This is a genomic window from Bradyrhizobium huanghuaihaiense (assembly GCF_007830635.1).
Lineage (GTDB): Bacteria > Pseudomonadota > Alphaproteobacteria > Rhizobiales > Xanthobacteraceae > Bradyrhizobium > Bradyrhizobium huanghuaihaiense.
Genome location: NZ_VLLA01000004.1, coordinates 392,647 through 448,739, shown reverse-complemented (window position 1 = coordinate 448,739; position 56,093 = coordinate 392,647). Strand labels below are relative to the sequence as shown.

The 56,093-nt window shown below is 65.0% G+C and carries 58 protein-coding genes (2 of these 58 only partly in view); 20 read left to right on the top strand and 38 right to left on the bottom strand.

All coding sequences use genetic code 11. The features are described 5' to 3' along the window. The 9 genes from fdh3B to IQ16_RS12620 form a co-directional block, all read right to left on the bottom strand. On the bottom strand, positions 1–353 hold the 5' portion of the coding sequence (fdh3B, locus tag IQ16_RS12665) for a formate dehydrogenase FDH3 subunit beta (protein WP_011088224.1). Its footprint begins 244 nt before the window's first position; only the first 353 of its 597 coding nucleotides appear in the window; the start codon lies at positions 351–353; the stop codon falls past the left edge of the window. Positions 354–365: 12 nt separating this feature from the next. Continuing rightward, complete coding sequence (locus IQ16_RS45120; protein ID WP_026311742.1) at positions 366–3,308, bottom strand: formate dehydrogenase subunit alpha; 2,943 nt, start codon at positions 3,306–3,308, stop codon at positions 366–368. A 2-nt stretch (positions 3,309–3,310) separates the two neighbouring features. Beyond that, positions 3,311–3,529, bottom strand: a complete 219-nt coding sequence (locus IQ16_RS12650; RefSeq protein ID WP_018641333.1) for a twin-arginine translocation signal domain-containing protein — start codon at positions 3,527–3,529, stop codon at positions 3,311–3,313. 29 nt (positions 3,530–3,558) lie between these two features. Then, the gene (locus IQ16_RS12645; RefSeq protein WP_026311743.1) at positions 3,559–4,338 is read right to left on the bottom strand and encodes a molecular chaperone TorD family protein; all 780 of its coding nucleotides are present in this window, start codon (positions 4,336–4,338) and stop codon (positions 3,559–3,561) included. 131 nt (positions 4,339–4,469) lie between these two features. Beyond that, positions 4,470–5,096, bottom strand: a complete 627-nt coding sequence (locus IQ16_RS12640) for a DUF3306 domain-containing protein (protein WP_018641335.1) — start codon at positions 5,094–5,096, stop codon at positions 4,470–4,472. Next, positions 5,093–5,608 carry a DUF3305 domain-containing protein gene (locus IQ16_RS12635; RefSeq protein WP_018641336.1) on the bottom strand — a complete coding sequence of 172 codons (516 nt, stop codon included), beginning with the start codon at positions 5,606–5,608 and terminating at the stop codon, positions 5,093–5,095. The genes IQ16_RS12640 and IQ16_RS12635 overlap by 4 nt, the downstream gene beginning before the upstream one ends. Continuing rightward, entirely contained in the window at positions 5,605–6,612 is a 1,008-nt protein-coding gene (locus IQ16_RS12630; protein WP_018641337.1) for a DUF6352 family protein, read from the bottom strand. Before IQ16_RS12630 ends, IQ16_RS12635 begins: the two co-directional genes overlap by 4 nt. Next, a complete protein-coding gene (locus tag IQ16_RS12625) occupies positions 6,609–7,148 on the bottom strand; it encodes a DUF6505 family protein (RefSeq protein ID WP_018641338.1) in 540 nt (179 codons plus the stop codon). The genes IQ16_RS12630 and IQ16_RS12625 overlap by 4 nt, the downstream gene beginning before the upstream one ends. Next, complete coding sequence (locus IQ16_RS12620) at positions 7,145–7,900, bottom strand: biotin/lipoate--protein ligase family protein (protein WP_244635648.1); 756 nt, start codon at positions 7,898–7,900, stop codon at positions 7,145–7,147. Before IQ16_RS12620 ends, IQ16_RS12625 begins: the two co-directional genes overlap by 4 nt. Before the next feature lie 151 nt (positions 7,901–8,051). Between IQ16_RS12620 and IQ16_RS12615 the strand changes: the two genes are divergently transcribed. Beyond that, the gene (locus IQ16_RS12615; RefSeq protein WP_018641340.1) at positions 8,052–10,022 is read left to right on the top strand and encodes a 4Fe-4S binding protein; all 1,971 of its coding nucleotides are present in this window, start codon (positions 8,052–8,054) and stop codon (positions 10,020–10,022) included. Positions 10,023–10,026: 4 nt separating this feature from the next. Beyond that, on the top strand, positions 10,027–10,320 hold the full coding sequence (locus IQ16_RS12610) for a hypothetical protein (protein ID WP_244635646.1): 294 nt from the start codon (positions 10,027–10,029) through the stop codon (positions 10,318–10,320). 14 nt (positions 10,321–10,334) lie between these two features. Here IQ16_RS12610 and IQ16_RS12605 read toward each other — a convergent pair whose 3' ends face one another. Further along, positions 10,335–11,627 carry a c-type cytochrome gene (locus IQ16_RS12605; RefSeq protein WP_018641342.1) on the bottom strand — a complete coding sequence of 431 codons (1,293 nt, stop codon included), beginning with the start codon at positions 11,625–11,627 and terminating at the stop codon, positions 10,335–10,337. 145 nt (positions 11,628–11,772) lie between these two features. Here IQ16_RS12605 and IQ16_RS12600 point away from each other — a divergent pair, with 145 nt between their 5' ends. Beyond that, a complete protein-coding gene (locus tag IQ16_RS12600; RefSeq protein ID WP_145831483.1) occupies positions 11,773–12,006 on the top strand; it encodes a hypothetical protein in 234 nt (77 codons plus the stop codon). A 1,484-nt stretch (positions 12,007–13,490) separates the two neighbouring features. Here the strand turns inward: IQ16_RS12600 and IQ16_RS12585 are convergent. From IQ16_RS12585 to IQ16_RS12570, 4 genes are all read right to left on the bottom strand, one after another. Further along, positions 13,491–13,949 carry a nuclear transport factor 2 family protein gene (locus IQ16_RS12585; RefSeq protein ID WP_026311745.1) on the bottom strand — a complete coding sequence of 153 codons (459 nt, stop codon included), beginning with the start codon at positions 13,947–13,949 and terminating at the stop codon, positions 13,491–13,493. A 66-nt stretch (positions 13,950–14,015) separates the two neighbouring features. Then, positions 14,016–14,876 (bottom strand): SDR family NAD(P)-dependent oxidoreductase, encoded by an 861-nt coding sequence (locus IQ16_RS12580; RefSeq protein ID WP_018641361.1) that lies wholly within the window; start codon positions 14,874–14,876, stop codon positions 14,016–14,018. Positions 14,877–14,913: 37 nt separating this feature from the next. After that, entirely contained in the window at positions 14,914–15,318 is a 405-nt protein-coding gene (locus IQ16_RS12575) for a DoxX family protein (protein WP_018641362.1), read from the bottom strand. A gap of 76 nt (positions 15,319–15,394) precedes the next feature. After that, positions 15,395–16,255 carry a pirin family protein gene (locus tag IQ16_RS12570; protein WP_018641363.1) on the bottom strand — a complete coding sequence of 287 codons (861 nt, stop codon included), beginning with the start codon at positions 16,253–16,255 and terminating at the stop codon, positions 15,395–15,397. Positions 16,256–16,349: 94 nt separating this feature from the next. Here IQ16_RS12570 and IQ16_RS12565 point away from each other — a divergent pair, with 94 nt between their 5' ends. Then, positions 16,350–17,240: a LysR family transcriptional regulator gene (locus tag IQ16_RS12565; RefSeq protein ID WP_018641364.1), complete on the top strand. Its 891-nt coding sequence runs from the start codon at positions 16,350–16,352 to the stop codon at positions 17,238–17,240. Positions 17,241–17,708: 468 nt separating this feature from the next. Here IQ16_RS12565 and IQ16_RS12560 read toward each other — a convergent pair whose 3' ends face one another. The 5 genes from IQ16_RS12560 to IQ16_RS12540 all read right to left on the bottom strand — a co-directional run bounded on the left by IQ16_RS12560 (position 17,709) and on the right by IQ16_RS12540 (position 19,672). Then, positions 17,709–17,984 carry a DUF2934 domain-containing protein gene (locus tag IQ16_RS12560; protein ID WP_145831482.1) on the bottom strand — a complete coding sequence of 92 codons (276 nt, stop codon included), beginning with the start codon at positions 17,982–17,984 and terminating at the stop codon, positions 17,709–17,711. A gap of 163 nt (positions 17,985–18,147) precedes the next feature. Then, complete coding sequence (locus IQ16_RS12555; RefSeq protein WP_018641366.1) at positions 18,148–18,333, bottom strand: hypothetical protein; 186 nt, start codon at positions 18,331–18,333, stop codon at positions 18,148–18,150. Beyond that, positions 18,330–18,491 (bottom strand): DUF2934 domain-containing protein, encoded by a 162-nt coding sequence (locus tag IQ16_RS12550; protein WP_080648017.1) that lies wholly within the window; start codon positions 18,489–18,491, stop codon positions 18,330–18,332. Before IQ16_RS12550 ends, IQ16_RS12555 begins: the two co-directional genes overlap by 4 nt. Positions 18,492–18,617: 126 nt before the next feature. Further along, positions 18,618–18,947 (bottom strand): hypothetical protein, encoded by a 330-nt coding sequence (locus tag IQ16_RS46530; RefSeq protein WP_018641368.1) that lies wholly within the window; start codon positions 18,945–18,947, stop codon positions 18,618–18,620. Beyond that, positions 18,944–19,672 (bottom strand): AraC family transcriptional regulator, encoded by a 729-nt coding sequence (locus IQ16_RS12540; RefSeq protein WP_321175490.1) that lies wholly within the window; start codon positions 19,670–19,672, stop codon positions 18,944–18,946. Before IQ16_RS12540 ends, IQ16_RS46530 begins: the two co-directional genes overlap by 4 nt. 429 nt (positions 19,673–20,101) lie before the next feature. On the opposite strand from IQ16_RS12540, the gene IQ16_RS45115 reads away from it, so the two are divergent. From IQ16_RS45115 to IQ16_RS12505, 8 genes are all read left to right on the top strand, one after another. Beyond that, the gene (locus tag IQ16_RS45115) at positions 20,102–20,242 is read left to right on the top strand and encodes a hypothetical protein (protein WP_158646926.1); all 141 of its coding nucleotides are present in this window, start codon (positions 20,102–20,104) and stop codon (positions 20,240–20,242) included. A gap of 29 nt (positions 20,243–20,271) precedes the next feature. Next, positions 20,272–21,786, top strand: coding sequence for a two-component system sensor histidine kinase NtrB (locus IQ16_RS12535; protein WP_244635643.1), 1,515 nt, complete (start codon positions 20,272–20,274; stop codon positions 21,784–21,786). Further along, a complete protein-coding gene (locus IQ16_RS12530) occupies positions 21,783–22,454 on the top strand; it encodes a response regulator transcription factor (protein WP_018641371.1) in 672 nt (223 codons plus the stop codon). Before IQ16_RS12535 ends, IQ16_RS12530 begins: the two co-directional genes overlap by 4 nt. A gap of 106 nt (positions 22,455–22,560) precedes the next feature. Beyond that, entirely contained in the window at positions 22,561–22,944 is a 384-nt protein-coding gene (locus tag IQ16_RS12525) for a response regulator transcription factor (protein ID WP_018641372.1), read from the top strand. Between the two features lie 165 nt (positions 22,945–23,109). Beyond that, entirely contained in the window at positions 23,110–24,963 is a 1,854-nt protein-coding gene (locus tag IQ16_RS12520; RefSeq protein ID WP_018641373.1) for an FUSC family protein, read from the top strand. Then, entirely contained in the window at positions 24,960–25,163 is a 204-nt protein-coding gene (locus tag IQ16_RS12515; RefSeq protein ID WP_018641374.1) for a DUF1656 domain-containing protein, read from the top strand. The genes IQ16_RS12520 and IQ16_RS12515 overlap by 4 nt, the downstream gene beginning before the upstream one ends. Before the next feature lie 12 nt (positions 25,164–25,175). Then, the gene (locus IQ16_RS12510) at positions 25,176–26,288 is read left to right on the top strand and encodes an HlyD family secretion protein (RefSeq protein WP_018641375.1); all 1,113 of its coding nucleotides are present in this window, start codon (positions 25,176–25,178) and stop codon (positions 26,286–26,288) included. A gap of 533 nt (positions 26,289–26,821) precedes the next feature. Continuing rightward, positions 26,822–27,580 carry an AraC family transcriptional regulator gene (locus IQ16_RS12505; protein WP_321175491.1) on the top strand — a complete coding sequence of 253 codons (759 nt, stop codon included), beginning with the start codon at positions 26,822–26,824 and terminating at the stop codon, positions 27,578–27,580. A 220-nt stretch (positions 27,581–27,800) separates the two neighbouring features. Here the strand turns inward: IQ16_RS12505 and IQ16_RS12500 are convergent, their stop codons facing one another. From IQ16_RS12500 to IQ16_RS12460, 9 genes are all read right to left on the bottom strand, one after another. Further along, positions 27,801–28,739 (bottom strand): acyltransferase domain-containing protein, encoded by a 939-nt coding sequence (locus tag IQ16_RS12500; protein ID WP_018641376.1) that lies wholly within the window; start codon positions 28,737–28,739, stop codon positions 27,801–27,803. A gap of 9 nt (positions 28,740–28,748) precedes the next feature. Continuing rightward, entirely contained in the window at positions 28,749–29,699 is a 951-nt protein-coding gene (locus IQ16_RS12495; protein WP_018641377.1) for an AEC family transporter, read from the bottom strand. Continuing rightward, complete coding sequence (gene mdcB, locus IQ16_RS12490; RefSeq protein WP_018641378.1) at positions 29,696–30,577, bottom strand: triphosphoribosyl-dephospho-CoA synthase MdcB; 882 nt, start codon at positions 30,575–30,577, stop codon at positions 29,696–29,698. The genes IQ16_RS12495 and mdcB overlap by 4 nt, the downstream gene beginning before the upstream one ends. Beyond that, the gene (gene mdcG, locus IQ16_RS12485) at positions 30,574–31,254 is read right to left on the bottom strand and encodes a malonate decarboxylase holo-[acyl-carrier-protein] synthase (RefSeq protein ID WP_026311747.1); all 681 of its coding nucleotides are present in this window, start codon (positions 31,252–31,254) and stop codon (positions 30,574–30,576) included. Before mdcG ends, mdcB begins: the two co-directional genes overlap by 4 nt. Continuing rightward, positions 31,229–31,951 (bottom strand): biotin-independent malonate decarboxylase subunit gamma, encoded by a 723-nt coding sequence (gene mdcE, locus IQ16_RS12480; RefSeq protein WP_018641380.1) that lies wholly within the window; start codon positions 31,949–31,951, stop codon positions 31,229–31,231. The genes mdcG and mdcE overlap by 26 nt, the downstream gene beginning before the upstream one ends. Beyond that, a complete protein-coding gene (locus IQ16_RS12475; protein WP_018641381.1) occupies positions 31,938–32,876 on the bottom strand; it encodes a biotin-independent malonate decarboxylase subunit beta in 939 nt (312 codons plus the stop codon). The genes mdcE and IQ16_RS12475 overlap by 14 nt, the downstream gene beginning before the upstream one ends. After that, complete coding sequence (mdcC, locus tag IQ16_RS12470; RefSeq protein WP_018641382.1) at positions 32,873–33,190, bottom strand: malonate decarboxylase acyl carrier protein; 318 nt, start codon at positions 33,188–33,190, stop codon at positions 32,873–32,875. The genes IQ16_RS12475 and mdcC overlap by 4 nt, the downstream gene beginning before the upstream one ends. A 9-nt stretch (positions 33,191–33,199) precedes the next feature. After that, the gene (gene mdcA, locus IQ16_RS12465; protein WP_018641383.1) at positions 33,200–34,849 is read right to left on the bottom strand and encodes a malonate decarboxylase subunit alpha; all 1,650 of its coding nucleotides are present in this window, start codon (positions 34,847–34,849) and stop codon (positions 33,200–33,202) included. A 99-nt stretch (positions 34,850–34,948) separates the two neighbouring features. Beyond that, positions 34,949–35,731, bottom strand: a complete 783-nt coding sequence (locus tag IQ16_RS12460; protein ID WP_145831481.1) for an alpha/beta hydrolase — start codon at positions 35,729–35,731, stop codon at positions 34,949–34,951. A gap of 287 nt (positions 35,732–36,018) precedes the next feature. On the opposite strand from IQ16_RS12460, the gene IQ16_RS12455 reads away from it, so the two are divergent. The 6 genes from IQ16_RS12455 (at position 36,019) to IQ16_RS12430 (ending at position 43,303) form a co-directional block, all read left to right on the top strand. Continuing rightward, entirely contained in the window at positions 36,019–36,342 is a 324-nt protein-coding gene (locus tag IQ16_RS12455) for a hypothetical protein (RefSeq protein ID WP_020607796.1), read from the top strand. Positions 36,343–36,504: 162 nt separating this feature from the next. Further along, positions 36,505–36,981, top strand: coding sequence for a hypothetical protein (locus IQ16_RS45110; RefSeq protein WP_063710339.1), 477 nt, complete (start codon positions 36,505–36,507; stop codon positions 36,979–36,981). 20 nt (positions 36,982–37,001) lie between these two features. Continuing rightward, complete coding sequence (locus IQ16_RS12445; RefSeq protein WP_018641387.1) at positions 37,002–38,174, top strand: efflux RND transporter periplasmic adaptor subunit; 1,173 nt, start codon at positions 37,002–37,004, stop codon at positions 38,172–38,174. After that, positions 38,171–41,311 carry an efflux RND transporter permease subunit gene (locus IQ16_RS12440; RefSeq protein WP_018641388.1) on the top strand — a complete coding sequence of 1,047 codons (3,141 nt, stop codon included), beginning with the start codon at positions 38,171–38,173 and terminating at the stop codon, positions 41,309–41,311. The genes IQ16_RS12445 and IQ16_RS12440 overlap by 4 nt, the downstream gene beginning before the upstream one ends. After that, positions 41,298–41,714 carry a thioesterase family protein gene (locus tag IQ16_RS12435; RefSeq protein ID WP_018641389.1) on the top strand — a complete coding sequence of 139 codons (417 nt, stop codon included), beginning with the start codon at positions 41,298–41,300 and terminating at the stop codon, positions 41,712–41,714. Before IQ16_RS12440 ends, IQ16_RS12435 begins: the two co-directional genes overlap by 14 nt. Positions 41,715–41,929: 215 nt before the next feature. Next, positions 41,930–43,303, top strand: a complete 1,374-nt coding sequence (locus IQ16_RS12430) for a sensor histidine kinase (protein ID WP_018641390.1) — start codon at positions 41,930–41,932, stop codon at positions 43,301–43,303. A 17-nt stretch (positions 43,304–43,320) separates the two neighbouring features. Here IQ16_RS12430 and IQ16_RS12425 read toward each other — a convergent pair whose 3' ends face one another. After that, the gene (locus tag IQ16_RS12425; protein WP_018641391.1) at positions 43,321–45,618 is read right to left on the bottom strand and encodes an FdhF/YdeP family oxidoreductase; all 2,298 of its coding nucleotides are present in this window, start codon (positions 45,616–45,618) and stop codon (positions 43,321–43,323) included. A gap of 251 nt (positions 45,619–45,869) precedes the next feature. Here IQ16_RS12425 and IQ16_RS12420 point away from each other — a divergent pair, with 251 nt between their 5' ends. Further along, positions 45,870–47,117: an oxalate decarboxylase family bicupin gene (locus IQ16_RS12420; RefSeq protein WP_018641392.1), complete on the top strand. Its 1,248-nt coding sequence runs from the start codon at positions 45,870–45,872 to the stop codon at positions 47,115–47,117. A 77-nt stretch (positions 47,118–47,194) separates the two neighbouring features. Here the strand turns inward: IQ16_RS12420 and cydB are convergent, their stop codons facing one another. The 7 genes from cydB to fdhD form a co-directional block, all read right to left on the bottom strand. Continuing rightward, positions 47,195–48,181: a cytochrome d ubiquinol oxidase subunit II gene (cydB, locus tag IQ16_RS12415; RefSeq protein WP_018641393.1), complete on the bottom strand. Its 987-nt coding sequence runs from the start codon at positions 48,179–48,181 to the stop codon at positions 47,195–47,197. Positions 48,182–48,183: 2 nt separating this feature from the next. Beyond that, the gene (locus tag IQ16_RS12410; RefSeq protein WP_018641394.1) at positions 48,184–49,584 is read right to left on the bottom strand and encodes a cytochrome ubiquinol oxidase subunit I; all 1,401 of its coding nucleotides are present in this window, start codon (positions 49,582–49,584) and stop codon (positions 48,184–48,186) included. Positions 49,585–49,602: 18 nt separating this feature from the next. Beyond that, positions 49,603–51,255, bottom strand: coding sequence for a malate dehydrogenase (quinone) (mqo, locus tag IQ16_RS12405; RefSeq protein WP_283812180.1), 1,653 nt, complete (start codon positions 51,253–51,255; stop codon positions 49,603–49,605). Then, on the bottom strand, positions 51,188–51,592 hold the full coding sequence (locus tag IQ16_RS12400) for a cupin domain-containing protein (RefSeq protein ID WP_018641396.1): 405 nt from the start codon (positions 51,590–51,592) through the stop codon (positions 51,188–51,190). Before IQ16_RS12400 ends, mqo begins: the two co-directional genes overlap by 68 nt. A 12-nt stretch (positions 51,593–51,604) precedes the next feature. Continuing rightward, positions 51,605–53,041, bottom strand: a complete 1,437-nt coding sequence (gene fumC / locus IQ16_RS12395; protein ID WP_018641397.1) for a class II fumarate hydratase — start codon at positions 53,039–53,041, stop codon at positions 51,605–51,607. A 148-nt stretch (positions 53,042–53,189) separates the two neighbouring features. Continuing rightward, a complete protein-coding gene (locus IQ16_RS12390) occupies positions 53,190–53,870 on the bottom strand; it encodes a YoaK family protein (RefSeq protein WP_018641398.1) in 681 nt (226 codons plus the stop codon). 18 nt (positions 53,871–53,888) lie between these two features. Beyond that, on the bottom strand, positions 53,889–54,725 hold the full coding sequence (fdhD, locus tag IQ16_RS12385; RefSeq protein ID WP_018641399.1) for a formate dehydrogenase accessory sulfurtransferase FdhD: 837 nt from the start codon (positions 54,723–54,725) through the stop codon (positions 53,889–53,891). On the opposite strand from fdhD, the gene IQ16_RS45600 reads away from it, so the two are divergent. After that, complete coding sequence (locus IQ16_RS45600; RefSeq protein WP_018641400.1) at positions 54,724–55,035, top strand: hypothetical protein; 312 nt, start codon at positions 54,724–54,726, stop codon at positions 55,033–55,035. The genes fdhD and IQ16_RS45600 overlap by 2 nt on opposite strands. Positions 55,036–55,051: 16 nt before the next feature. Here the strand turns inward: IQ16_RS45600 and IQ16_RS12375 are convergent, their stop codons facing one another. After that, positions 55,052–55,615, bottom strand: a complete 564-nt coding sequence (locus IQ16_RS12375; protein ID WP_018641401.1) for a cytochrome b — start codon at positions 55,613–55,615, stop codon at positions 55,052–55,054. Then, positions 55,612–56,093 carry the end of a catalase family peroxidase gene (locus IQ16_RS12370; RefSeq protein ID WP_018641402.1) on the bottom strand. The gene runs 571 nt beyond the window's last position, so the window shows 482 of its 1,053 coding nt (coding positions 572–1,053); the start codon falls outside the window, past its right edge — the gene reads right to left on this strand; it ends in the stop codon at positions 55,612–55,614. The genes IQ16_RS12375 and IQ16_RS12370 overlap by 4 nt, the downstream gene beginning before the upstream one ends.

Here is a 56,093-nt window from a genome sequence, read left to right as displayed (position 1 = left end):
TTGTCCATTTTTCCGCGCGAGCCGAAATTGCCGACTTTCGGATATTGCGGCGCGCCAAATGGACAAGCGTAGAAGCAATAGCCGCAGCCGATGCAGAGATCCTTGGAGTGCAGGACCACGCCATCGGCGGTGGTATAGAAGCAGTTCACCGGACACACTGCCGCGCACGGCGCATCCGTGCAGTGCATGCAAGCCATCGAGACCGATCGTTCGCCCGGCTTGCCATCGGCGATGGTGACGACCCTGCGGCGGTTGATGCCCCAGGGGACCTCGTGCTCGTTCTTGCAAGCCGTGACGCAGGCGTTGCACTCGATGCAACGGTCGGCGTCGCAGAGAAACTTCATACGTGCCATCGTCGTTGCTCCTTATGCCGCCGCGATCTGGCAGAGAGTGACCTTGGTTTCCTGCATGTTCGTCGCGGGATCGTATCCGTAGGTGGTGATCGTGTTGGCGCTTTCGCCGAGCACGATCGGGTCGGTGCCCTTCGGGTAGTTACCGCGGAGGTCTTTGCCCGCAAGCCAGCCACCGAAGTGGAAGGGCATCCAGGCAACTCCCTTGCCGACGCGCTCGGTGACGAGCGCCTTCATCCTTGCCCGGGAATTGTTCTCGGCTCCCGTGACCCAGACCCAGCCGCCATCCTTGACGCCGCGCTCGGCGGCGTCGGCAGGGTTGATCTCGATGAACATGTCCTGCTGCAATTCGGCGAGCCACGGGTTGGTCCGGGTCTCCTCGCCGCCGCCCTCATATTCGACCAGGCGGCCGGACGACAGGATGAGCGGGAACTGTTTTGCAATTCCCTTCTCGACCGCAGCCTTCTGCACGGAGAAGCCGATATTGGGCATCCGGAATTGCTTGGCGTCGGGCAGCGTCGGGTATTTGGCGACGAGATCGACGCGCGGCGTGTAGATCGGCTCGCGGTGAACCGGGATGGGATCGGGCAGGCCGAAGGCATGCATGCGCGCCTTGCCGTTGCCATAGGGAACGCAGCCATGCGCCAGCGCGACGCGTTGGATGCCGCCCGACAGGTCGAGCGCCCACGACACCGCGTCCGGAGTGGCCGGGTTGACCTTGTTGATCACCGCCATTTCCGCTTCGGTGAGCTCGGTATCCCAGCCGAGCTTCTTCAAGCTCGCGAGCGTAAATTCCGGATAGCCGTCCTGGATGCCCGACCCCAACGAGTACGAGCCATCCGCCAGCAGGCTCACCTTGCGTGTCGTGCCGTCCGGCAGCTTCTCTTCACGCTCGACGCCGAACCGCGGCCGGAACGTGCCGCCGCCATCCATCACGTGCAGATTGGTATTGTAGAGCAGCGGCGTGCCGGGGTGCTTGACCTCCGGCGATCCCCAACACGGCCAGGGCAGGCCGTAATAATCGCCGCCGACCTCGGGATCGTCCTTCGGCGCGCGCATCGTCAGCATGTCGAACTTGGCCTGGTTCTTCATGTGCGCCTTGAGGCGCTCGGGCGATTGCCCGCAATAGCCGGTCGACCAGCTGCCGCGGTTCATCTCGCGCAGCACATCCTCTGCTTCAGGAAGATTGTTCTCGACCTTGATCTTCTTGAACATCTGGTCGGCGAATCCGAGCTTCTTCGCCATCAGATAGATGATCTCGAGATCATCCTTCGACTCGAAGATCGGCTTCACGATCTGCTCGCCCCATTGCAGCGAGCGGTTGGAGGCGACGCGCGAGCCCTTGCACTCGAATTGCGTGGCGACCGGCAGAATGTAGACGCCATCCTTGCGCCCCGCTTCGACTGCCAGCGAGGCCCAGGTCGTCGGATGCGGGTCGGCGATGACGAGCAGATCGAGAGCCTTCAGACCGTTGAGGGATTCGGGAATACGGGTGATGCTGTTGGAGGCGTGTCCCTGCACGAACACCGCCCTGACATTGTCCTTCTGCGCGACCTGATCCTTCGGCAGCGTCGCCGCTTCGAACCAGCGGGTCAGCGGGATGCCCGGCGTTTCCATGATCTGCTTGGAGTCGAAGCGCGACTTCAGGAAGTCATAGTCGACCTCCCAGACCCGCGACCAATGCTTCCAGGCGCCCTCGGCGAGGCCGTAGTAGAATGGCAGCGTGACGATATCGAGCCCGACGTCGGTCGCGCCCTGCACGTTGTCGTGGCCGCGGAAGATGTTGGCTCCCTTGCCCTCTCCGCCGACATTGCCGGTCATCAGCAGCAGGATGCAGCTGGCACGCACGTTGGCGGTGCCGACGGTCTTCTGGGTCTGGCCCATGGCCCAGATCAGCGTTGCCGGCTTCTCGGTGGCAAACATCTTGGCGACGCGCTTGAGCTGCTCGCCGGGAATGCCGGTGACGCGCTCGACTTCTTCCGGAGTCCACTTCTCGACCTCCTTCTTGAGGTCGTCGAATCCGTAGACCCGCTGCCGGATGAACTCCTTGTCCTCCCAGCCGTTCTGGAGGATGTGCCACATCATGCCGTAGAGTATGGGGATGTCGGTGCCCGGCCGCATCCGCACATATTCAGTCGCATGCGCGGCGGTGCGCGTCAGGCGCGGATCGATGACGATGAAGTTGGCCTTTTGCAGCTCCTTTCCCTCGAGCAGGTGCTGCAGCGACACCGGATGCGCCTCTGCCGGATTGCCGCCCAGGATCATCTGCGTCTTCGCATTGCGGATGTCATTGTAACTGTTGGTCATCGCGCCGTAGCCCCAGGTGTTGGCGACGCCGGTGACGGTGGTCGAATGGCAGATGCGGGCCTGGTGATCGGTGTTGTTGGTTCCCCAGAAGGCGCCGAGCTTGCGGAACAGGTACGCGCCTTCATTGGTCATCTTGGCCGAGCCGAGCCAATAAACGGAGTCGGGGCCCGACTTCTCGCGCACAGCCTGGATCTTGTCTCCAATCTCGTTGATCGCGGTATCCCAGGAGACGCGGGTCCACTGACCACCCACCAGCTTCATCGGATAGCGCAGCCGCCGCTCGCTATGCACGAGCTCACGCACGGAGGCGCCCTTGGCACAGTGAGAACCGCGATTGATCGGCGAATCCCAACTCGGCTCCTGGCCGATCCATACCTCGTTCAGGACCTCGGCCGTGACAGTGCACCCAACCGAGCAATGCGTGCAGATGCTCTTGCGCACGGTCGCGCCTGCTGTGAGCGGACCGGCCGTCGCCGCTTCCGCCTTGCGCACGCCGCCGACCGGCAGCGCGCCGAGCGCGGCGAGCGCACCACCGGCAAGACCGGATTTACGCAAGAAGCTGCGGCGGTCGAGACCGCTGGCCTGCCCCGCAAGAGACTCGGCAACGGAACCATGGCGCAGGGAATGCTGGTTTGTTCGCTTGATCAGCACGGTCAACCTCCCTTGGCCGGATAACGATTGACGCGATAGAACGCCTTGACGTGATCGGTTTCCTTGTAGCGCGCCTTGCGCTTCTCATCGTTGGTTTCGCTATCAGCCTCCGCGGACCCGACCAGCGGTGTCGCAAGCGTCGCGCCGGCGCCCACCGTGCCGACGCCGACCTTGCGCAGGAAGGCGCGGCGCCCGACTGTGGTTTTCTTGTCTTCACTCATCGCATCTCTCCTGGACCTGCCGGTGCAGGTCAGTTGGCGAACGTGAATGCTTCCGTCTCGATCTCGACAAAGGCGCGACCGAGCGCGCCGACCGCACGATAGAAGATGGCGCTCTCCGCACTCTCGATGTCGGCAAACAGCCGTCCCATCCAGGGCGCGATGTGCTTCTCGAAGAAAGCGCGCTGCGCATCGGACGTCGCTGCGAAGCGGCCTCCCGCGAACCCTGCCATGACCTCGCACAGGATGGCCGCGTGATCCTCCGGCTCCGAATTGTTCGCGACGCGCTCGATCCCAAGCGCAGCGAGGTCGGCGCGCAGGCGCGACAGCGGCCGCTCGTTGAGAAATCCCGTCAGGTAGTAGGAGGCATAGGGCAAGAGCTCGCCGCGGCCGAGACCTGTGAACAGATCGAAATATTCGCGTTCGACCTTCGCGGCGACTGCATTGGCGGCGGCTGCGGCCAGCGCGGCATGCGCGCGCCCGAGCGGCGTCGCATCACCGCTCAATGCGGACAGTTGATCGAGCAGCTTTTCTGATGGTGCTGCAGACAAGAGCGTCGCGAGCAGCAGATACTCCTGCGCACGCGCCGCATCGACGGGATCGATCGGCTCTTCGGACAGAAGCAGCTCGCTGTACAGATCAGGCCGCAGATCATTGCGCGATACGCCGGTGGCCGCTTCGACCGCAATCACCCGTTGTGCAGGCACCTTGGTCCAGTTCGAAACGGAGGGTTGGCTAATGCCGATTTTGCGCGCAAGCCCGGCAACGCCGCCGGCGGCGCAAATCGCTCGTTCGAGGCCATCATCACGCACGTGGACCTCCATCCAAGTCCCGGGTGCTGATTTTGCTTTTGCTACAAAGCGCTAGGCGAAGCGTAGTCCCGGCGGAACCGAGGGTCAATCGCCTCCCATAGTCTGCGGCTATGGCCTTTCGTCGGGGAGCCCTAGCGGGGCAACGCGCCGCCATGCGTGCGGCGAGGAATCGACAGCCGTTCGCTTCCGGTGCTTTCGGCGACCGCTCGTTGCGTTGCAGCAGGAGCAGGTGCTAACTCGGGTCGCACTTCTTCTTCGGCGACGATCTCGTCACCTGGTCCCTCGACCTGACGCAATTCCCGCGAAGAATCCGCGACTTCAACCGGGATCTCGGACAGCGCCTCGGCTGACTTGCTGATGCCGCCGATGATCCTGTCCACGAATGCAGCCAATTCTGCTTCCGAGCAATCCAGCGGCCCAAATCCCGGCATTGCAGAGGGATCGTTGAAGTCCCATGCGTTTTCGGCAAGTCCCACGAAGTCGCGTATGGCGGGATCAGCGCTCCAGGCGCGACGAAGCGCCGCACGTGTCAGCTCCTGCGGAATCCCTTTGCGCAAGAACGCCTTGATATCGGTCGCTGATGTGATCGAGTCGATCGAAGGCAGGCTCGCAAGGTCGAACTCTACGTCGTCGTCTTTCGCAGCTGGCGGCGGGGCCGACTGGATGTCGTCGTGCATTGCCGGATCCGGCTGTGTCGCGTTCGCCTTTGCCTCGTGCTTGAGCCGGGACCAGCGCGCCAGGAACTTATCCTCGCTCATTCATGTCCGCCTTCATGCTGCCGGCGCGCCAACGCCTCCGGATCGGCCTGCCGCCGCTTGCGTTTGAAGAACTCCCGTTCGACGTGGTGCTCGGCAACGAAGCTTTCAATCTGCTCGCGCAGAACTTCCGGCATGGGAACGGCCTCGACCAGATTGGCACCGGCCTCCGTGAACGCTTCGCCTTCCGCAGGATCGGCGGTGGCGGCAGCCACCGAATAGGGCCAGGCGCCTTCGGCAGGCGACAACACGGTCCAAATGCTCGGACTCCCCGACGCGAGATTGTCGCGATAGCGCGCCGTCTCGGAACTGTAGAGATCGACCATAGCGCTGCCGGCATAAAAGAGTGTCCCACCTCCATCTTGACGGAGCACCGTCCAGGACTTTGTGTCCGGCTCGTCCGGCAGCACGGCGACAGCGCGCCAGACGAAGTCGGCCCATGGCGAGCCCGCCTTGTGCCGCTCGACCACGATGCCGACGGGAATGCGCACGAGCGGCAGCGCAGCCGGGCTCATGTCACCATCTCCAGATGCTTGATCGGCAACCCCGTCAGCAAATTCTGCGGCTTCATCCGGAGCTTCTGATCGGAATTCATCGTCAGAATGAGATAGATCGGCTCACCCTGCATCTCGTCCGCGGCCGCACTCTTGTCCGCAAATGTCAGGCGGAACAATGAAAGCACCCGGCCGGCGCTGCGGTCATCGAGTTGCTCCCCGTGCCAGAGACGGTCGCCCAGCCTGGTCGCATCGGCGTCGAGCCCGACATACCAAGTGAGCCGCGCATCACGCAATTCGCGCAGCGGCTCAATGCCGACCTCGATCCCGAGCAGATGGGAGATCCAGCGCGTCATCGCCTGCGCCAGCGCCCCCGGTCCGCGGCCGCTTGCGGTGAGGTCGAACGCCATGTCGAAATCGTCGCTGCGGTGCCAATAGTCGTCGGCATTGTCCTCGCTCAGGACGTCGAGCTGGGCATCGGTCGCGGCCCCCAGCATCGACATCAGCGACAGCACCGGGGTCGGGCTCTGCCCACCGACGACCTCTTCATCCCCGAGCAGCAAGGCCTGCTCATGCGGCAGGATGCGCTGCGGGCGGAAGAACAGCTCGGCCGCGCGCAGCACGAAGGGATCATCGCAGCCATCGAGCGCATTGCGCAGGATCACATGGACGAGCTGATTGACGAACAGCGGCGGCAAAACGTTGGCCCGCGACCGGACCGCGGCAAGATAGGCGGCCTCGAGCGTCGGATGCCGCACCAGAAGATCGCGAAAGGCTAGCACGAACCGCCAGTTCTCCCGGGCATCCGCATCGACAATCGCTGCGACCTCGTCAGCGCCGACCGGCCGGCGGGGAGCGGCAAGCAGCGCGCGGTGCAGCCGCCGCTCGACCGGACATGCTTCGTCCGGCGGAATCAGCTCGGGACGGGCAAAATAGGCCTTCAGGAACTCGTCGGTAACGCAAAGCCCGCCGCTCTCGTTGCGATCGAGCAGATGGTGGCCGCACGCGATCCAGAAATCGTTCATCGGTGCTGCCGCTCCCGGCTCATATCGGCAAGCCTGACATTGCTGTCGGGTTCGACGTCATCCTCGGCTTCCATGAACGAGAACGCCTTGCCGTGCCCCTGCCCTTGCCGCAGCTGCAGCCTGCGAAACGACTCGCGGACCTCGCCGCCGCTCACCGAGCGGTGAACGGCAATGAGCGAGCTGATCGGATGCGCGCACAGCGACTGCACAAAGGCAACCTCCTCTTCGGCGGCCGTCCGCGCGGTTGCCGGATCCGGCGCGCCGAAACGATCGATGAGTTGGCCGGCAAGGAGCTCGATCAGCGCTCGGCAGTCGCTCTCCGTTGCCGGCACAATCTGCGCCAGCGTCGACCAGCCCCAGGATTGCACCCCGAGGAAGCCGCTGCGAAACGCCGCGCGCGCCTTGCCGCTCAGCGTCGCAGGATCGTGGTCGCAGAAGCGGAACGCGCCGGAGACGGCCCATTCGCCGGGCTCCGCCGCCGCATCGAACACGAAGGTGTCGGAGGGATCGAGCGCGATGGTACGCAGCAGTTTCATAGCCGCGGTCCCCCGAGTGTCGGATCGAGCCAGGACGGGGTCGCGAGCGCCTTGACGAGTTCGCGCCGCTCAACCCTGTCGGTGCCGACGCGGCGCGTGAAGAGATCTCCGTTCTCGTCGATGTTCAGGACAGTCCGCCGCTCACGGGGAACCCGACTGAGATAATCGCGTGCGACACTGTCAAAGCCATCGACCTGCCAACAATCGATCACCCGCATCAGGTGCCGTGCAAAACTCTCGGTCACCTCTGCGGCTCCCGCTTCGCCAAACCCCTCCTCATCCAGCGCGGACGCGAGCGGATGAATGCCGGGCCCCTGGTCGGCCATTGCGACAGTCCGGATCATGGCGCCGAACACCAGCCAGGCGGGCGGCTCGTCCTCGCGCGCGGCCGACGGCCATCCCATGCGCGCGCCGCCGACCAGCCCGCCATCGATCTCGACGGCGTCGGGCCAGCCGATTGCGACGGTCTTGTTCGGCGGCGCGTAGGCGCGAAGAGCATCGGTGAGCGCGACCATGCCGGCGTAGAAGGCGCGCCGCGCGGTGCGCAAGGGTTCGCCCGGCTCGAGCACCACGGCGAATTCAGCAAGATCGAACCGCCCGACATACACCAGCGTGCCGGCGCCGTTCTTGGGTGCAATGCGGCAAGCGTCGGCAAAGGCGTCTCTGCTCTCACGCAACCGGACGAGCGTGAAAGGCGGCGGCAGCTGGACCGGCTCCGCCAGGGAGACGTGGCTGGTTGGGGTCGACCGCAAGGCCGTCCTCCACTTTCCTTTTCTTCCCGATAGTGAATATCTATACGAGGTGCAGGAATGGCGCGAGTCCGCAAATCGGCGCCGCACTGGCGGAGGGATTGACCTGAAGCAGCCAGCGAAAACCGTCCTGATCTGCTCGTGTGAAGACACGATGCGCCTCGACGTGGCCACGATCCGGCGCGGATGCCCCAACTGCGAGATCAGGAGCTTTCGCCATCTCTGCGGCGCGGAGCTCGATCATTTCCGCAGCGCGGCAAAGGCGGATGGCCCGCTGACGGTCGCCTGCACGCAGCAGGCTGCGCAGTTCACTGGTGAAATCGACGAACGCCCCGGCGGGATCAGCTTCGTCAACGTCCGCGAGACGGCGGGCTGGTCGCGCGACGGCGCGAATGCGGGCGCGAAGATGGCGGCGCTGCTTGCTGCGGCCGAGATTCCCGCACCGGACTATCCGCTGGTCACATTGTCGAGTGACGGCATCATCCTGATCTATGGACAGGACGAGGCTGCGATCGAAGCCGGGCGGCTGCTTGCCGATCATCTCAACGTAACGGTCATGCTCAAGCAGCCGGCAGGCGTGACACCGCCTGCCGCGGCGGTGTTCCCGATCGTGAAGGGCACGATCCGCAACGCGCGGGGCCATTTTGGCGCATTCGAGCTCACGATCGACGATTATGCGCAGCCGCGCCCGTCTTCGCGCGACCGCTTCGTGTTCGGGGCCCCGCGCAATGGGGCGAGCTCACACTGCGATCTCGTGCTCGACCTCTCCGGCGGTGCGCCGCTGTTCCCTGCGCACGACCTGCGGGACGGCTATCTCCGTGCGGATCCGCGCGATCCCGCGGCAGTGCTGCGCGCCGTGCTGACCGCTCGCGATCTCGTCGGGAGTTTCGACAAGCCGAAATATGTCGACTTCACACCCAGCCTCTGCGCGCATTCGCGCTCGAAGCTGACCGGATGCCATCGCTGCCTCGATTTGTGCCCGACCGGCGCGATCACGCCGGACGGCGACCATGTCGCCGTCAACGCAGACATCTGCGCAGGTTGCGGGCAATGCGCGGCCGCCTGCCCGACGGGAGCCGCGTCCTACGCGCTGCCGCCCGCCGACACCCAGTTGCAGATGCTTCGCGCCATGCTGCTCGCCTATCGCGACGCCGGCGGTGCGGATCCGGTCCTGCTGCTGCATGACAGCGGGCACGGCACGCCGCTGATCGATGCGCTCGCCCGTCATGGCGACGGATTGCCGGCCAACGTGCTTCCTCTCGCCGTCAACGAGTTGACGCAGGTCGGCCTGGAGGCCGTCATCGGCGCATTCGCGTATGGCGCAGCGGCCGTGCGGTTCCTGCTGCGCGCCAAGCCGCGACACGGCGTGACCGGGTTGTTGCAGACGATCGCCATGGCCGAGACCATTCTTGCCGGGCTCGGATTTGACGGCCGCCGCGTGGCCGCGATCGAGACCGACGATCCCGACGTTCTGGCTGACCAGCTGACAGGGATTGGTCCCCTCGCCGGCCTCGAAACTCCCGCAACTTTCCGGACGGTCGGCAAGCGCGGCGATCTGCTTCGCTTTGGCCTCGGTGAATTGCATCGCCTTGCGCCCAAGCCTGTCGACGTGATCGCCTTGCCCGCGGGCGCACCGATTGGTGCGGTCACCGTTGACGCCGGCGGTTGCACGCTGTGCCTGTCCTGCGTGTCGGCCTGCCCGACCGGCGCGCTTCGCGCCGATCCCGAGCGTCCCGTCCTGAAATTCGTGGAGGACGCCTGCGTGCAGTGCGGCCTGTGCCAGAGCACCTGTCCTGAGAAAGTCATCACGCTCACCCCGCAGATCGACTTCCGGGCAAGGCGCGCGCCGGCACGGGTGATCAAGGAGGAAGAACCGGCCCTGTGCGTTCGCTGCGGCACGCCCTTCGGCGTCAAGAGCACGATCGATCGGATCGCGACCAAGCTCGAGGGGCGCCATTGGATGTATCCCACCGGAGACCGCCGGACCGAGGCCTTGCGGATGTGCGCCGATTGTCGCGTCATCGTCATGAGCGAACAGCAGTTCGATCCGATCCAGGACGTTCCGGAACGCGCGCCGCCACGGACGACGGACGACTATCTGCGCCAACGCGAGAACAAGGACTAACCGCATGCCTCGTTTCATGATGGGTTTTTCGACGTGCCTTGCCATCACGGTTCTCGCCGGCACGGCCGCCGAGGCCGCCGCCCTCACCAGGGCTGAAAAGGTCGCGCTCAAACAGGCGATCGTCGCCTGCAAGGCCGAGGCGAAGGGCAAGAAGATCAAGTGGCTGTCGCGCCGGAAATACGTCAACCAGTGTGTCGTGACGGCGCTCAAGGAGCATCCCAGCATCGACGTCGCTCGCATGCTCCAGGAGAAGCCGGAGCTGACGAACATTCCCGTGGAGCAATGGCCGGCCTATTAGAGCGTTGTTGCCAGCTATTTCGACGTCGCACGCGCCAGAAAATCCGTGAGCGCGCGGCGATCCGCGGCCGAGCCGATGTGCTGCTCCGGCATCTTGGTGCCGGGCGTGTAGGCGTTCGGCCCGATCTCGAACAGTTTTGAGACGGTCTCCGGCGTCCAGACGATATCCATGGCCTTGAGCGCGTCGGAGAAGCGATAACCCGGCAGCGAGGCGATCTTCCGGCCGAACAGTCCCGCAAGCGTCGGCCCGGCACGCTGGACCTCGGTTTCCGACAAGGTATGGCAGGCCACGCAGGCCCTGAAGATTTCGGCGCCGTGATCGCCGGCATAGGCCGCGAGCGGATCCGCCGGCGTGCCCAGCACGTTCGACCCGACCGCCGCGCCGGTCAGCGCATTCCAGCGTCTGATCTTGCCGTCACTCCCGCCGGTCAGCAGCGTCGCGCCATCGGGTAAGAACGCGACCGACCAGATCGGCGCGCCAGGCCCGGCGAGCGTGCGCATCACGCTCCTCGCCTTGCGATCGACGATCGCGACTGTGCCGTCGATTGCCCCTGCGGCGATCAAAACACCGTCTTGCGAGATCGCCAGGGCGACGATCGGCTTGGCGGCGACCACGACCTCGCCGGTCTGCCTGCCACCGGCGGTCATCATGCGCAGCTTGCCGTCTGCCGCGCCGGTGATGATTTCGCCATCAGGCGAGATGGCAACGACGTTCAGCGGTGCCGGCATCATGATGGTCTCGGGGCTGCCGTCCGGCAGCGGCCAGATCCGCACCGTCAGGTCGTAGCCAACGCTCACCAGCGATTGTCCATCGGGAGCAAAGGCCACGCCGTTCACACCTTGTGAGTGGCCATGCAGCACGCGCGTCCCGCCGTCAGAGAGCGATGAGATCCGCACCGTGTTGTCCCATGAGGCCGATGCGAGCTTTGACCTATCGGAAGAGACGGCGAGCGCGACAATGGGTCCCGTATGACCTTCGACAACCTGGTCCGGTTGCGGCTGGCCCGGCCTCCAGATCGCAATCTGGCCGTCCGCACCGGCCGTCGCCATGCGTCCGTCTCCGAGGAAGGCTGCCGCGTTCACCGCACCCGAATGGAAGCGCAGGACCTGCTCGGCGGTCTCGGTAGCGAGGGACCACCGGATGGCTGCCGTGTCGAAGCTGCCCGACAAGAGGGTCTTGCCATCGACCGAAACGGCGATCGCGCGGACAGGCCCGCCGTGCCCCGCCAATTGCGCCTGCGTGGGCCGCAGCGGAAGAAGCAGCGATGCCGTCAGAAGGACGGTGGCAAGACGCAGGCGCCTCGACATTGGCCTTTTGGGCAAAAACGTCCCCCTTTGATCCAGCTCAACGAGCGCAGCTCGTATCCGGTTCCAGGTGCGACAAGCGGCGCCTTGAATGGCGATCAACCTGGTCGCAGTCTCGCCAACGGCGCCTCAGAGACCGAGGCCGAACATGCAACTGCACCCGAGAGCCTATCTGCAATTCATCTCGCGGTTGTGGCACTCTCTCGCGCTGCCGCCGCGAAATCGCGATCCCGACACGCAGGGCGCATCGCCACTGCTGATCTACATCGTCGTCGTGTTGGCGCTGTTCCTGATTATCCTTCAAGCCGACGTCTACCAGCTTACATCCCTGGGGCTGCCCGGCAATCCCAACGGGATCAACCCGATTTTCCTGAGCCCTTGAGACCGAGCGTGCATCAATTGCGGGGCACGCGCGCCCCGACCAGTCGCATGGCGAACTGTTCGAGGACATGCGAGCCGCCCAGGACGTCCAGCTCGATGATTGGATGAGGCGCGACAGCAGGATTGTCTCTACGGCTGCGTTCCCCCTGGAAACACAAGAGATCGATCTGCGAACTCTTGAACCGGAAGCCCGCCCTGTTGCGCCTGCCTTTGCATCTCTTGCACCGAAGGCATCCCTGCCCCCGTTGTGCTATTCACCGGTAACGGATGCAATCGCGGCATATTCGACGCGGCCACGACTGCTGTCAGCGCGGCCAGGGCAGAGATCATCAAGAGCTTCATGCGAACCTCCGTTGGTTCGAAAAGAGTCAAAGCCCTGACTAGTGCAGGACTCGAGTTCCCCGTGTGAGATCCCTCACATCTCTCGTTCTCTTGATCGTCGCTGGTGCGACCTGCGCCGCGCTCGCGAGACGCAGCTCTGCATTCTCGCGGCTGATGTCACCCGAGTCTTGCTTGATCGCTCCACCCTCGAAGCCAAGAGGGCGCAGGGAAGACCGGGTGCTGACCTCGCACCCGCGGTCCGCTGCGCGAAAGGTAGCGCAAAGGAGACCGCACAGCAGCATACAGGTGGTGCCAATCACTCGGCCTTCCCTGCGCGATGGTCGGACGGCTTATGCCGTGCTCTCCCGGGAGCCGAATTCCTTCTGGCCTCCCTCGCCCTGCGAATTGACGATGCCGTCTGCCCGGTTGGGTTCGCGCGCATCTTCGCAAGAGGCTTGACCGTAGCAACGACGGCCAGGACCACACGGTTTTGCCGTACGCACGGCCCGCCATTTCGACGCAGTATTTCCAGCCCTGTCGACGGAGCCGAAAACTTACAGACGAGACGAAGCCTAGCAGCGCCACTCGTCCGCACGCGGTAACGAGCTCACAGGGACTACCCGCCCTGCCCGCACCCTCTCGTGCCGACGCTGCCGCGTCCACCGCAAGCCCGACTCGCGAAAATGACGACCACATGATCGCCCCTCAAGGGTGAGCCGGGATGAGCGAGACATACGACAAATCCGAATTTCGGTAAAGTGGAATATTTTTGCGGGCAGGGGTTGACGGGGTAACAGGTGTTTTGCCCGACGGGAGGATCCAGTCCCATTGTGTGAAGCAGGTCACTGCAAGATCGAGCATTTCCCCCTACAAAGACCGAGCATGGCCGCAAACAAGGTAACGGCGGTACGCACGAGACTGTAGAGCGATCGACAGCTATGGACTACTCGAAGCCGCTAGCGTGAAGAGCCCGGCGGCTTTCTTCTCGCCTGCAAGGTCACATGCGATTGGTAGCGGGGGAGCGCTACCGCTTTTCCCCACATCCGCCGAACCTGCGACACCTTCTGCATCTTCCATATGACGCAGGTCGCAGCAGCCTGAGCCGGCTGAGACTTTAGGCCGCGAAGACGTACGAGTTCGTCTGCGCATGACGGGTTAGTCGCTTCAGAACATCCCGTTCGGGTTTGCAGCAGGTACATTCGGGGCATACCAATTGGCTGCGCTTTCTGGAGTGCCCACGACCTGCAACGCATCCCAATGCTCGATAGCCTTTCCGTCGGAGTCCATCTTGAAGATATCGACCCCGGCGATGCCGGTGTCTTGCGGATCGTCATTGAACAAATTGCGGAAATTGACGTGCGACCAGACGTAATCGCCAACAGCGATGATCTTGTGGACATCGACCCGCGCTCGGGTGCGCCCATTGATAACTTGACCGAAGAAGATTCCGAGTGAGTCTGCGCCATCCGGAATGAGCGGATTGTGCTGGACGTAGGCTGGTGCCATGAACCTTGCTGCCGCTTCCTCCGGTTTTCCCTGATTGATCATCAGATCATACATTCCGAGAATGTTGTCCTTGTTCCTGATGGCGCGGGCATCTTTGGGATCGATAAGAACGAGCACGGCCAAGCTCCTCTCTTTCATGTTTCGGGATGGCTGCGATATCGCTCTAGCGAGCGGATCAATTTGCTAAAGGCCGACGATTTGAAGACGACGGGCGTCCTGTTCAGCGTCCGAGTGTTCGCGGACGAAGCGCAGTATGTCTTCGGCATCCGGCCCCACGCCGGCCTTGCTCGGCGCAGGAACTTGTTCGGCGATCTCAATGACGCGCCTGGCCGCCGCAACTGACTCCAGCCCGCTCTCCTGCATGCTATTCAGTTTGTCCGCAAACATACCGAAGGTCGGCCCGTACAATCGTTTATGTTCGGGAGTCATGCCGTCAGCGATGCGCTTGAGCGCGGCGGTGGTCTTGGCCGGCCCGCCCGTTTTCATGTTGCCGGCTGCGGCGACCACCACATCGATACCAAACGGCTTGAGTTCTGCGCGGTACACGGCCGCAAACGCCTCCATGGCCGCTTTCGATGCGCCGGACGGTCCGTTGAAAGGCAGCGGCAAGCTCGCCGTCCACGTGCTGACCTGAACGATGCGGCCGCGCGCCTTCCGTAAGGCCGGCAGAAGCGCATTGATGACCGACAGGGCTCCGTAGACGTTGACCTCAAATTCGCGATGGATAGCGCCTAGCGACAGCACCTCCAGAGGCCCTGGCGTCAGGATCCCGGCATTGTTGATCAGAAGGTCGAGCCCTTCTGTCCGGCTCTCGACTTCGCGAGCCCAGCCGTTGACGGCGGCTTCGTCCGTCATGTCGCAGACTGTTAGGCTGACGGTACCGTTCGAAGGCTGCTTGAGATCGGCGACCTCGTCCGCGGAAAGGGCCGTTCCAAACACGCGGTAGTTCTTCGCCGCAAGACCCAGTGCGATGTCGCGACCCAGGCCACTGCCGGCTCCGGTCACCGCAGCCGAACCTCTGCTTTGGATAGCTGAACGAGACATGAGACATTCTCCTCACAGAGACGACGGACGAATGGGCTCACGCCGGGACGGGGACGGACTTGCGGCGATTGTCCAGGCTGAACGCACCAGCGCCGGAGGCGACCACTTGTAGAAGCCCGCCCGTGATCGCGATGTTCTTCAGGAAATGGATCATCTGGTTTTGATCGGCCATGTTGTTGTGGAACAGCACAGCGGCCGCCAGTGTGAAGATTGCCAACATGGTGGCCGCAAGGCGGGTTTGAAAACCAAGCAGCAGCGCAAGCCCACCTCCCAGCTCCACGAGCACCGCGATCGCGAAAGCGGCTGGAGCAAATGGCGCACCGGCCGACTGGATGTACGCCATCGTGTTGGCTGGTGCGGCAATCTTTGACAGGCCAGACATGACGAAGATCAACGCGATCAACAGGCGACCCAGCGCAGGAAGGTAGGCAGGCGTGGACATCGAAGAATTCTCTCTGTTTTGAGACACGGGGATTGATGAGGATTTCCGACGATGAAGGTGGGCGCGATGGGGCACGTCAGATCTCTCCCATCCGGCCCGCGTGATAGTCACGGACCGCCCGTTCAAGCTCGGCAATGGTGTTCATGACGAAAGGACCGTGGCGTACGACGGGAGCGTCGAGCGGATCGCCGCCGACCACCAGCAACTCGCTATTGTCCTCCACTACGACCTGAAGCGTGTCGCCCGATGTAAGGCGGGCAAGCTGCCCGGCCTCCATGGCCTGCCCATCGATTGCAACCCCGCCGGTCATGACATAGAGGGCAAGCTCACGAGGATGCGACACATCCATGTGCAGCGTACCGCCGGCGTTCAAGCTGGCGTGGACGAGGAAGGGATCGCCGGAGGTCCGGACGGGACCGGCGACATCGCCGATCTGCCCTGCAACCAGGCGAACTGCCCCCGTGTGCGGGAGTAGCGGAATTTCTTGCGCCCTCACGTGCCTATAGGCAGGCTCGGCATGCTTGGCGCCTTTCGGCATGTTGATCCACAACTGCACCCCGTGCAGATGGCCACCTTCGCGACGCAGGATCTCGGCCGGCGATTCATCGTGGATGACGCCGCGTCCGGCGCGCATCCATTGCACCTCGCCCGGCCCCATTGTGCTGGTGTTGCCGAGGCTGTCCTTGTGAACCGTCCGGCCTTCGAGCAGCAGGCTCAGCGTCTCGATACCGGCGTGAGGGTGGGCCGACGCGCCTTTGGCTTCGCCCGGTCGCACCTCGATCGGACCAAAATGATCAAGGAAGATGAACGGCCCGATGGCTTCAAAGGCAGACGACGGGATCGCGCGGCGAACCTCGAGGCCATCCCCCTCGATGGCATGGAAGGCGGCATGGAGTGTCGCGATTTTGCGCTCGCGGGCGCGTGTGAGGGTATTCATGGGCAGTCTCGTTTGAACAGCAACCGAGCGATACCCGCCTTCCACATTTCAGAAAATACGGATAATATAGAATAGGCTATTCAGGATAATAGAAATGAGAGTTGGCACCCCCACGGTCGATCAGCTGCAGATCCTGGCCACAGTGGTCGAGTGCGGCAGCTTCGCAGCGGCGGGCAGGCGGCTGAGCCGCGCCACCTCCGCGATCGCTTACGGGGTCGACAATCTCGAGGAGCAGCTCGGTGTCACTGTCTTCGACCGCTCTGGAACGAAGAAGCCTGAATTGACCGAGGCAGGGCGCGCGCTGCTCGCCCACGCACGCTCAGTCCTTCAAGGCGTCGAGAAGATGCGCGCGAAGGCTGCGAGCCTGCGCGAGGGCGAGGAAGCCGAAGTCTCGCTGGTTACCGACGTGATGCTCCCGACGGCCCGCCTCGTCGACGCTTTGCAAGGAATCCAAGTTGCATATCCGGCGGTTCAGTTGCGATTGCACGCAGAGGCGCTTGGCGCGGTGACCCAGCTCGTAGCCGACGGTACCGCGCGATTGGGGATCAACTGCGCGATGCATCCGCTTCCGGATGACATGGAGAGACAGCTGATCGGCCATGTCAGGCTGATCCCGGTGGGGTCGCCTTCGCATCCGCTGGCACGCGCGCGGCGGCATTCGCCAGGTGATCTGCGAGACCATATCCAGCTCGTTCTGAGCGATCGCTCGCCACTCACGCGAGGCCAGGATTTCGGTGTCTTCAGCAAGAAGACGTGGCGGCTGGCGGATCTCGGCGTGAAGCATGCGTTGTTGCTGGCCACCGTCGGCTGGGGCCTGATGCCTGAATTCATGGTCCGCGGCGATCTGGAGGCAGGGCGGCTGATCGAACTGGACATACCGGGCTCGAAGGATGCGCTGTATCCGTTACAGGCAATTTGGCGCGTGCAAACGCCGCCGGGTCCCGCAACTCAATGGCTGATCGATCGATTGGCAGGTCAGGTTTGAGTTTTGGGATCCCCGTTTTGAAGCGTGACTGATCTCAGATTGAGATATCAGCCGGGCCTCAGCTCGTAGGATGGGTAGAGCAAAGCGAAACCCATCCTCCTTGCCGAACACCGTTCGTACGGCGTGTTCGAAGGATACGCGCCAAGGACTGCGCCGCCACAGGGATCGCGGCGGCTAACAAGGTCGATCTCGCGAACGCGCGGCACCTTCCACCCCACCATCATTCCCCTCGTGTGATTCAAGTCACAGCAGAATCGGCTACCCCCGCCTACACTGACCGAGCATGGCCGCAAACAAGGTAACGGCGGTACGCACGAGGCTGCGGAGGCGATCAACAGCTTAAGGACTTTTCGAAGCCGCCAGGGCGCGAAGAACCCGGCGGCTTTTTTCTCGCCAGGGAAACGGCGAACGAAGCCTGCGATGCGGCCTGCGGCCGATATCGCCTGGAGCCGGCAGCTGTCGAAGGGGTCAGGCGCCCGAGCCCTTCCTCTCCTCGCGTTCCGCCTCGATCTCCCGCTCCGCTTCGAGCCAGAAGTCCAGGTCACGATCGGTCGGTCGGCCGGCCTGCTCCCAGAGCTCGTACGCACGCGCGCGCACCTCGCCGCGCCGCATCATGCGAAATAGCTTTCGCTTCAGCTCCTCCGCGAAGCTTCTGAAGCGCTGTCCCGCTGTCTCGTCCTTGACGAGCGCGGCCGCTCGCGTTGCGAATTCGATCTGGCGCTCGATCTTCTGCTGCTCGTCCACTGCGAACACTGCCGTAGGAACAGGTTGTTTCAGAACCCGTGCTGTTCAAACACCAAATCTTTTCCGCCGAGTTCTGTTCCTTGAGATGCAGTTCGCAGGACGGATGGGGCGAAGCGAAACTCAAGCCTCGGCAACGGAGCAGCATGGAAGCGGCGGGCGCCGCCTAGTGCCACGTCGTGTCGGCTTCGACGATCACCACCCTCGTTTCGGGATCTTCGGTCGTGTTGCAGGTGCAAGGCATGCCCTCGCCGCAGCGGCAGCCGCCGAGCTTTTCGCTCCAGACCCGGAGCGGATGGTTTTCGCAGACCCATCCCAGACCCTGGCAGAATGGGCAGGTCTTGCCGGTCACAGCGTATCCGGCGTCCGCTGCGTGTTGGACTTGTCCTCGTTGCGCAGCTCCTGCTGGGCCGCGCGCCAAAACTCCTCCTCGCGGCCTTCGGGCTTACCGGCCTGCTCCCACAGGCGGTGCGCGCGTTCTCTGATCTCTTGCTCGGTCGGCTCGGACAATTGCATCTCCTCCTGTGAGCACGGCCCGCCCTTGGGTATGGGGGGGCTTGGAGGCAGGCCGTGCAGGCCAGCGCTCGGCAGCGAATCTGGCCCGCGGAGTCAAGCACTGACGGTTCGCAAGAGTTCCTAGTCGATCGTACCGACGCGGCGCGCCCTGGGCCCGACGCACTGCCCCGCGCAACGCATTCCCCTGGCGAGTGCGACGACGTCGAGCCCGGGCAGCTCGATCAACGACCCCATCGATGCATAACGCGCGATGCCGCCGGCGACGAACCTGCAGAAGCTGAGAGTGACGCGACCGTAGAAGACGCCTGCTCCGGGCTCCGAGGATGCGAAACGATAGGAGGCGCCGAGTCCGCGGGCGATCGCCAATAGTCCCATGATCTCGTGGTGCGTCAGGGCCGAGTGAATGCCGAGCAATGAAAGCAACAGGGCTTGAATGCCGAGGCTGCTCATGACGGCCTCGCCTCGATGCGCGGCATCGGCAGGAATTGCGCGAGATGGGCGCTCCTCCACTGATATGGCGTATCGCCGGCGAAGCGCTTGAACACCGTCGTGAAATGAGCCTGCGTCTGGAACCCGACGGTCAAGGCGATGTCGACGAGCGAGGCGTCGGCCCGCTGCAGCAATTCCTGGGCTCGCTCGATCCGCCGCTTCAGCAAATAATCATGCGGCCGCATGCCGACGGCCGCCCGGAACTGCGCGGCGAAATGCATCCGGCTCAGGCCGGCCACGGCGGCCAGATGCTGCAAGGTGACCTTCGCGTCCAGGTTGTCGTCGATGTACTGCATGACGCGCTTGAGGCGCCATTTCTGCAGCGACCGCACCGTGCGGCAGGCCTGCCCTTCGCGGTCGCCCTCGGCCGGCTCGGACTGGCCTCGACTGACCACCGGCCGCCGGCTGGCCTTGCAGGTCAGCATGGCCAGACGCAACGCGTCGACCAGGATGGCGGAATGGGGATGGTGCATGGCTCTGGTGGCCGCGAGTGCATCCGAGAGGCGCCGCATCACCGGATCCGCGACCTCCCCGGCATCCGTCTTCCGATCGGACTCGGCGGACACGCGCGCAAGACGTTTCGCGGAGACCCTGAAGCTCGGCCCGCCGTCGGCCGATCCTCGCACCTCCGGCGCAGGCGCCTCGATGGCCAGCGCGACATCCAGATGTACGAGGGAGAGCGTCATTGCCTCCTCGCCGGAGCGCGGCGAACGCTTCGTTGGCCGCGGAAGCGGGCCGTCGATCGACGAGACGTCGATTGCGGCGGCGACATGATCCTTGGCAGTTTGCGGGTATGACATCATCAGCGACATCGTCGAGCCTCCTTGTCCCAGTTCGCAGCGGCAATGCCTGGCCGGCTTGTCCGAATGCGATGGGAGCAGAGTAGTTCGGCGATCCGCGCACTCCATTCTACGCGCGGGTGCATGGATAAGGTCTCGGGTTAACCGCGTCATACCTAGGTATGATCGCAGCGCGGCCAGGGGACGAGGGCGCGAGCGGAACTCCTCGTCTGCATCCACGGACGTGCGAGCCCGATGGTGCGGCGCGCCTGCGATAGTTTGACGCGCCTGCGTTCGGCGAGATCGCCGATCAGCCTTGTTCTGCCGGAGAATCCCTTGTCGGAACTCACGCCGGATTCAACTTCACACGAGGTCTTCCAAGAGAGCACGAAAATCACCGGGCTGGATATTGTGGACGCGATCAAATCGCGGCATCAACGCGGCTGCGATGAGAAGAAACACCGCCTGCGACGATGACGAAGCTTGATCGGCCTACGGGTTCATCCATGAGCCGCGCCGGCTTGCGGTTCTGGTCCGCCGTCCTCGCCTTCGCGGTCTTCATGGTCGACGTGCTGACGCCGCTCGAGGGCGCGGTCGCGGTGCTCTATGTCGTCGCGATCCTGCTTGCGGCGAGGACGAACCGACGCAACGACATCATCATTGCCGCAGCCGGCTGCATCGTCCTGACCATAAGCGCCTATCTGACGTCGCACGGTCTGCAGACGATCGCCTCGCCTGCCCTTCGCGCGCTGGTGAGCCTCGCGGCCATCGGGATCACGACCCTGCTGGTGCTGCAGAATCACGCGGCGCACAGCGCGCTGGTTCAGAGCGAGCAGCGATACCGCCGGATGTTCGACGCAACCCGGATCGGCGTCGTCGAGGAAGACTGGAGCGGACTCCGGGCCGCGCTGGATTCGCTACCGAGCCGCGGGGCGGACCTGCGCGATTATCTGGCACGACATCCCGATTTCATCCGGCATGCCCGCGGGCTCGCCAGGATCGTCGACGTCAATCCGGCCCTGCAGAAGATGGCGGGCGCCAGCAGCTCGGCGGCCTTCATCGAGAACGTGGACAAGCTGCTGGGCGAGAACGATCGCAGTTTCCTCGACGCGCTGGTCGCATTTGCGCAAGGAGAGCGGTTCCACGAAGGCGAGACCGAGCTCGTGCGGTTCGACGGACGCAAGGTGCCCGTGCTGTTCACGATCACCTTTTCGCCCCGATCCGGCGAAGATCATGACGTGCTGGTCTTCGTCGTCGACATCACCGAGCGCAAGCAGGCGCAAGACGCGCTGCTCGCGGCGCAGGCCGAGCTCGCCCATGCGGCGCGCGTTGCCACCCTCGGCGAGCTCAGCGCCTCCATTGCGCACGAGGTGAACCAGCCGCTGGCGGCGATCGTCACCAGCGGCGAAGCCGGCTTGCGCTGGCTGCGGCGCGACGTCCCCGATCTCAAGGAGGTTGCGACCACGATCGGCCATGTCGTTGCTCAAGGCCGCCGTGCCAGCGAGGTCGTGACCCGCATCCGGACCTTCCTGAAGAAGGCTTCGCCCCAAAAGGACATGCTCCACATCGGCGAGATCATCGACGAGGCAACGGCGCTGGTCGCGCGCGAGCTCGCCAAGGACGACGTCGCCCTCATCGTCGAGACGGAGCCTGACCTGCCGTCGGTTCGCGGCGACCGGATCCAGCTGCAACAGGTCCTGGTCAATCTCCTGATCAATGCCGGCCAGGCCATGTCGGGCCGCCCTGGTTCCCGCACCATCACGCTGCGCGTCAGCACCGCGAACAGCGAGACCCTCGCGATCACGGTGCAGGACAGCGGCCCGGGTATCCACCCTGACGACCTGCCGCGCCTGTTCGATCCGTTCTTCACGACGAAGGACGGCGGGATGGGCATGGGGCTTGCGATCTGCCGAACGACGGTGGAAGCTCACGGCGGCCGGTTGTCGGTGGCGAGCACCCCGGGTTCGGGCGCGACATTCCACCTCACACTGCCATTTAGCCAAGAACACGCCCTGCCATGACACGACCAAACCAGGCCCAACCGCCGGCGCCTCCCTCCAGCGCGATCGTCATCATCGTCGATGACGATGCGGGCATCCGCACCTCACTCGACAGCCTGTTCCGATCCGTCGGCCTCGAGACGCGGCTGTTCGGCTCGCCGGCCGAACTGCTCGGCAGCTCGCTGCCCGACCGCCCCGGCTGCATCGTGCTGGACGTCCGCCTTCCGGGCGTGAGCGGGCTCGATCTGCAGGGCCAGCTCGTCCGGCAGGGCATCAGCTATCCGATCATCTTCATGACCGGCCATGGCGACATTCCGATGTCGGTGCGCGCCATGAAGGCCGGCGCAGTGGACTTCCTCTCCAAGCCGTTCCGCGACCAGGACATGCTCGACGCCGTGACGGCGGCGCTCGAGCGCGATGCGCTGCACCGCGCCGAAGCCGCGACCAAGGACGACATCAGGGCCCAATACGAGACCCTGACGGCGCGCGAGCGCGAGGTGATGGGCCATGTCACCGCCGGCCTGATGAACAAGCAGGTCGCCGCCCTGATCGGCCTCAGCGAGATCACGGTCAAGATCCACCGCGGGAACGTCATGCGCAAGATGGGGGTTAGGTCACTGGCCGACCTCGTTCGCAAGGCCGAGGCGCTCGGGGTTTCCCAAACCCGCAGGTCTACGGACCAAACCTGAGTATAATTCCGGCGGGCCCACCCCAGGGTGCATAAGGCGTCATCGGCCGCGCAACGGGAGATATCCTCCTTGCCTTGCGGAACACCGCGGTCAGGATTGTGCGCGAATGGCCAAAACCCCCGTGATTGCGATTGTGGACGACGATGAGGGCGTTCGCACTTCGCTTGCGAGCCTGGTTCGCTCGCTTGGCTACGAGGCCGATGCCTACGAGTCCGGCATCGACTTCCTGCAGCATGCGCCGGGAGACGATCCGGCATGCATGATCGCCGACATCCAGATGCCCGTGATCACCGGCGATGAGTTACAGGCCCAGTTGATAGCCTCCGGCCGCCGCTTCCCGATCATCTTCATGACGGCATTTCCAAGCGAAGCCGTGCGTCAGCGCGTGATGGCCGCCGGCGCGCATTGCTTTCTCGGCAAGCCGTCCAGCGGCGACGAGATCATCCGCTGTCTCGAGAACGCGCTGGCAGGCCACGGCGCAGCGCCGTAATCCATCCGTCCCTCGCTCGCGCGGCACCCTCGTCCCCCAAGCGTGCATTCTGGCAACCGGGTTGGTGGACCGGAAATACCGGCAGGCCCGGCCAACCTCATAGTCACCGTCGATATTGTCGATATCGGCAGGGCGGGCACGCTCTGCCGAAGCGGATGGGGAAACATGCCAGTGAACGCCACCAGTGCTGCCGCGCCGCGCCCGCTGGTCTTCGCCGGATTCCCCGCGAGCTCCTGGGCTCTCGCGTTGCGCGTCTGGCTGGCGATGCTGCTCGCACTCTATGTCAGCTTCTGGCTCGAGCTCGACTCGCCGTCGTCGTCCGCCCTCACCGTGGCCGTCCTGGCCCTGCCGACACGCGGTCAGGGCATGGAGAAGGCCGGCTACCGGCTGCTCGCAACCGCCATCGGCGTTGCCGCTTCGATCGCAATCGCGGGCCTGTTTTCCCAGACCGACGGTCTCCTGCTCGCGGTGCTCGGCATCTGGGTCGGGCTCTGCGTCTATGTCGCCGGGATGCTGGACGGCAACCGCGCCTATGCAGCCGCGCTCTGCTGCATCACCGTCGCCCTGGTCGATATCCAGCAGATCGACACGCCGCTCCAGGTGTTCCCGGCCGGCGTCGCACGCGGCGCCGCCATCGGCATCGGCGTCCTTGCGGTCGCGCTTGTGAACGAGGTTCTGGCCGCGCCGAATTACCATCCGGTGCTGGCCAGCCGCATCGAGGCGCTGTACCACCGGGCCGCGGACCTCGCGCAAGGTGCCGAGCGTGCCTCCGCGCCGGCTGCCGCGAGCCTGTTGCATGACATCGCGGCACTGCGCCCGGAGATCGCCAGCCTTGCGACGGAATCCAGCATCGGCACGGCAAGGACCGAAGCTGCGCGCGCCGCGCTGGTCGATCTCGTCAGTGCGCTCTCGCTCGGCCGCATGCTCGCAGCGCTCCCCGCCGCCACCCCGGATACAGCCGGGTTAATAGCGACATCCCGATCCTGGCTCCAGACCGAGATCGGCCGAAAGAACGCGCAGGTCCGCAGCAGCCTCGACGCGCTGCGTGAAGGGACGCGGCCGTCCCATGCATGGCGCGCGCCGCTGTATCGCTCGCGCCGCATCGCGGCGGAAACCGGCGCACGGGCCGCGGTCTCGTTCACGCTGATCGCGGTTTTCTTCGTGCTGACGGGCTGGCCGAGCACCGAGCTCTGCCTCTCGCTCGTCGCGGTGATCATCGGCCTCAGCTCGACGTCACCAGCGCCACGCAGCTTCACGCTGGTGACGTTGACGGCGATGCCGATCGCCTGCGCGCTGGCCGGCATGCTGAAATACCTCGTCTTCAACGGCGTGTCCGAATTTCAGCTGCTGGCGATCGGTCTTGCGCCCGTCGTCATCGGCCTCGCACTGCTGATCTCGCTGCCGAACCCGACACTGTCGTCCCTCGGCCGCCTCGTCCTGGTGTTCACGATCGCCGTCCTCGTACCGACCAATCCGCAGAGCTACGACCCCGAGATGTTCCTGGTGGCGAGTCTCTTTGCCTGCCTGTCGGCGGTGCTCGTGTTCGCGGCGCAGATGCTGCTGCCTCCGCTGTCGGGCGACCGGCGGGTTCGGCTGCTGCTGGGAGAAGCCAGGCGCGAGCTGGACCATCTCGACCGCGAACGAACCCGATACCTCGCAGCGGAGGAAGCCGCGTTTCGCGACGCGGCCCGGATCGAACAGATCCTGACCGCAAAGGGCGCCTTGCCTCTCGATGGCCAGATCACGGCCAAGGCGATGCGCTGTTTCGACCAGGCCGAAGCCCTGCGGCGTTGCCGCGCCGAACTGGACCGGCTGCGACTGGGGCCGCTCGCCGAAGCGGCTCAGGACGCGCGAGAGGCCCTCGCGCAGCGGAACGGCGGCGCCATCCTCGCTTCTGCCGACGTGCTCCGCGAGGCGGCGGTGCGAAGCAACCTGCCCGCCAATTCGGCCATCGCCATGCTGATTGCGGCGAGCGGCGCTTTCGCGCCGTCACGTGAAAACCGGGGCGAACGGCCATGACGAACACCTATCGGGAGCTGGTCGTCGGCGGCGTGCTCATCGCCCCCATCGTCACCTATGCGGCAATCGCGCTGCTTGCGTTCCTGCTGCTCCGTCCGCTGCTGCGCTTGGTCGGATTCGCAAGATTGTTCAGCAACCCCTCGCTGGCCGAGCTCAGTCTCTACATTGCGATGTTCGGCCTGTTCGCACTGTTCTTCTAGGGAGAAAGAGCCATGGCCGCCGCGGTGGTCCGTTTCGTCCGCGATGCCGGCAAGCATCTTGCGACCCTCGGCATCGCAGCGATCGCGGTCCTGATCGCGGTTGCGACCTGGCAGCACTACGTCACCGCGCCCTGGACGCGGAACGGCAGCGTCCGCGTCCAGGTCGCCAACGTCGCGCCGCAGGTTGCGGGCAAGATCGTGGAGCTGAGGGTGGCCGACAACCAGTTCGTCCACAGGGGCGACGTCCTCTACGTGATCGATCCCTTCGACTTCGAGGTCGCCGTCCGCGTCGACAAGGCGCTGATGGACCAGCGGGCCGCGGACCTCGTGGTGAAGCAGGCCGAGTACGAGCGGCGCCAGCATCTGTCCGACCTTGCGACGACACCCGAAGAGCAGCAGATCTATGCCGGCAATGCGGCGCAGGCGAAGGCTGCCTACGAGTCGGCGGCGCACCAGCTCGCGCAGGCAGAGCTGAACCTGAAGCGCACCAGCGTGATCAGTCCGGTCGACGGCTACGTCACCAATCTGCTGCTGCGTGCGGGCGACTACGCCGTCACCGGCGTCAGCAACATTTCCGTCATCGACTCCAACAGCTTCTGGATCGACGGCTATTTCGAGGAGACCAAGATGGCGCGGGTCTGCGTCGGCGATCGTGCCGAAGCGCATCTGGTCGGCTATCCCAGGCCGATCCTCGGACATGTGAAGACCGTGACGCGCGGCATCAGCGTGTCGAACGCGGCCGTAGGCACGCAAGGCCTGCCCAACGTCGATCCGATCTACACCTGGGTGCGGCTGGCACAGCGTGTACCGGTTCGCCTCGCCATCGATACGGTGCCGCCGGATGTGCCGCTCGTCTCCGGCATGACAGCGACGGTGACGATCCGGCAGCCGTCCGAGGGCGCCGGACAAACCTCGTTCGACCGGTTCCGCGCGAGCTTCGTCGATCCCGTCTTCGATCTGTTCGGCGCGGGACGTCCGCCCCGCCCCGATTGCCTGCAAACGACATCGCAGCAGCGCCCCGAGATTGAAACGCTTCCCTACACACGCGAACCCGCGGTTCCGCCCGCAGAGAAGATCGCACCCGGCCTTACGCCCGGCATCGACGCCTCGCCGCGCCTGCCCTGAAGCTGACGAGCCACCTGACATTGGGCGAGACGCACCTCGCGTCTCTTCGGTCCGCGTCGCCCGCTAACACCGGGCGCTCGTCCCAAGTGCTTGATCGCTTTGATCCAATTGAAGCATTTGCGACACCCGGTCGCAGTCTGTGCACTTGCAACATCTAACACCCTTTAAGCATCCGTAACGAGCCTTGCGACGGCTTCAGACTTATCGTTCGAGCATGAGCCAATTGCATTCTGCGAGCCGACAGCGGCAGCAGAATCCAGGACACGGGACGAACGATGTTCACTGATCTGCAAGCGGCCGGCGCCTGGTCGCCCTCTCAACCCAACCGTCACGAACCCGATTCCCCGCTGGGGGCACGCGCAGTTCCCTGCGAGCGAAGATGGCGTCAGCCCGGCCAACATGCCGGCGCGCCGCCAGAGGACATCACGATCTCGCGCTGGGTCTGCACGCAAGCAGACATAAGGCAGGAAGAAGCGACGACACCTTGCGACCGATACTTCCTCGCCATCGCCTTGAAGACGACCCCCCTCAAATTGAGCAGAGGCCGTCGCACCATCTTCGACGGCATCATGCCGGCAGGCACGCTCTATGTCGGCGCGCCGTCGCAGCAGCTCTGCGCGTTGTTCTCCGCGCCGTACGATTTCCTGCATTTCCACCCCGCCGCCAGCGTCTATTTTCCATGCCCGCGCCCCGGCGCGGTTCCCGTCTCGCCCGAGATCTTCAACGACCTCCTCCTGCTCCGCGATCCCTTCGCCGAGCAGCTCGCGAAGGCGCTCACCGAACATGGTCATCTGGCCGACCGCGAATTTGCCCGCTGCATCGGCCGGACGCTGGCCATGCACGTTGCCCGGCACGAGCGTCCGCACACGAAAGTCAACGCGCTGGCGAAATGGCGCTTGCGGCGCGTCGAGGAGTATGTCGGGGCACATTTCGAGCGCTGCATCAGCCTGTCCCAATTGGCCAAGGTCGCGGGACTGTCGCGGATGCACTTCGCGGCCCAGTTTCGCGTCGCGACCGGCTACCGACCGCGGGAGTACCTGCTGCACGAGCGCGTCGAACGCGCCAAATCGATGCTATCGAGCTCGGACACGCCTTTGGCCGAGGTGGCGCTGGCCGTCGGCTTCTGCACGCAGGCGCATTTCTCGACCGTGTTCAAGCGCATGACGGGTGACACGCCTGCGCGCTGGCGGAGCGCCGTGCGGAACGCGTCAGCTTCGTCGAGCCACTCGGAGAGCGATCCCGCGTCGGCGCACAAGGCCATGTCGCGCGTGCTGGGCGTGGACCTCTCGTGAATCATGCGAAATGAGAAACAGCAGGGGTTCGTGAAATACGCCGGCTACGGGATCGGCGATGATGTGCGTGTTACGTGACTTAAGACCCCCAAGTCACGGCTCGAGCCTTCCTCCTCCCTGGGCAACGAGCATTTTAGGGGCCGTCCTCCCCCAAAGGACGGCCCCCTTTCTTCGACAGCACGACGCGATCGAGCGCATCGTCGCTTCGGGACTAGTCGGTCTAGGAGCCGAGGCGGCGCATGAGCCAGCTGCGGATGCCCTGAAGACTTCGGAAATCGTCCAGCGAGCGCGCTGGAAGCGTGGGGGCGATTTCCGCGGCCATGCCGCTCAGTGCATGTCCCGGCCCGAGCTCCAAGAAACCCGTCGCACCCGCCTCGACACAGGCTTGCAGGCAATCGGCCCATTGCACGGTTTGCGAGATCTGTGCGGCAAGCTTGTCGAGACCGGTTTCGCGCGAGACGACCGGAGCGGCATCGATTCCGCTCAGAATGCGCGCACCGTTCCGCGACGGGAACGACACCGGCGCCATATTTAAGGTCTCGCGAAATGCGACGGATGCGCCGGCTAGACGCTGGGTGTGGGAGGCAACCTCGACCGGCAAGGCGACGATCCTTGCGCCGTGCATTGCCCCCGCGTCTGCGGCGATCTGGTTCAATGCCTCCCGGCTACCACCGATGACAAAGGCATCGCCCGGATTGACGATGGCGATCGCTGCACCGTGGCGCTCGCAAAGGCGACCGGCCTGCTCTCGCGTAAGGCCGCGGACGAAGATCAGCCCATCGCCGGCGTGCGTCGCCGCATCCATGGCCTCAGCCCGGCGCGCGACGAGGTCGAGCGTGAGGATCGCGTCGAACAGGCCGCCGACGCCCCAGGCCGCGACCTCGCCGACGCTGTAGCCGGCAATGATCGCGCCGCGCGGAATGGCATCGCCGAGCGCGGCCATCGCTGCGAGCGCCTGCAAAGTACACAAAATCTGGCCGGCGCGATTGCGGTGCAGGGCCTCGTCGGGTTCGCGGCGCACGAATTCGCGCGGATCCCCGCCACCGAGCAATGTCGCCGCGTGCGCAAACAGGCGCTCAGCTTCCGGCGCATCGCCGGTGAGGGCGAACATCTCCCGGTGCTGCCTGCCTTGTCCCGAGCACAGGATCGCGAGTGTCATGGTCGCGGCCTAATGAGGAAAGAGCATTGCGATCGTAATCGCCAGGGTCACGATGCTGAAGCCGGTGCTGGCGATGACCATGGAGCCGATCGTCGCGGAGTCCAGCCGGTAGTTGACGGCAAACAGGATGCCGAAGAAGCCCGAGGGCAATGCCGCGAGCAGAATCGCCGTCTTCGCGGCATCGGGCGGAAGGTGCAAGCCGTAAACAATGGCGACCGCCACCAGCGGACGCATGACGTCAGCGGCTCCCGTTGCGGCAACCACTCTCCAATTCAGGCGGAGCGACTGGGCAGACAGAACGAGGCCGGTCAGGAACAGCGCAACGCCTGCAGCCGCGCTCCCGATCAGGGTGAGACAGGCATGGACAAGTGGATCGAGATTCATGCCGGACAACGACAGCACGACGCCGAGCGCCGGCGCCCACACCACCGGCTTGACGAGCGCGCGCCGCACCGCCATCAGGACCGGATGCGACGGCGCATCGGCGCCGCGCGACTTGGCAGCGCTCATCTCGACGATCACGAGGGTCAAGGGGCTGACAAGGATCGAGCCGGTTGCGAGCGCAACGGCGACCGGGACGATGCCTGTCGGCCCGAGTACGGTCGACAGGATCGGGAGACCAACGCCGGCAAGATTTGGAAAGCCGACCGTCAGAGCCTGCACCGATGCGTCGGATCTCGTCACCGCAAAGAAGCTGCGCTCGAACCAGTACCAGCCGGCATAGATGACCAGCATCGTCACGCCGAACACCAGGAAGACCGGAGCCTGCCCGGTGATCCCATCGCGCGGGGCCGATGCGGTTGCGGCGAACAGCGAGGCCGGCAGGGCGAAATCCATCACAAGCGCGTTGAGACCTTCGACGTGACCGTTGTCGACGATGCGAAATCTGCCGGCGCCGTACCCCAGCAGCAGGACGAAGAAGACCGGCACCAGCGCCATCAGGATGACATTCGACGTCATGAGGTCGGCCTCTCATGGGCGTCGACGAAGAGCGTCATGGCAAGCAGATCGGCCGATCCGCCCGGACTGAGACGGCGGGCGACGAAGCTCTCGTGAATCGCTTGCGCGCGTGCACGCCAGCCGGATGCGCGGACGCCGCCTGAAGCAATGAAGCGGCGCGCTGCGTCGTGCGCAAAGCGAAGGCCGTCGAGCCCGCCTCGATGCAGGAGGTTGGTGTCCTCGACGGATGCGATCAGGGCAAAGCATGCTTCGACCCGTGCGGCTTCCGTATCCTCCGGAACGACAGGCGCCGCTCTCCGCAAGGCTGGTAAGCCGATTCTGTAGATACTCGGAAATCCCGTCGCAGCCTCGATACGCGCACCGCCGGCGCGAAAGCGGCGACGGGCCGCGCTGCCATGGCTGTGCAGCAGCACCGGACCGTCGAGGATTCTGTCGCCCCACAGGCGCGTCACGACATCGCCAAGCGGAAACCGGGGATCGACCAATCCACCGGCTCTCGCGCCGGCCGCCGCGCACAGCAGGCCGAGCCCGAAGATCGCACCACGATGCGTGTTGACCCCCGACGTTGCCGCGAACATGGCGCGCTCCGCCTCGAGGCCGATGATCCGCAGCCGGCCCATGCCGCAGCCAAGCGCGCCTGCATCGGCCAGGCGTTGCAGATAAGGCCTGATCGCGACAGCGCTGCGGCGAAACGTGCCCGCATCCATGTCATCGTGACTGCCGTTGTCGACGTGGCTTACCAGCCCCGGCTTCGGCCAGGTTTCCAGCTCCTTGACGAGGCAGTCCGAGGCGACAGCGCCGATGGTGGAGACATCGGGCGCGATCTGCGCCCGGCGTAGCGCCGTCCGTTCCACGCCTCTTGCGGCTGTGGTGATCATGATGCCATCGCTCCCGAAATGAACTGATGCCTGCCGAGCAGCCCAACGCTGTCGATGCTCTTGACCAGAAGCTCGCTCGCGCCGCCGTGAAACTCGCGCCAGTTGACCGCGGCTCCGTCGGCCCCCATCAGCTCACCATCGAGCCGCATCGGCGCATCGGCCTCGATTGCGGCGACATCGGCGACGAGGCGATCGATGTCGGTCTCGGTTCGAAACTCGAACAGGACGTCGAGATCGGAACCGGTGGTCACGTAGTCGAGCCCGGTCAGCGACTGCCAGGCCAGGCTGCCGAAGGCGCGCGCATCCACCGCATCGCGCTGCGCCAGCGCGTCGAGCCGGTCGAGCGTCGGCCACCAGTTGCGCGGCGCGTAAGCCCGCGCCTGCCGCAGCAATGGCGGCCGTGCGACCGAGGTGACGTGGTCGTTATCAACCAGGAAGGAGATCCGCTTCTTGCCGGCCGAGGGCGGCAGGGGCAGGCCTAAAGCGAGGCCGTTTGCCTCGCCTGGCAAGACGCGACGCCTGATGGTCGGCCATCGCATTTTGGGCCAGCGCGCGACCAGCGTATCGGTTGCGAGATCGCCGCGTGCGTCCAGCATCGCGCGCCACCCTGCCGGGCTGACGAAGACGAGGTCGTGACGACCCGGTGGACGCTCAGCGTGCTTGCATGGCGAGGTCACGAACACGCTCCGCGATCTCGGCAGCCTTGAGGCGGCCGCCACGCGCCTTGCCGAGCGCATCCCGCCGGTCCCGCGCGGCCGGCATGTCCGCCAGCAGCGCCTCCAGCTGATCGGCGAGCGAGGCGGCATGGCTCCATGTCATGTGAACCGCGCCCATCTGCGCGAGATTGGACAGGCCCGGAGCGAACACCGGCGTCGACTTCGCCTTCTCCTCCAGCGCTTCCATCGACAGCTTGGTGACCTTCGCCATCGACGGCAGGTCCATCACCGCAGGGGCCGCACCCGGCAATCCGACCAGCACGCGCGTTGCAAGGCCCGTCGCAAGCAGTGCCCCCGCCGCCGAGTGACCGTAGAGAAGGCCGATGGTCGGCCGGCCGTTCATGTCCGCGTGGATCAATACCTTGGCGAGATGCGCGAGGAATTCGTTCAGCCCGAGCAGCTCATCGCGCTTGCTCATGCGCTGGCTGTCGCTGTCGACGAGCACCAGGATCGGACCGCTGTCCCGGCCGATCGACCGGAGCACATGACCGGACAATCTGATTGCCTCGTCGACACCCAGCGCGGTCCTATCAGCGACACCGAGGACGAGCATTGTGTCGCCGGATCGCAGCGTCGCCGAACCGAGAAGGACCCCTTTGTCGTTCCGGACCTCATGGCCATCAGGGAACAGCGAAGTGATGATATCATCGAGCGTCACGGCTGGTCCTCCCGATCCTGTCGGCAAGCGCAATGAACTGATCGGCCGGCAGCTCCGGAACCGTTTCAGCATGTGCGATGCCTTCCGCTGTCCAGATGTCGACGGCATCCTCGCAGGCGCCGAAGCGGCGCAACCGGTCGGCAAGCCGCTCCTGCTCGGCCTTCACGCTGTCGAGACCGAAAGGTCCGACCAGACCCAGCAGCTCCAGCGCGGCCTCGCGGAAATCCTGCACATTGTCATCGGCAAAGACGTCGGCAGCGCCGAGCAGGCGGCGATGCTTGCCGCCCATGGTGCGCCAGACCAGCGCACGGTCGCGGGAGTCGAACTCCTCGACACCGCGATTGGTCTCGATCACCTCGGGGCCCGACACCGCGATGCGCCCGGGCTCCGAGACCGCGAGCGCCGAGCAGCAGCCTGCGATCAACCCGCCGCCGCCATAGCATCCGGACCTGCCGCCAATCAGCCCGATCACCTTCACGCCGGCGCTGCGCGCCTCCATCACCGCCCGCATGATCTCGGCGATGGCGAGCTCGCCGGCATTGGCTTCCTGCAACCGGACGCCGCCGGTGTCGAACAGGATCAGGACGGGGATCGAGCCGATCTGGCGCGCCGCGCGGAGCAGCCCGGTCAGCTTGGCGCCGTGCACCTCGCCGAAGGCGCCGCCCATGAAGCGGCCCTCCTGCGCGGCAACGAACACCGGCGAACCGTCGAGGCGGCCGTGACCGACGACGATGCCGTCGTCGAACTGCTCGGGAAGATCGAATATCTTCAGATGCGGGCTGACCTCGCGCTGCTCCGGCCCGATGAACTCGACGAAGCTGCCGGCATCGAGCAGCAGCTCCAGCCGCGTGCGGGCCGACGCCTCGTAGAAGCTGGTGCCGCGGGCGCGTTCGGCCGGGGTGATGTCCTTGAGTGGCGCGGTCATTGGCCGTTCTCCGCGATCAATCGCACTGCCTGCGCCAGCCGAAGCGAGACCGTATCGGGGCGCGCGCCGCCGTCGTTGATCGAGAATCTTAAGCCGCCGGGCGAATAGCGCTCGACGAAATCGCCGATCACGGCGGTCCACACTTCTCCGAAGCCGATGGCCGCGGTCTTGATGTCGAGGGCGCATTCCGTATCGGGCAGGACGCGCTCCACCAGCACTTCGAGATTTCCCGAAGCGACCACGCCGACGATCGCGCTCTTCCTGATGCCGCCGGCCCGTGCGCGGACCCTGTGCTGAAACCTGAGATCTTCCATGGCCCGTCCTCACCAGTTCCTGAATTTCGACGGCGGCGCGTAGAGGCCGCCCGACCAGCGCACGAGATCCTTGATCGAGCGCGCCGCCAGCAGGCTGCGATCCGCATCGAGCGGATTGATGCCGAGGTCTTCCGGCCGTCGGATCACTCCGCGCTCGCGCAATTGCGCGACCATGCCGTGATCCCGCCGGCGGCCGACATCGGTGTAGCCGGCAACACCGCGGATGGCCTGCTCGCGCTCCTGCGCGGTGCGGCACAGCAGGAGGTTGGCCACGCCCTCCTCGGTGACGATGTGCGTGACGTCATCGCCATAGATCATGATCGGCGCGAGCTCGAGATTCAGCTTCTCCGCGAGCTCGATGGCGTCGAGCTTCTCGACGAACAGCGGCACGTTCTTGTCGCCGAACGTCTCGCCGATCTGCACGACCAGCTTGCGGCCGCGGCGCATCAGGGCCGCGCCATCGGGGTCGGCCTCGGCTCCCGCCTTCAGCCAGGGCTCGCTCGGATGACGCCGCCCGCGGGCATCCGCGCCCATGTTCGGCGCACCGCCGAAGCCCGCAATGCGCGAGGTGGTGACGGTCGACGAATTTCCCTGCAAATCGATCTGCAGCGTGGAGCCGATGAACATGTCGCAGGCATAGAGACCGGCGGTCTGGCAGAAGGCGCGATTGGAGCGCAGCGAGCCGTCAGGACCGGTGAAATACACGTCCGATCGGGCGCGGATGTAGTCATCCATGCCGACCTCCGAGCCGAACGAGTGGATCTGCCGCACCCAACCGGACTCGATCGCCGGAATCAGCGCGGGATGCGGGTTCAGCGCAAAATGGGTTGCGATCTTGCCCTTCAGCCCAAGCCGCTCGCCGAAAGTCGGCAGCAGGAGCTCGATCGCGGCCGTGCTGAAGCCGATGCCGTGATTGAGCCGCTGCACACCATAGGGCGCATAGATGCCCTTGATCGCGAGCATCGCGGTCAGGATCTGACCCTCGGTGATCGCGGCCGGATCGCGCGTGAACAGCGGCTCGACGAAGAACGGTTTGTCGGACTTGACGATGAAGTGGACGCGGTCCGCCGGGATGTCGACACGCGGCACCGTCTCGACGATCTCGTTGACCTGCGCGATCACGATGCCGTCCTTGAAGGCGGTCGCCTCCACCACGGTCGGCGTGTCCTCGGTGTTGGGGCCGGTGTAGAGATTGCCTTCGCGGTCGGCGCTGACGGCGGCGATCAACGCAACCTGCGGCGTCAGGTCGATGAAATAGCGGGCGAACAATTCGAGATAGGTGTGAACCGCGCCGAGCTCGATCTTGCCGCCGAACAGCATGCGGGCGATGCGCGCCGATTGCGGCCCGGAATAGGCATAGTCGAGGCGCCTGGCGACGCCGCGCTCGAACAGGTCCAGATGCTCGGGAAGAACGACGCCCGACTGCACCATGTGCAGATCGTTCACTCTGGAGAGATCGACAGCGAGAAGCGCGCGGCTGAGCAGATCGGCCTGCTTCTGGTTGTCACCCTCGAGGCAAACCCGGTCGCCCGGCCTGATCACGGCCTCCAGCAGGCGCGTGGCGTCGCTCGCCTCCACGACCTTGCCGCGCGCAAACCCCGCGCCGGCCGCGATGCGCGCATCGCGCGCGGCGCGGTTGTTCTGCCAGTTGGTGCTCACGGAATCCTCCTGATGGGACAGTCGGACCGGCGGGAGTGCTGTCTCTCCCGCCGTCCTTCCTTCTGCCGGCCGTGCGTCAGGACCGGCAAAAACACATCGTCAGCGCGTGGCCGGTTGATCGATGCTGCGTGCGGCGCGAGTGATGATGGCAGCCACTTCCTTCGGATGGGACTCGTAGACGGAGTGGCTGGCGCCGGGGATCACGGTGGTCTGGCTCTTGGCGCGCTCGTAGTACCAGCGCTCGAGATCCGGATTGATGATCTGGTCGCTGCCGGCAACGATGCCCCAGCTCGGCTTGGTCTTCCACGCAGCCGCGGTCAGCGGCGTGCTGAACACCTGGGTCGCCGCCAGGACCTGGGAGCGCGCAACGAACTCGGCCCGCTCGCGCGGCAGATCGGGCGCGAACAGTTTCGGGAACTGCACGGGATCTAGATAGGTGAACTTGTCGGGCGTGACCTTGATGACGCCCTCGGTCTTGCCGAGCACGCTCGGCGTCTTCTTGCCCAGCGCCGATTCATCCTCGCCGACGTCGGGCGCGTGTGCGGCGACGTAGACGAGGCCGACGACGTTGGGATGGACGCCGGCCTCGGTGATGATCGAGCCGCCATAGCTGTGACCGACGAGCAGCGTCGGGCCGTCCTGGAGATCGAGAATCCGCTTCGCCGCGGTGACGTCGTCGGCGAACGAGGTTTCGGGCTCCTGCACCATCGTCACGCGGAAGCCTTCCTTGGTCAGGATCTCGTAGACCGGCTTCCAGCCCGACGCATCGACCCAGGCTCCGTGCACCAGGACGATGTTCTTCGGGGGTTCCGCGCGCGCCGGGACGGTCGCGAACAGGGAGAGGGCGGCAGCGAGGGCGAGGCCAGCGTTGAGGGGTTTCATGTCGGGATCACTCCGGGGTTGGAATGACGCGACACTAGGTTCGTCGCTCCCTTGCGTATTTCGGCAAACAACGGCGCTTGCCACTTCGCACGCCGGCAAGTCCGCCGCGGCCGATCCCGCTCACGTCCGGTTTCTCTGATGGCACGACCTCGCGCGCGTGCAGGGCGGCTGACGTTCGTAAGCGAAAGACGGCTCGCATCGGTTCTGTCATTCGAGACCGACGTTCAACCATCGACACGAGAGGATCGACAATGACATCGAATTCACTCATCCCGATTGCAGCTGTCATGATAATCCTCGTGGATGCGGCCTCTCCGGTTCATGCAGCGTCCTGCGAGGCTTCGATCGGACATGTCCAGGCAAAGCTGGACGCCGCCATCGAGAAGACTGCCGGCGCGCATGGCTGGGGCCCGGAGAGCCTCAGTGCGCTGCGCAGTCATCAGCCCACGCCGCGATCGCTGGCGGAGGCTGAGGGCGCGAGCGGAGCGCAGCTTCGGCTCGCGCTCGATGCGCTCGATCGTGCGCGTGCCGCGGACCGCTCCAGAGACATCGCCAGGTGCCGCCGGGAACTGTCCGAGGCAACGCTGCTGCTGCAGAAGCAGTCACGATGAGGGAGATGCTTCCCGATCGTGCGGTGAGACAGCGGGACGTGCTTTCAGGAAATACCGGGTCGCCGGCCGCTCCCTATCGTCCCGCGCAAATGAAAGACTCCGGAGCAGCCTATGCGAGAACAGCCCTCATCGAACAGGTTCGGATGCCGCCGGCTCGCATCGATGCAACTGCGCGCGGCGCTCGCAACTGGCCTGATATGGCTGATGCCGGCTGCGGCAGATGCGCAAATGACGCTGCCGACGACGCCGCCCCCCGTCGGCATGTCCGCGACCTCGCCGCTCAACCTCGGCGCGACGCGGCCTGAAGGCATTCCACTCGGCTCGACCGAAATCGCAACGCCCGGCATATCCCCGATCAATCCTTCGTTGGGCATGACGAACTGCGCGCCATCGGGCAATGCCGGATCGTCAGGCGCCCTGTTCGACGGCGGCGGGCTCTCGGGAAGCTCGTCGCTCGCGTGCCAGAGCGGCACGACGACGCCGTCGGCCCTGCCTCCCCAGACATCGACGATCGGACGCGTCGGGATTCCGCTCGGGTCCACCGAGCTCGGTGGTGCCGGAATCAGTCCGCCCGTGCCGGTGCCCGGCCCCACGTCCATGGGCGGCACGACGTCAGGCAACAGCTCCGGCAATCCCTGAGATCAACAAGGACCATCACCGTGAAGCGGAACCTCACCCTTGCACTCGTCGCTCTCGCCGCGATCCTGATTGGCGGAGGCCTCTGGTTCTTCGCCAGCGACAAGAAGCCGGCCGTCGCGGCCGCGCCGGTGCCCACCGCCGTGCCAGTCGTCGCCGCCACCGTCTCCGGCAAGGACGTCCCGATCTATCTGCGCGGCATCGGCACGGTGATCGCCTACAACACCGACGTCGTGCGCAGCCAGATTCAGGGGCAGATCGTCAAGATCGCCTTCACCGAGGGACAGACGGTCAAGACCGGCGATCTGCTCGCGCAGATCGATCCGCGCCCCTACGAAGCACAGATCGAGCAGCTGACCGCCAATCGCGATAGGGACCAGGCGCAGCTTGCCAATGCCGAGGCCAATCTCGCACGCTACAACCAGCTCGGCGACAAGGGCTATGCGACCCCGCAACTGATCGAGACGCAGACGGCGCAGGTGGCGCAGCTCAAGGCCGCCGTGAAGGCGGACCAGGCCCAGATCGACGAGGCCAACGTCCAGCTCAGCTACACGCGCCTGACATCGGCGATTCCAGGCATCACCGGGGTTCGCCAGATCGACGTAGGCAACGTCATTCATCCGACCGATCCCAACGGTCTCGTCGTCGTCACGCAGATCGAGCCGATCTCGCTGCTGTTCACCCTGCCGCAGACCGATCTGCCCGTGATCCAGCAGCACGCCGCAAAAGGAGAGCTGAAGGTCATCGCCTACAGCCAGGACAACAAGATGAAGCTCGACGAGGGCACGCTGCTGCTGGTCAACAACGAGATCGCGGGCACGACCGGCACCGTCCAGCTCAAGGCGGTGTTTCCGAACCACGAGCATCGGCTGTGGCCGGGCCAGCTGGTGAACGCGCGCCTGCTGCTCGAGGTTCAGAAGAACGCGCTCACTGTCGCCGGCTCGGCCGTGCAGCAGGGCCCGAACGGCAGCTATGTCTATGTCGTATCTCCCGACCAGACCGCGGCCTTGCGTCCCGTCCACGTCGCGCAGATCAGCGACGGCCAGGCGCTGATCGACCAGGGGCTGAAGTCGGGCGACGTCGTCGTGGTCGACGGCCAGTATCGGCTGACGGAAGGCAGCCGCGTCCGGGAGTTGCATGGCAAGGCTGCGCGCGAAGCCGACCTGCAGAGCGCCGTGCAGGACGCGCTTCCATGAACCTCTCCGCGCTCTTCATCCTGCGACCGATTGCAACCGCGTTGCTGATGGCCGGCCTGCTGCTGCTCGGCCTTGCGGCCTATCCGCTGCTGCCGGTCGGAGCGCTGCCGAACGTCAATTACCCGACGATCCAGATCTCGGCGCAATTGCCCGGCGCCGATCCCGGCACCATCGCCTCGTCCCTCGCAACGCCGCTCGAGCAGCAGCTCAGCCAGATTCCGGGCATCACGCAGCTCACCTCGTCCAGTGCGCTCGGCGTCGCCCAGCTCACGGTGCAGTTCGAGCTGTCGCGCACCGTGGACAGCGCGGCGGTGGACGTGCTGGCCGCGATCAACGCCGCCAGCCCCTTCCTGCCACCGAACATCCCCTACCCGCCGACGATCAGGAAGGTGAATCCGGCGGAGACGCCGATCATGCTGATCGCGCTGACGTCGGACTCGCTGCCGCTGACGACGGTGGACGCCTATGCCGAAAACATCCTGCTGCCGAAGATCTCGCAGGTCCCCGGCGTCGGCCTCGTCGGCATCGGCGGCCAGCAGAAGCCCGCGATCCGCGTTCGCGTCAATCCGCAGGCGCTCGCCGCCCGCGGCATCGGCCTCGAAGACGTCCGCAGCGTCATCGCCGGCGCCAATGTCGACCTGCCCAAGGGCACGCTCAACAGCCCGCGTGTCACCTACACGCTGAACACCAACGACCAGCTGCTGAAGCCTTCCGCCTACGAAGACCTCATCATCGCCTATCGCAACGGCTCGCCGGTGCGGATCCGCGACGTCGGCACGGCGATCGAGGCGCCCGAAAACGACCTCCTGGCCGGCTGGTACGGCAAGGATCCCGCCATCATCCTCGCCGTCCAGCGCGTTCCCGGCGCCAACGTCATCGAGACGGTCGACCGCATCAAGAAGCTGCTGCCGCAGCTGCAGGCCTCCGTTCCGCCGGCGATCAAGGTGACGATCGCGGCCGATCGCACCGCCACCATCCGCGCCGCGGTCTCCGACGTTCAGTTCACGCTGATGCTCACGGTCGCCCTGGTGGTGATGGTCATCTTCCTGTTCCTGCGGAATTTCTGGGCCACCGTCATCCCGGCGATCACGGTGCCGCTGGCGCTGATCGGGACGTTCGCGGTCCTCTATGTGCTCGGCTACAGTCTCGACAACCTCTCGCTGATGGCCTTGTCGATCGCGGTCGGCTTCGTGGTGGACGATGCCGTCGTGGTCATCGAGAACATCGTGCGCCATCTCGAGCAGGGCATGACGCCGCTGGAGGCAGCGCTCAAGGGCTCCGCCGAGATCGGCTTCACGATCGTCTCGATCACGCTGTCGCTGATCGCGGTGTTCATCCCGCTGTTCCTGATGGGCGGCTATGTCGGCAAGCTGTTCCAGGAATTCGCCGTCACCATCACCGCCTCGCTGCTGCTCTCGCTCGTCATCTCGCTCACCCTGACACCGATGATGTGTGCGCGTCTTTTGAAGGACGAATCGCGAAAGAAGCACGGCCGGATCTATCTGCTGTTCGAACGCGGCTTCGATGCGCTGCTCGCGCTCTACGCGCGGGGCTTGCGCGTCGTGCTGCGCCATCGCTTCGTCACGCTGCTCGTGATGCTCTCCACCATCGCGCTGACCGGCTATCTCTACGTGATCATTCCGAAGGGTTTCTTCCCGCAGCAGGACACCGGACAGATCGTCGGCATCACCGAGGCCGCCCAGGACATCTCCTTCCCCGCGATGTCCGAACGCCAGCAGGCGATCGTCAACATCCTCCTGAAGGATCCGGCAATTCAATCGGTGGCAAGCTATATCGGCCCCGGCGGCCCGACGGCGACGCTCAACCAGGGCCGCATCTTCATCGTCCTGAAGCCGAAGCCCGAGCGCAAGGCCAGCGCCGACCAAATCATCAACCGCCTGGGCCCTCGGCTCGCCCACATCCAGGGCATCAGGCTCTACATGCAGGCCGCGCAGGACATCACCATCGGCGCCCGCCTGTCGAAGACGCAGTACCAGTACACGCTGACGGATGCCGATTCCAACGAGCTCACCCACTGGTCGGCGATCTTCCTGGAGAAGCTTCGCGCCCTCGACGCCATCACCGATGTCGCGAGCGATCAGGCCAATGCCGGTCCGCGGCTGGAGGTCACCGTCGATCGCGAGGTCGCCTCCAGCTTCGGCATCCTGCCCACGACGATCGACAACGCGCTCGACGACGCCTTTGGCCAGCGCATCGTCTCGACCATGTTCACCTCGCTGAACCAGTACCATGTCGTGATGGAGGTCGATCCACGCTTCCAGTACGGGCCCGAAGCGCTCAAGGACATCTATCTGAACTCGGCCTCCGGCCAGCAGGTCCCGCTCAGCACGCTGGTCCACAGCGTCATCAAGCCCGCGCCGATCCTGATCAATCACCAGAGCCTGTTTCCCTCGGTGACGATCTCGTTCAACCTGAAGCCGGGCGTCGCGCTGGGCGATGCGGTGACGGCGATCCAGAAGATCGAGAAGGACACCGGCAAGCCCGCCTCGCTGTCGACCTCGTTCCAGGGCAACGCCCAGGCGTTCCAGTCCTCCCTGTCGGGCACGCCGCTCCTGATCGGGGCGGCGCTGATCGTGATCTACATCATCCTTGGTGTGCTCTATGAGAGCCTGATCCACCCCATTACGATCCTGTCGACGCTGCCGTCGGCCGGCATCGGCGCGCTGTTGCTGCTGCTCGCGGTCCACATGGATCTCAGCGTCATCGCGATCATCGGCATCATCCTCCTGATCGGCATCGTGAAGAAGAACGGCATCATGCTGGTCGACTTCGCCCTCGAGGTGGAACGCCAGAATGGGCTGAGCCCCGAGGAGGCGATCTACCAGGCCTGCACGCTTCGCTTCCGGCCGATCCTGATGACTACGATGGCGGCGCTGCTTGGCGGCGTGCCGCTGATGATCGGCTCCGGCACCGGTGCGGAGCTGCGCCAGCCGCTCGGCTATACCATCGTCGGCGGCCTGATGCTGTCGCAGATCCTGACGCTGTACACCACGCCGGTCGTCTATCTCTATCTCGACCGGCTCAGCAACCGGCTCACCGGGCGTAAGCCGCGGTCCGAAACATCCACCCCATCCAAGACCGAGGCAGAGACGGGAATGAGCCATGAATCCGCTTGAGAAGGTGACCCTCGGCACGACAGCGGAAAAACTGGTGACCGTCACGCGCGAGATGACGGTTGGCCATGCGGTGCCGGGCATGCCTGAAGTCTACGGCACGCCGATGATGATCCTGCACATGGAGATGGCCGCGGGATCGGCGGTTCAGCCATTCCTGCCTGCAGGCCATGTCAGCGTCGGAATGATGGTCAATATCCGCCATCTGGCGGCAACGCCGGTCGGCCGCACGGTGCGGGCGACGGCACGGGTCGTCGCGATCGAAGTCAGGAGCATCTTGTTCGAGGTCGAGGCCTGGGACGGCGACCGCAAGATCGGCGACGGCACCCACCGCCGCGGCGTCGTCGATCTCGCCGAGTTCGAGCGGCGGTTCGGCGTGACAATATCCGTGGCCGAGATAGCCTAAAGTCGCACGCGGCTCGGCAGCAGCTTCGTGCGTTTTGGCAAAGTGCCTGCGAAAACGCAAAAGACCTCCCCTCGGCGGCGCGCTAGACCCTCTGCATGACGCTCGAACGCCTGGATGGCTCTCATCCCGTACAGCCGCAGCGATGGTGGCGCCGTCTGCTGCCGATCCAGACAATACAGGACCGGATTCTGCTGTGGGCTTGGGGTAGCCTTGTTTTGACCCTGCTGTCCTTCGCCTGTTCGCTGCTTGGCGACAATTTCACGGCGATCGCTTTTGCCGCTTTTCTGGCCGCTTCGCTGACGCTCGTCGGCGCGATCATGGATATCACGGCCCTGAAGAAGGCCCACGTCGAGCTGGAGCGGAGCGAGCTGCGCTACCGCCATCTGTTCAGCCGCATGCCGATCGCGTTCCGGCAGCTCGACGCCAGCCGGCTCGTCGCGCTGTTTCGAAAGCTGCGCGCCGAGGGCGTCAAGGATCTCGGCGCCTATTTCGACAGCCATCCCGAGTTTCTGCGGACCTGCATGGATGCGCTCACGTTCCAGGAGGCCAATGAACGGGCCATCCAGATGTTCGGCGGAGGCAGCGAGGGCTATGTCGGACGTTCCCTGGCCGACACCTGGAAGGAGCGCCCCGACACGTTCCGCCGGGCGATGGAGTCCCGCTATCGCGGCGAGACGAACTTCGAGGAAGAAACCAAGATGGTCACGTGGGACGGCCGCGTCGTCGACGTTCTCTTCACGACCGCCCGCGTCGGCCCCATCAACGATCTCGAGGTCAGCCTGGTCGGCACGATCGACATCTCACAGCGTGTTCGCGCCCAGCAGAAGCTTCAGCAGGTGCAGGCCGAGTTCGCGCATGCCGCGCGGGTCTCGATGCTGGGCGAGCTCACCGCCTCGATCGCGCACGAAGTCAATCAGCCCCTCGCCGCCATCGCCACCAATGGCGCCGCCGGGCTGCGATGGCTGAACAGGCCGGCTCCTGATATCGTCGAGATCCGCAAGACCATCGAGAACATCGTCGTGGATACAAAGCGCGCCGCGAACATCGTGGCGCGCGTTCACGGCATGGCGTCGCGGAAAGCGCCCGAGCAGGCCTCCCTGTCGTTTGACGAGATCGTTCGCGAAGCCCTTCTCTTCCTGCGGCACGAGATGGAATCCCGCAGCGTAACAATCCTGCACCGGCCTGATCCGGCCGCACCGCAGGTGCTCGGCGACCGCACCCAGCTGCAGCAGGTGATCGTCAATCTGGCCATCAACGCGGCGCAGGCGATGACACAGGCGGGATCTGACGATCGCAGGATCGTCATCAGCACGGTCGCGCAGGACGCGGCCACGCTGTGCTGCTCCGTGGAGGACAACGGACCCGGCATCGCCGGCGAACATGCCGGCCGGCTCTTCGACAGCTTCTTCACGACCAAGGAGAGCGGCATGGGCATGGGGCTTCCCATCTGCCGGTCGATCGTCGAAGCACATGGAGGGCGGATCGGCGCCGAGGGCAGCGCCGCGCAGGGCGGCGCCCGTTTCTGGTTCACCCTGCCGATGTCCGTCGCGGCGGATTCGCCGCGGTCCGATCTCAGTGTGGATGCCTGACCGCAATTTTTCCGCGGTTACCCCTGTTGCTCCGGTCCGGCCGAGCGCACCAGACGGATCGGGACCCCCTTGTATGACGGCGTGAAACTGAGGGGGTCGCGGGCATAGAGCGGCACCAGCGGATTGGTTTCCGGATAGTACGCCGCACAGCAGCCGGTCGGGAAGGAATAGGCCACGACGCGGAAGTTGCGCACGATCCGCTCGGCGCCGTCGGTCGAGGCGGTGATGAGGTCGACGCGGTCGCCGTCGGCCAATCCCCGCCTCTTCAACTCATACTCGTTGAGGAACACGACGTCGCGCTGGCCGAACACGCCGCGGTAACGGTCGGACATCGAGTAGAGCGTGGTGTTGTACTGGTCGTGGCTGCGTATGGTGGTGAGCCACAGGAAATCGTCATCGCTCTGCGGTGGATCCTCGCCGCAACCCGGAAAGACCAGGAAGTTGGCCTTGCCCGACGGCGTCGCCCAGATGCGTTCGCGCGCCGTCGAGGTAAGGTGGAAGCCGCCGGGCACGCGGATGCGGGCATTGTAGCCCTGGAAGATCGGGAACACCGCCTCGATCGCATCGCGGATGCGGTCGTAATCGGCAACGAAGCCGTCCCAGTCGACCACCGTGCGATCGCTGAGCGTCGCCTTGGCGACGCCGGCGATGATCGCGACCTCGCTGAGGAGATGCTCCGAGGCCGGCTTGTTGCGGCCGCCGGACGCATGCACCATCGACATCGAGTCCTCCACCGTGATCGACTGCGGCCCCGATGCCTGGATGTCGATCTCGGTGCGCCCGAGGCACGGCAGGATCAGGGCGGCGCGGCCATGGATCAGGTGGCTGCGGTTGAGCTTGGTCGAGACGTGGACGGTCAGATCGAGCTTGCCGAGCGCGGCCTGAGTCGCCTGCCAGTCCGGAATGGCCGCGGCGAAATTGCCGCCCATCGCGAAGAAGGCCTTCACCTCGCCGCGGATCATCGCTTCCAGCGCAGTCACCACATTGTGTCCCGGTGCAGCCGGCGGCTTGAAGCCGAAGCGCTGCTCCAGGAGTTCGAGGAAGTCCGCCTTGGGAACCTCTGTGATCCCCACGGTGCGGTCGCCCTGCACGTTGGAGTGGCCGCGAACCGGGCAGACGCCGGCGCCCTCACGTCCGACATTGCCGCGCAACAGCGCGAGATTGGCGATCTGCTGCACGTTGTTCGCGCCGCGCCAGTGCTGGGTGATGCCCATGCCGTAGACGAGGATGGCGCGCTCCGCCTTCATGTAGGCGTCGGCCGCATATTCCATGTCCTCGCGCGTCAGGCCGGACTGCCGTTCGATGTCGGGCCATTGCGTGCGCTTGAGATCGTCGATCAGCGCCTCGGCGCCGACGGTGTGACCGCGGATGAAATCCCAATCGAGGATGTCCGGCTGCTCGGCGGCGCGGGCCGCCTCGTCCGCCTCCACCAGGACCTTCATGATCCCCTTGAGGACGGCGACGTCGCCGCCGACCCGCACCTGGAACAGTTTGGAGCTGATCGTCGTCGACGACAGGGTGATCATCTCGACCGGGCTCTGCGGTGCCTGGAAACGCTCCAGCGCCCGCTCGCGGAACGGATTGAAGGAGATGATGGAGGCGCCGCGGCGGGCCGCATTGCGCAGGCTGGTCATCATCCGAGGACTGTTGGTGCCCGGGTTCTGGCCGAAGATGAAGATGCAATCGGCCTTGTCGAAATCCTCCAGCAGCACGGTGCCCTTGCCGACGCCGAGCGAGTGCGGCAGGCCGACGCTGGTCGCCTCATGGCACATGTTCGAGCAGTCTGGGAAATTGTTGGTGCCGTATTCGCGCACGAAGAGCTGATAGAGGAAGGCGGCCTCGTTCGAGGTCCGCCCCGAGGTGTAGAACTCCGCCATGTTCGGATCCGGCAGCGCCCTCAGCTCACGTCCGATCATGTCGAACGCGTCGCTCCACTCCACCGGGAGATAGCGATCGGATGCGGTATCATAAGCCATCGGACGCGTGAGCCGTCCGACCATCTCGAGATCGTAGTCGCTCCAGCTCGCGAGCTCCGTGACGGTGTGCTCGGCGAAGAATTCGGGCGTGCATCGCCTCGACGTCGCCTCCCACGCGATCGCCTTGCCGCCGTTCTCGCAGAATTCGAACGAGGAGGTGTGCTTCGGATCGGGCCAGGCGCAGCCGGGACAATCAAAGCCTTCCGGCTGATTCATCCGGCTCAGCGTCGCCGCGCCCTTCAGCGGCACGCGCTGCACCAGGAGCGCTTCGCTGAGCGCCTTGAGTGCGCCCCAGCCGCCGGCGGGTTCACGGTAGGGACGAACCGATTTCGTGGTCATCTCGACATCTCTCGATCTTGCCATTCTCCGGGCCAGTTAAGGATCGCGCAGGCAGCGCCGTCTTCCCAAAACAAACGCTATTCCTCAATTGCACACGTTCGGTCCCGGCCGCCCTGCCGCAGCAGCAGCCAGTGCATTCCGGCAAAAATAGCGCCGTTCCCGGAAGCTGAAACCACAGGCGGAAACTAGGCTTGGCGGTTGGAGCCCCATCGCGACGGAGGGCTTTCGACAATTTTCAGGAGCGACCCAAGATGTTTTCAAGACGTGATCTGCTGGCCATGTCCGCGGCAGGTGCCGCCATGGTCGGCTCCAGTGCGCAGGCCGCAACATTCGGCAATCCCGATGAGCCGCCGCAAGGCGCCATCAACGCCAAGAGCCCAGGAAGCCTGACCGATCCCGGTCCGCAAAATCCCGACCTGGCCAGGCAATTCCCCTCCGCACAAACGCCGCCGGCGACGGACGTCGGCGGGCTGCCGATGGATTGGGCCTCGTTCAACAATGCGCCGCGACGCATTCAGAACGGCGGCTGGGCCCGTCAGGTCACCGTCGAAGACTTCGCCATCTCCAAGGAGATTTCCGGCGTCAACATGCGCCTGGCCGCCGGCGGCATCCGTGAGCTGCATTGGCATCAGGCCGCCGAATGGGCGATCATGACTTACGGCAGCTGCCGCATCACCGTGCTGGACACGCAAGGGCGCCCTTATGTCGGCGACCTCAAGGCCGGCGACCTCTGGTATTTCCCGCCGGGCGCGCCACATTCGCTACAGGGACTGGGTCCGGACGGATGCGAGTTCGTGATCTGCTTCGACGACGGCCACGCCAATGAGTTCAACACGCTGCTGGTGACGGACTGGCTCGCCCATACCCCGCCCGAGGTGCTGGCAAAGAACTTCGGCGTGTCGGCCGAGGCCTTCGCAAACATCCCGCTGCACAATCGCTGGATTTTCCAGGGCACTGTGCCCGGCGATCTCGCCGCCGATCGCGCCGCAGTCGCAAGGCAAGCCGAAGCACCGCCCTATCCCTTCATCCATTCGCTCGGCAGTTCAGCTCCGGTCAAGGAGAGCTCCGCCGGCAGCATCCGCGTCGCCGACAGCAGCAACTTCAAGGTGGCCACCACCGTCGCTGCGGCGCTGGTGACGATGCCGCCGGGCGCGGTGCGTGAGATGCACTGGCATCCGAATGCCGACGAATGGCAGTACTACATCAAGGGCAAGGCGCGGATGACGGTGTTCGACACCGGTCCCAACGCGCTGACGACGGATTTCTCGGCCGGCGACATCGGCTATGTCCGGCGCAATCTCGGCCATTATGTCGAGAATGTCGGCGACACCGAGCTGCAGTTCGTCGGCGTATTCCGTGCGCCGCGCTACGAGGAGGTCTCGCTCTCCAACTGGCTGACGCACACGCCGCCCAAGCTGGTGGCTCAGCATTTCAACATCGACGAGAAGCTGGTCGCGCAATGGCCGGACAACAGCCCGGGAGTCATGCCCAAGTCCTGAGAGACTTAGGCTCCTGAAATGAGAAAGGCGCCAAAACCGGCGCCTTTCTTTTTATTCGCGGTTCGCGCGTGTCGCCGTCAGTAGTGATCCACCGCCGCAGCCGTCTTGCCGCGGAAGACGCGATACCCCACCGCGACATAGAGCAGCATCAGCGGGAACACGAACAGGCCCGCCCCCCAGAACATGAAGGCGAGACTTGCATGCGGCGCCGCGGCCTCGTCGATCGTCACGACGAACGGGATCATGTAGGGCCAGAACGACAGAGCGAGCGTGCCGAACGCCGCCGCGAAGATCAGCGAAACCATGTGGAAGGGCCAATAATCGTCGTGGCGCAGGATGCTCGTCGCGAGCACCGCGGCCGCGCCTGCGCCGACGAGGGGAAACAGGAAAAGATACGGCCGCTCGATCCACCGGCGCAGAATTGGCAGATGTTCGATGAGGGCGTGGGTGAAGACGACGACGAGGAAAGCCAGCACCGCGACGGCGAGCAACGGGATCTGACGCCGCGTGGCCTCGCGGATGGACCCATCGCACTTCCTCACGAGCCAGCAGGCGCCGAGCAACGCATAGCCGAAGCACAGGCCGATCCCACACAAGACCGAGAAGGTCGTCAGCCAGCCGAAGGTGCCTCCGGCATATTCGCCGTTCGAGAATTGAAGTCCCTCGACCAGCGCCCCGACCATGGCGCCCTGCATGAAGCTTGCGGCAAACGACCCCGCAGTGAAGCTGACGTCCCAGATCCAGCGCGTGCTTGACGCCTTGCCGCGAAACTCGAACGCGACGCCGCGCAGGATCAGTCCCAGAAGCATGACCAGGACCGGGATATAGAGCGCGGACAGCAGCATGGAATAGACCACGGGGAACGCGCCCCACATGATCACGCCGGTGACGATCAGCCAGGTCTCGTTGCCGTCCCAGACCGGAGCGACCGTGCGCAGCATCGCCTCACGCCTCGTCTCGCTGCCTGCAAGGCCAAACAGCATCCCGACGCCGAGGTCGAATCCGTCGAGAAGGAGATAGATCAGGATGCTGATGGCAAGCAGCGCAACCCAGAACGTCACCATGGCTATTCTCCCGCTTCGACGATTGCCGGCATCTTGTCGGCAAGCGACATCGGCCGGTTGGGCACCGGGACATGGAGCGGCTTGCCGCCGAGTCCCGCCGGGCCGGCGCGCAGCAGCCGATAGATGTAATAGGTCCCGAACGAGAAGATGAAGGCGTAGACCGCGACGAAGAGGATCAGCGAGGTCAGCGCGGCGGACGCCGTGAGGAACGGCGTCACGGCATTGGCGGTCCGCAACACGCCGTAGACGGTCCAGGGCTGGCGGCCGACTTCCGCGGTGTACCAGCCGGTCAGGATCGCGATCCACGGCAGCGGGAAGCTGAGGAAGATGCCCCACAGCAGCAGGCGGCTGCGCTCGAGCCGATGCTTGAGGCCGAGCCAGCTCCCGAACCAGGCCAGCCCCAGCATCACGAAGCCGCAGCCGACCATGATGCGGAAGGCGAAGAACGGGATCGCCACGGGCGGGCGATCCTGCGGCGCGAAGCTGGTCAGGCCGACCTCCTTCGACGTCAGGCTCATGCTGCCGATGATGCTGCCGAGCACCGGAATCGAGATGGCGTATCTGTTCGACTCAGTTGCGGAATCGGGGATCGCGATCAGCACCTCGGAGGCCGGCTGCTCGTCATGCCAGCGCGCCTCGATCGCGGCGAACTTGGCGGGCTGGTAGTCGTGGACGTAGTCGCCGACGAGATGCCCGATGAAGAGCTGGACCGGAAGCAGCACCGCCGCGAGCGCAAGACCCATGCGCAGCATCACATGCGCCTCGGCCCGATAGGTCCGCCGCAGCAGATACCACGCGCCGGTCGCCGCTACGCAGAAGGCACCGGTGAGATATGAGGCAAGCAGCATGTGCGGAAAGCGGACCCAGACCACCCGGTTGAAGATGATCTGCGCCCAATCGTTCGGCACGAACTGGCCGTTCTCCAATACGTAGCCGGTCGGCACCTGCATCCAGCTGTTGTTGACCATGATCCAGAACGCCGAAAGCGTGGTTCCGAGCGCGACCATCGCAGTGGAGAACAGGTAGAACCAGGGCGGCACCCGCGGCCGCCCGAAGATGAGGATGCCGAAGAAGCCCGCCTCCAGCATGAAGGCGGTGAACGTCTCGTAGGAGAGAAGCGGGCCCTGGATCGGACCCGACATCCTCGACAGCACGCTCCAGTTCGTTCCGAACTGGAACGCCATCACCACGCCCGATACCACCCCCATGCCGAAGGCGACGCCGAAGATCTTGAGCCAGAACTCGAACAGGGTCCGGTAGACGGGCCTGCCGGTGTACTGGTGCATCGCTTCGAGCACCGTGAGCCAGGCGGCAAGCCCGATCGTGAACGCCGGGAAGATGATGTGGAACGAGATGGTGAAGGCGAACTGCAGCCGCGAGAGGAGAAGCGCCGTCGGGTCCATGGCAAGCCCCCTCTCTTCCTATGCTCGCTTGGCGACCGCCGGCGCGCGCGCGGCCGGCTGCGGGATGTTGTCGACCTTGAGCACCTCCGCCGTCGCCGCGCGGATCTGGCGGCAGAAATCCGCATCCTCGATCAGCGACACGCCATAGGACGGGATGATCTGCTTCAGCTTCGGCAGCCAGGCACTCGCCGTCAGCTCGCCGGCGAAGCACTTCTGCAGCACGCTGATCGCAATGAACGCCGCGGTGGAGGCGCCCGGCGAGGCGCCGAGCAGGGCGACCAGCGAATGATCGTCGGCGCCGACGAGCTCGGTCCCGAACTCGAGCAATCCGCCGCGCTTGACGTCGGGCTTGATGATCTGGACGCGCTGGCCCGCCACCTGCAGCCGCCAGTCCTTCGGATCGGCCTTCGGGAAATATTCGTCGAGTGCCGCCAGGCGATGGCTCTCGGACTGCAGCACCTGCCCGACCAGGTACTCCGTGAGGCCGAAATTGTCGCGCGCCACCGACAGCAGCGGCTTGACGTTGGCGGGACGAACGGACTCGAACAAATCGAGCAGCGAGCCGTGCTTGAGGAACTTGCTCGAAAAGCCGGCATAGGGTCCGAACAGCAGCGAGCGCTGGCCGCCGATCACGCGGGTGTCGAGATGCGGCACCGACATCGGCGGTGAGCCGACGGCGGCCTTGCCGTAGACCTTGGCATGATGACGTTTGTTGATCTCCGGATCGTCGCAGCGCAGCCAGATCCCGCTGACCGGGAAACCGCCATAGCCACGCCCCTCCGGAATCCCGGACTTTTCGAGCAGCGGCAGCGCACCGCCGCCGGCGCCGATGAAGACGAACTTGGCGCGCACCGATCGCGTCTCGCCGCTGTCGGTGTCGCGCACCTCGATGCGCCAGCGACCGTCCTGCTCGCGAGCGAGATCGGTGACCCAGCTCTTGTAGTGCGCCGCGCAGCCCGGCTGGCCGACGAGATGACGGACCAGGAGATGGGTCAGCGAGCCGTAATCGACGTCGGTCCCGGTGATGATGCGCGTCGCCGCGACGGGATCGCCACTGGCGCGGCCCTCCATCACCAACGGCGCCCACTCGGCGATTTTCGACGGATCCTCGCTGTATTCCATGCCCTCATAGCAGTGATGCGCCGCCATCGCCTTGAACCGCTTCCTGAGGAAGGCGACGTTGTCGACACCGTGCACGAAGCTCATGTGCGGCACGGGATGAATGAAGGATCTGGGATCGGCGATCGCGCCGCGCGCGACGAGATAGGACCAGAACTGCCGCGACAGGTCGAACTCGACATTGACCTCAAGCGCCTTGGAGATATCGACGCTGCCGTCAGACCGCTGCGGCGTGTAGTTCATCTCGCAATTGGCCGCGTGGCCAGTGCCTGCATTGTTCCAGGCATCCGAGCTTTCGAGCGCGCAATCCTCGAGGGCCTCGAGCATCTGGATCGTGAGCGATGGCTCCAGCTCCTTGAGAAAGACACCGAGGGTGGCGCTCATGATGCCAGCGCCAATGAGGACGACGTCGGATTCGGAAGTTCCTTGCATGGCAGCTCTCTTCGTTTGGTTGGGGTGCGATGGTATGCTCTGGATGGCCCGGTCAGGCCCGCGCCGGCTGCCGCGCCTTGGCGCGGAACGGCACGTCGGCTCCCGGCCGCAGCACCACATAGGCGCGGCGCCAGGACGAATCGTCCGTCAGCTTCCAGCTGTGCCCGGAGCCCGCGGTGTCTTCCGCCAGCAGGACATTGCCGGGATGGATGAGGAAGTGGTGGCCGTCACGCGTCTGGAAATCGAGCGTTCCGCTGAGCGTGATCACGAGCTGGCGCACCGGCGCGGTGTGCCAGGCGAAAGCGCCGCCCGACTCGGTCTCCTGGAAGGAGACGCTGGCGGCATCGATCTTTCCGGTCAGGAAGTCGCCACGCTGGCCCGGCTCCAGCTCGAGGAAGCCTTCCTCGAAATGCGAGTTGTTGTCCTGTCCGGTCCATAGACGTACACAGCGGATCATCGTTCTCTCCTTTCAGCCGGCTTTCGCGCCGATCGTGAGCGGCACCTTGATCTCGGCGACGTAGGGTCTGACCATCTTGGCGGGATCGACGATGCGGTCGAACTCCGGCTCGGTCACGAAGCCGAGCTTCAACGCCGCCGATTTCAGCGTGAGATCGTTGTCCATTGCGTAATGCGCGATCCGCGACGCCTTGTCGTAGCCGATCACCGGTGCGAGCGCGGTCACCAGCATCAACGATCTCTCGACATATTCCTGGATCTTCTTGTGGTTCGGCTCGGCGCCTTCGACCAGGAAGGTGCGGAAGTTCGTGCAGCCGTCGGCGAGAATGGTGACGGACTGCGCGATGTTGTGGATGATCAGCGGCTTGTAGACGTTCATTTCGAGATAGCCGCCGGCGCCGCCGAAACCGACGACGACGTCGTTCGCCATCACCTGCACGGCGATCATCGTCAGCGCCTCCGCCTGCGTCGGGTTGACCTTGCCCGGCATGATCGACGAGCCCGGCTCGTTCTCGGGGATCAGCAATTCGGCAAAGCCCGCGCGCGGGCCGCAGGACATCAGGCGGATGTCGTTCGCGATCTTGTAGAGCGAGCCGGCAAGCGTGCGAAGCGTGCCCGATAGCTGCACCAGCGCATCATGCGCGCCCTGCACGGCGAACTTATTGGGCGCACTGACGAAGGGAAGACCGGTCAACCGCGCGATCTCGGCCGCGACGGCCTCCGCGAAACCCGGCGCCGCGTTGATCCCGGTGCCGACGGCGGTGCCGCCGAGCGCGAGCCGGAACACGCCCTTGAGCGCATCGTCGATGCGCGCCAGGTTGTCCGCGAGCATGCCGGCGTAACCGGACCACTCCTGCCCCAGCGTCAGCGGGGTGGCATCCTGCATGTGGGTGCGGCCGATCTTGACGACGTCGTCCCACTTGTCCGATTTCTCGGCAATCGCGTCGTGCAGCGCCTCGACGGCGGGCATGAGCCGCTCGGTCACGTTCGTGGCCGCGGCGATGTACATCGCCGACGGGAAGCTGTCGTTCGACGACTGCGACATGTTGACGTGATCGTTCGGATGGACCGGATGCTTGCTGCCGAGCGGCGTGCCCGCGATCTGACAGCACCGGTTCGAGATCACCTCGTTCACGTTCATGTTGAACTGCGTTCCGCTACCGGTCATCCAGACGTGAAGCGGAAACATGTCGTGGTGCTGGCCGGCCAGGATCTCGTCACAGACATGGACGATCAGCTTGTGAAGCGTGCCGTCGAGACGGCCACCGGCGTAGTTGGTGATTGCCGCGGCCTTTTTCAGAATCGCGTAGGACTGGATCATCTCGCGCGGCATCAGGTCCTTGCCGATGCTGAAATGTTCGAGCGAACGTTGCGTCTGCGCGCCCCAGAGCTTGTCCGCGGGAACGGACACTTCACCCAGGCTGTCTGTCTCTTTGCGAAGGTCGTTCATCCTTGCCTCTCGTGGCAGTTGATGTCGGAAGTGCCATCCCGGCACTTGCTGGAAATGATACGGCGCGCACCGCGCTACCTGCTTCCGCGAACGAACGTCGCTTTGCCGAATGGCATGGTGTGACGGCGCACAGCGGAAGACAGACCGCTCAGTCCGGATCGCGGCCGATCCGGTTCCGCCAGCACAGCAACAGCGCGCATGCGGACAAGGCGATCGGCACCGCAAGGCTGGCCGCGCCGAGCCGCATCGTGACAAAGCCGCCGATGGCGGCGCCGCACAGGAACATCAGGCAAAGCACGAGCATGGCGCCGCCGCCATGCGAGGCGTCGCGATCGGACGTCGACACGAACTCATCGATGGCGCGCAGCATGTTGCCGGTGACGGTGACCGAGAGATAGCTCCAGCGTTCGACGTGCCTGAAGCTGGCCGATTGCAGCGCGACGCCGAAGGAGATGCCGAGAATGGCGAGCGGATCAGGGATCCGGTGCAGCAGCAGCATCACGGCCGCGAGGCAGACGATCTGCGCAACGAGACAGAGCAGCGGCGCCTGGATGCGGATCGCCACCCACGCGCCGAGGAGAAAGACGACGATCGGAAGCAGATGATGCGCCGCCCGCTGCCATTGCCCCGAAAGGGCGTCGATGCCGAGGAAGACGACATTGCCGGTCTGCGAGCTCGCGAACACACCGCCCAGCGAGAGCCAGGTGAAGGCATCGAGAAAGCCGCCCGACATCGTCAGCAGGGCCGCAACCGGGAGCGATCGCTCCGGAGCACAGGCGGCGACGCGCAGCTCAGCTGCGGGCTCCGGAGATGCGGCCTGTATCGCCATGCTGGCCGGCCCGCAAGGTCAGCATCCCGCGCGCGGCGCAGCCTCGTCAGGCAGCAGAACGCGTCGCGGGTGCGTGAACACGCCATATCCGTCGTCGCGGGCAATCGCCACAAGGGTGATGCCCGCTTCCTTCGCGGTCTGGATGGCGAGCGCGGTTGGGGCAGACACGGCCACGACGACCGGCACGCCCATCATCGCCGCCTTCTGCACCATCTCGACCGACACGCGGCTCGTCAGCAGCACGGCGCCATCACGAGCCGGGCTGTCATCGCGCATGATGGCACCCGCGAGCTTGTCCAGCGCATTGTGGCGGCCGACGTCCTCCCTGACCGGGCCGATGCCGGTGCGGGGGCACCAGAACGCCGCCGCGTGCACGGATCGCGTGTGTTGGTTCAACGTCTGCAGGGGTGACAGCGCCTGCATCGCGTCGAGCAGATCTCGCGCGTGAAAGGCAACGCCGCGGCCTTCCACCCGCGAGGGCGTGCGGCGCGCCTGCTCGAGGCTTTCGATGCCGCATAGTCCGCACCCGACCGGACCGCTGATGGCGCGGCGACGAGCGGCCAGCGGCCCCGCGCGGTCGCCATCGAGCCACATCCGCACCTCGATGCCGAGCTCGTTCGGGATCAGATCGATGCTTCTGATCTCGCTTCGTCGTTCGACGATGGCTTCCGTGAGGCTGAAGCCGATACCGAAATCCTCCAGATCGGCCGGCGTCCCCATCATCACGGCATGGGTCGAGCCGTTATAGGTGAGCGCGATGGCCGTCTCCTCGGCCACCAGCCGCGAGGTCGACCGTGTCTGACCGCCGCGCCAGGCGATCTCCCAATGCCGCGTGAATGTCGAGCCCGTCATCATGGCTTACACCGTCGCCGGCTGGGCCGAGTGGCGCGACGCCCGGCTTCCGAGCGCGAAGCCCAGTGCAACGAACCAGCCCCATTTTCCGCTGATCGCGTGGAAGGCCCTTCCGAGCGACGCCTTCGAGTTCGGCATATCCGTCATGGCTTGTCCCTTGCACGTGCGACCGGTCTTCCGGTCATGGATGGGAGCAAGCGTACAAGCGGCCCTTCGACCCATCTTTCGCGGTAACGACGATATTGTTGATCTGCACGATGCCGAGCGTTGCGCGGCGAACTTGTACGCACGAGCGGCGAGCTTCCCGGATTGAACGCCTGCCTGCCCGCTCATTCGGCGGGCTTCATCCGCTCCCGCTGCGGCAGGGGCGAGATCGTCGCGAACACGCCATCGCGACGGATCAAGGCGTGGAACAGCGCCGCCGCCAGGTGCAGCAGCACGAGGGCGAAGAAGGCGAGGCCCAGATAAACATGGGCGTTCCAAAGCAACGTATGCCCGCGGTCGCTCTGCTGCAGCAACGCCGGAATTTCAATCCCGCCAAACAGGACGACTGGATAGGCTGCGGCCCAGAGCATGCCTAGCCCAAGCAAGGGCATGACGATCATGAACCCGTAGAGCAGCAGATGCGACAATTTAGCGCCGAGCTTCATCACCGGCGGAAGATCGGCCGGCAAAGGCGGCGCGCCTAGGCGAAGCCGCAGCGCCAGCCTGATCAGGACGAGGATGAGGAGCGCAACGCCGAGCGTCTTGTGGATCAGGATGAGCGGCAGGTATTTCGGCGCCACGGTCGACACCATGCCGACACCGATGAAGAGCATGGCGATGATGCAGAGCGCCATCAGCCAGTGCAGCAGCCGCTGGATCGGGGCGAAGCGATGTGGAGCACGGATCATGGCTTGGCGGCCCCGTTTCTCGGATAGGCCCCGGCTTCGGACGCCCGCAGATCGTAGGATTTGCGGTAGACCGACGAGCGCGCAGCCGGGAAAGGATCGTCAGAGACGCGGACTCCCTGCGGCAGCACGGTCGGGTCGAAATTGATGTCGCGGCAGGGTCCATCCCGCTCCGCTTCAATTCGCTGCACGGCGAGCGTTCCGACCTGCATCTTACGCCGGTTCTCCGGCCAGGCCCTGCTTGGATCCGCGGTCGGATCTCCGGGATCGGCAACAGTGGTGACCATGGTCCATCGTTGCGGGGCGGACCGCACCCGGTCCGTGATGTCCTGCTCGAGGAAATCGGGGCCGCGCTTCTGCAGATCCGCCTGCGCGATGGGGACAGGCACTGCCGTGGGAACGAGCGACCATCGCACGGTGTGCTCATCGCCCTTCGCATTGGTGAAGACGAAGCTGTTGAGACTGTTGTAGGGCTCCTCCG

Coding starts and splice junctions, on each gene's coding strand:
- IQ16_RS45110 (WP_063710339.1), top strand. CDS start 36,505: ATGCAACTGCGCGCGGCGCTCGCAACTGGCCTGATATGGCTGATGCCG.
- cydB (WP_018641393.1), bottom strand. CDS start 48,181: ATGGTGACGTTCTGGGTTGCGCTGCTTGCCATCAGCATCCTGATCTAT.
- IQ16_RS46530 (WP_018641368.1), bottom strand. CDS start 18,947: ATGAGCAGCCTCGGCATTCAAGCCCTGTTGCTTTCATTGCTCGGCATT.
- fumC (WP_018641397.1), bottom strand. CDS start 53,041: ATGAACGACCTTCGCAAAGAGACAGACAGCCTGGGTGAAGTGTCCGTT.
- IQ16_RS12440 (WP_018641388.1), top strand. CDS start 38,171: ATGAACCTCTCCGCGCTCTTCATCCTGCGACCGATTGCAACCGCGTTG.
- IQ16_RS12530 (WP_018641371.1), top strand. CDS start 21,783: ATGACACGACCAAACCAGGCCCAACCGCCGGCGCCTCCCTCCAGCGCG.
- IQ16_RS12515 (WP_018641374.1), top strand. CDS start 24,960: ATGACGAACACCTATCGGGAGCTGGTCGTCGGCGGCGTGCTCATCGCC.
- IQ16_RS45600 (WP_018641400.1), top strand. CDS start 54,724: ATGGCTTACACCGTCGCCGGCTGGGCCGAGTGGCGCGACGCCCGGCTT.
- mdcB (WP_018641378.1), bottom strand. CDS start 30,577: ATGATCACCACAGCCGCAAGAGGCGTGGAACGGACGGCGCTACGCCGG.
- IQ16_RS12575 (WP_018641362.1), bottom strand. CDS start 15,318: ATGTCCACGCCTGCCTACCTTCCTGCGCTGGGTCGCCTGTTGATCGCG.
- IQ16_RS12455 (WP_020607796.1), top strand. CDS start 36,019: ATGATAATCCTCGTGGATGCGGCCTCTCCGGTTCATGCAGCGTCCTGC.
- IQ16_RS12460 (WP_145831481.1), bottom strand. CDS start 35,731: ATGAAACCCCTCAACGCTGGCCTCGCCCTCGCTGCCGCCCTCTCCCTG.
- IQ16_RS12390 (WP_018641398.1), bottom strand. CDS start 53,870: ATGGCGATACAGGCCGCATCTCCGGAGCCCGCAGCTGAGCTGCGCGTC.
- IQ16_RS12565 (WP_018641364.1), top strand. CDS start 16,350: ATGAGAGTTGGCACCCCCACGGTCGATCAGCTGCAGATCCTGGCCACA.
- mdcC (WP_018641382.1), bottom strand. CDS start 33,190: ATGGAAGATCTCAGGTTTCAGCACAGGGTCCGCGCACGGGCCGGCGGC.
- IQ16_RS12495 (WP_018641377.1), bottom strand. CDS start 29,699: ATGACGTCGAATGTCATCCTGATGGCGCTGGTGCCGGTCTTCTTCGTC.
- IQ16_RS12500 (WP_018641376.1), bottom strand. CDS start 28,739: ATGACACTCGCGATCCTGTGCTCGGGACAAGGCAGGCAGCACCGGGAG.
- IQ16_RS12510 (WP_018641375.1), top strand. CDS start 25,176: ATGGCCGCCGCGGTGGTCCGTTTCGTCCGCGATGCCGGCAAGCATCTT.
- IQ16_RS12400 (WP_018641396.1), bottom strand. CDS start 51,592: ATGATCCGCTGTGTACGTCTATGGACCGGACAGGACAACAACTCGCAT.
- IQ16_RS12600 (WP_145831483.1), top strand. CDS start 11,773: ATGCAACTGCACCCGAGAGCCTATCTGCAATTCATCTCGCGGTTGTGG.
- fdhD (WP_018641399.1), bottom strand. CDS start 54,725: ATGATGACGGGCTCGACATTCACGCGGCATTGGGAGATCGCCTGGCGC.
- IQ16_RS12375 (WP_018641401.1), bottom strand. CDS start 55,615: ATGATCCGTGCTCCACATCGCTTCGCCCCGATCCAGCGGCTGCTGCAC.
- IQ16_RS12625 (WP_018641338.1), bottom strand. CDS start 7,148: ATGAAACTGCTGCGTACCATCGCGCTCGATCCCTCCGACACCTTCGTG.
- IQ16_RS12580 (WP_018641361.1), bottom strand. CDS start 14,876: ATGTCTCGTTCAGCTATCCAAAGCAGAGGTTCGGCTGCGGTGACCGGA.
- IQ16_RS12610 (WP_244635646.1), top strand. CDS start 10,027: ATGCCTCGTTTCATGATGGGTTTTTCGACGTGCCTTGCCATCACGGTT.
- IQ16_RS12630 (WP_018641337.1), bottom strand. CDS start 6,612: ATGAACGATTTCTGGATCGCGTGCGGCCACCATCTGCTCGATCGCAAC.
- IQ16_RS12410 (WP_018641394.1), bottom strand. CDS start 49,584: ATGGACCCGACGGCGCTTCTCCTCTCGCGGCTGCAGTTCGCCTTCACC.
- IQ16_RS12420 (WP_018641392.1), top strand. CDS start 45,870: ATGTTTTCAAGACGTGATCTGCTGGCCATGTCCGCGGCAGGTGCCGCC.
- IQ16_RS12640 (WP_018641335.1), bottom strand. CDS start 5,096: ATGAGCGAGGATAAGTTCCTGGCGCGCTGGTCCCGGCTCAAGCACGAG.
- IQ16_RS12635 (WP_018641336.1), bottom strand. CDS start 5,608: ATGAGCCCGGCTGCGCTGCCGCTCGTGCGCATTCCCGTCGGCATCGTG.
- IQ16_RS12605 (WP_018641342.1), bottom strand. CDS start 11,627: ATGTCGAGGCGCCTGCGTCTTGCCACCGTCCTTCTGACGGCATCGCTG.
- IQ16_RS12435 (WP_018641389.1), top strand. CDS start 41,298: ATGAATCCGCTTGAGAAGGTGACCCTCGGCACGACAGCGGAAAAACTG.
- IQ16_RS12425 (WP_018641391.1), bottom strand. CDS start 45,618: ATGACCACGAAATCGGTTCGTCCCTACCGTGAACCCGCCGGCGGCTGG.
- IQ16_RS12570 (WP_018641363.1), bottom strand. CDS start 16,255: ATGAATACCCTCACACGCGCCCGCGAGCGCAAAATCGCGACACTCCAT.
- IQ16_RS12615 (WP_018641340.1), top strand. CDS start 8,052: ATGCGCCTCGACGTGGCCACGATCCGGCGCGGATGCCCCAACTGCGAG.
- IQ16_RS12650 (WP_018641333.1), bottom strand. CDS start 3,529: ATGAGTGAAGACAAGAAAACCACAGTCGGGCGCCGCGCCTTCCTGCGC.
- IQ16_RS12535 (WP_244635643.1), top strand. CDS start 20,272: ATGAGCCGCGCCGGCTTGCGGTTCTGGTCCGCCGTCCTCGCCTTCGCG.
- IQ16_RS12525 (WP_018641372.1), top strand. CDS start 22,561: ATGGCCAAAACCCCCGTGATTGCGATTGTGGACGACGATGAGGGCGTT.
- IQ16_RS12520 (WP_018641373.1), top strand. CDS start 23,110: ATGCCAGTGAACGCCACCAGTGCTGCCGCGCCGCGCCCGCTGGTCTTC.
- IQ16_RS12540 (WP_321175490.1), bottom strand. CDS start 19,672: ATGACGCTCTCCCTCGTACATCTGGATGTCGCGCTGGCCATCGAGGCG.
- IQ16_RS12475 (WP_018641381.1), bottom strand. CDS start 32,876: ATGACCGCGCCACTCAAGGACATCACCCCGGCCGAACGCGCCCGCGGC.
- mqo (WP_283812180.1), bottom strand. CDS start 51,255: ATGTGGTGCTGCGGCCGGGAGCCGACGTGCCGTTCCGCGCCAAGGCGC.